This is a genomic window from Pseudomonas sp. FYR_2 (assembly GCF_043106425.1).
Classification (GTDB): Bacteria; Pseudomonadota; Gammaproteobacteria; order Pseudomonadales; family Pseudomonadaceae; genus Aquipseudomonas; species Aquipseudomonas monteilii.
Window position 1 is genome coordinate 55949 of the sequence record NZ_JBICMM010000002.1, and the last position, 48637, is coordinate 104585.

The 48637-nt window shown below is 62.6% G+C and carries 40 protein-coding genes (1 of these 40 only partly in view); 22 read left to right on the forward strand and 18 right to left on the reverse strand.

Annotated elements, in window-relative coordinates; genetic code table 11:
- From ACF8R4_RS00350 to ACF8R4_RS00360, 3 genes are all read right to left on the reverse strand, one after another.
- Nucleotides 1-790, reverse strand: partial view of an amino acid ABC transporter permease gene (locus ACF8R4_RS00350; protein ID WP_392491433.1) — the 5' portion only. Its footprint begins 308 nt before the window's first position; only the first 790 of its 1098 coding nucleotides appear in the window; it begins with the start codon at nucleotides 788-790; its stop codon lies beyond the left edge, outside the window.
- Nucleotides 791-800: 10 nt separating this feature from the next.
- Complete coding sequence (locus ACF8R4_RS00355; RefSeq protein ID WP_060499779.1) at nucleotides 801-1979, reverse strand: amino acid ABC transporter permease; 1179 nt, start codon at nucleotides 1977-1979, stop codon at nucleotides 801-803.
- 67 nt (nucleotides 1980-2046) lie between these two features.
- Nucleotides 2047-3075: an amino acid ABC transporter substrate-binding protein gene (locus ACF8R4_RS00360; RefSeq protein ID WP_016713531.1), complete on the reverse strand. Its 1029-nt coding sequence runs from the start codon at nucleotides 3073-3075 to the stop codon at nucleotides 2047-2049.
- Nucleotides 3076-3407: 332 nt separating this feature from the next.
- On the opposite strand from ACF8R4_RS00360, the gene ACF8R4_RS00365 reads away from it, so the two are divergent.
- The 3 genes from ACF8R4_RS00365 to ACF8R4_RS00375 all read left to right on the forward strand — a co-directional run bounded on the left by ACF8R4_RS00365 (nucleotide 3408) and on the right by ACF8R4_RS00375 (nucleotide 7365).
- Nucleotides 3408-4064, forward strand: coding sequence for an alpha/beta hydrolase (locus tag ACF8R4_RS00365; RefSeq protein WP_392491435.1), 657 nt, complete (start codon nucleotides 3408-3410; stop codon nucleotides 4062-4064).
- Nucleotides 4065-4165: 101 nt separating this feature from the next.
- Complete coding sequence (rhlB, locus tag ACF8R4_RS00370; protein ID WP_392491437.1) at nucleotides 4166-5629, forward strand: ATP-dependent RNA helicase RhlB; 1464 nt, start codon at nucleotides 4166-4168, stop codon at nucleotides 5627-5629.
- Between the two features lie 407 nt (nucleotides 5630-6036).
- The gene (locus tag ACF8R4_RS00375) at nucleotides 6037-7365 is read left to right on the forward strand and encodes an IS110 family transposase (protein ID WP_392491438.1); all 1329 of its coding nucleotides are present in this window, start codon (nucleotides 6037-6039) and stop codon (nucleotides 7363-7365) included.
- A gap of 88 nt (nucleotides 7366-7453) precedes the next feature.
- Here ACF8R4_RS00375 and moaE read toward each other — a convergent pair whose 3' ends face one another.
- The 5 genes from moaE to ACF8R4_RS00400 form a co-directional block, all read right to left on the reverse strand.
- Nucleotides 7454-7900, reverse strand: coding sequence for a molybdopterin synthase catalytic subunit MoaE (gene moaE / locus ACF8R4_RS00380; protein ID WP_060499776.1), 447 nt, complete (start codon nucleotides 7898-7900; stop codon nucleotides 7454-7456).
- A gap of 2 nt (nucleotides 7901-7902) precedes the next feature.
- Entirely contained in the window at nucleotides 7903-8148 is a 246-nt protein-coding gene (gene moaD / locus ACF8R4_RS00385) for a molybdopterin converting factor subunit 1 (RefSeq protein ID WP_060499775.1), read from the reverse strand.
- Nucleotides 8148-8618, reverse strand: coding sequence for a cyclic pyranopterin monophosphate synthase MoaC (moaC, locus tag ACF8R4_RS00390; RefSeq protein WP_003251775.1), 471 nt, complete (start codon nucleotides 8616-8618; stop codon nucleotides 8148-8150). The genes moaD and moaC overlap by 1 nt, the downstream gene beginning before the upstream one ends.
- A gap of 106 nt (nucleotides 8619-8724) precedes the next feature.
- Nucleotides 8725-10119, reverse strand: coding sequence for a PhoH family protein (locus ACF8R4_RS00395; RefSeq protein ID WP_104833385.1), 1395 nt, complete (start codon nucleotides 10117-10119; stop codon nucleotides 8725-8727).
- A 272-nt stretch (nucleotides 10120-10391) separates the two neighbouring features.
- Nucleotides 10392-11528 carry a polysaccharide deacetylase family protein gene (locus ACF8R4_RS00400; protein WP_060499774.1) on the reverse strand — a complete coding sequence of 379 codons (1137 nt, stop codon included), beginning with the start codon at nucleotides 11526-11528 and terminating at the stop codon, nucleotides 10392-10394.
- A gap of 138 nt (nucleotides 11529-11666) precedes the next feature.
- Here ACF8R4_RS00400 and yaaA point away from each other — a divergent pair, with 138 nt between their 5' ends.
- From yaaA to ACF8R4_RS00475, 15 genes are all read left to right on the forward strand, one after another.
- A complete protein-coding gene (yaaA, locus tag ACF8R4_RS00405) occupies nucleotides 11667-12446 on the forward strand; it encodes a peroxide stress protein YaaA (RefSeq protein WP_186723109.1) in 780 nt (259 codons plus the stop codon).
- A gap of 997 nt (nucleotides 12447-13443) precedes the next feature.
- A complete protein-coding gene (locus ACF8R4_RS00410) occupies nucleotides 13444-14760 on the forward strand; it encodes a nucleotide sugar dehydrogenase (RefSeq protein ID WP_016713524.1) in 1317 nt (438 codons plus the stop codon).
- Nucleotides 14761-14834: 74 nt separating this feature from the next.
- Complete coding sequence (locus ACF8R4_RS00415) at nucleotides 14835-16316, forward strand: glycosyltransferase family 2 protein (protein ID WP_025753970.1); 1482 nt, start codon at nucleotides 14835-14837, stop codon at nucleotides 16314-16316.
- A 37-nt stretch (nucleotides 16317-16353) separates the two neighbouring features.
- The gene (locus ACF8R4_RS00420; protein WP_392491442.1) at nucleotides 16354-17520 is read left to right on the forward strand and encodes a PilZ domain-containing protein; all 1167 of its coding nucleotides are present in this window, start codon (nucleotides 16354-16356) and stop codon (nucleotides 17518-17520) included.
- A gap of 12 nt (nucleotides 17521-17532) precedes the next feature.
- Nucleotides 17533-18960, forward strand: a complete 1428-nt coding sequence (gene algK / locus ACF8R4_RS00425) for an alginate biosynthesis TPR repeat lipoprotein AlgK (RefSeq protein WP_392491444.1) — start codon at nucleotides 17533-17535, stop codon at nucleotides 18958-18960.
- Nucleotides 18957-20435, forward strand: coding sequence for an alginate export family protein (locus ACF8R4_RS00430; protein WP_060499770.1), 1479 nt, complete (start codon nucleotides 18957-18959; stop codon nucleotides 20433-20435). The genes algK and ACF8R4_RS00430 overlap by 4 nt, the downstream gene beginning before the upstream one ends.
- A gap of 16 nt (nucleotides 20436-20451) precedes the next feature.
- Nucleotides 20452-22011 carry a mannuronan 5-epimerase AlgG gene (gene algG, locus ACF8R4_RS00435; protein WP_060499769.1) on the forward strand — a complete coding sequence of 520 codons (1560 nt, stop codon included), beginning with the start codon at nucleotides 20452-20454 and terminating at the stop codon, nucleotides 22009-22011.
- 13 nt (nucleotides 22012-22024) lie between these two features.
- Complete coding sequence (locus ACF8R4_RS00440; RefSeq protein ID WP_060499768.1) at nucleotides 22025-23467, forward strand: alginate O-acetyltransferase; 1443 nt, start codon at nucleotides 22025-22027, stop codon at nucleotides 23465-23467.
- A gap of 8 nt (nucleotides 23468-23475) precedes the next feature.
- Complete coding sequence (locus ACF8R4_RS00445; protein WP_060499767.1) at nucleotides 23476-24579, forward strand: mannuronate-specific alginate lyase; 1104 nt, start codon at nucleotides 23476-23478, stop codon at nucleotides 24577-24579.
- Nucleotides 24580-24775: 196 nt separating this feature from the next.
- Nucleotides 24776-26233, forward strand: a complete 1458-nt coding sequence (locus ACF8R4_RS00450; protein ID WP_392491447.1) for an MBOAT family O-acyltransferase — start codon at nucleotides 24776-24778, stop codon at nucleotides 26231-26233.
- Nucleotides 26234-26243: 10 nt separating this feature from the next.
- Complete coding sequence (locus tag ACF8R4_RS00455) at nucleotides 26244-27401, forward strand: alginate O-acetyltransferase (protein ID WP_060499765.1); 1158 nt, start codon at nucleotides 26244-26246, stop codon at nucleotides 27399-27401.
- Nucleotides 27402-27421: 20 nt separating this feature from the next.
- Nucleotides 27422-28069: an alginate O-acetyltransferase AlgF gene (locus ACF8R4_RS00460; protein ID WP_016713514.1), complete on the forward strand. Its 648-nt coding sequence runs from the start codon at nucleotides 27422-27424 to the stop codon at nucleotides 28067-28069.
- A 35-nt stretch (nucleotides 28070-28104) separates the two neighbouring features.
- Nucleotides 28105-29559 carry a mannose-1-phosphate guanylyltransferase/mannose-6-phosphate isomerase gene (locus ACF8R4_RS00465; RefSeq protein ID WP_028698625.1) on the forward strand — a complete coding sequence of 485 codons (1455 nt, stop codon included), beginning with the start codon at nucleotides 28105-28107 and terminating at the stop codon, nucleotides 29557-29559.
- Nucleotides 29560-29642: 83 nt separating this feature from the next.
- Nucleotides 29643-30107, forward strand: a complete 465-nt coding sequence (locus ACF8R4_RS00470; RefSeq protein WP_025753977.1) for a hypothetical protein — start codon at nucleotides 29643-29645, stop codon at nucleotides 30105-30107.
- Nucleotides 30108-30123: 16 nt separating this feature from the next.
- Nucleotides 30124-30936, forward strand: coding sequence for an SDR family oxidoreductase (locus ACF8R4_RS00475; protein ID WP_060499762.1), 813 nt, complete (start codon nucleotides 30124-30126; stop codon nucleotides 30934-30936).
- A gap of 129 nt (nucleotides 30937-31065) precedes the next feature.
- Here the strand turns inward: ACF8R4_RS00475 and ACF8R4_RS00480 are convergent, their stop codons facing one another.
- The 4 genes from ACF8R4_RS00480 to ACF8R4_RS00495 form a co-directional block, all read right to left on the reverse strand.
- Nucleotides 31066-32517, reverse strand: a complete 1452-nt coding sequence (locus tag ACF8R4_RS00480) for an efflux transporter outer membrane subunit (protein ID WP_060499761.1) — start codon at nucleotides 32515-32517, stop codon at nucleotides 31066-31068.
- The gene (locus ACF8R4_RS00485) at nucleotides 32514-33575 is read right to left on the reverse strand and encodes an HlyD family secretion protein (RefSeq protein ID WP_060499760.1); all 1062 of its coding nucleotides are present in this window, start codon (nucleotides 33573-33575) and stop codon (nucleotides 32514-32516) included. The genes ACF8R4_RS00480 and ACF8R4_RS00485 overlap by 4 nt, the downstream gene beginning before the upstream one ends.
- A 28-nt stretch (nucleotides 33576-33603) precedes the next feature.
- Nucleotides 33604-35145 (reverse strand): MFS transporter, encoded by a 1542-nt coding sequence (locus ACF8R4_RS00490; protein WP_060499759.1) that lies wholly within the window; start codon nucleotides 35143-35145, stop codon nucleotides 33604-33606.
- A 116-nt stretch (nucleotides 35146-35261) separates the two neighbouring features.
- Nucleotides 35262-36167, reverse strand: coding sequence for a LysR family transcriptional regulator (locus tag ACF8R4_RS00495; RefSeq protein ID WP_060499758.1), 906 nt, complete (start codon nucleotides 36165-36167; stop codon nucleotides 35262-35264).
- Between the two features lie 178 nt (nucleotides 36168-36345).
- On the opposite strand from ACF8R4_RS00495, the gene ACF8R4_RS00500 reads away from it, so the two are divergent.
- Nucleotides 36346-36798 (forward strand): universal stress protein, encoded by a 453-nt coding sequence (locus tag ACF8R4_RS00500; RefSeq protein WP_060499757.1) that lies wholly within the window; start codon nucleotides 36346-36348, stop codon nucleotides 36796-36798.
- Nucleotides 36799-37062: 264 nt separating this feature from the next.
- Here ACF8R4_RS00500 and ACF8R4_RS00505 read toward each other — a convergent pair whose 3' ends face one another.
- From ACF8R4_RS00505 to ACF8R4_RS00520, 4 genes are read right to left on the reverse strand one after another with little or no spacing between them, the layout of a single operon-like run.
- Complete coding sequence (locus ACF8R4_RS00505; RefSeq protein ID WP_156868101.1) at nucleotides 37063-37923, reverse strand: HlyD family secretion protein; 861 nt, start codon at nucleotides 37921-37923, stop codon at nucleotides 37063-37065.
- Between the two features lie 10 nt (nucleotides 37924-37933).
- Nucleotides 37934-38134: a DUF1656 domain-containing protein gene (locus tag ACF8R4_RS00510; protein ID WP_009685040.1), complete on the reverse strand. Its 201-nt coding sequence runs from the start codon at nucleotides 38132-38134 to the stop codon at nucleotides 37934-37936.
- Entirely contained in the window at nucleotides 38124-40301 is a 2178-nt protein-coding gene (locus tag ACF8R4_RS00515; RefSeq protein ID WP_016713501.1) for an FUSC family protein, read from the reverse strand. Before ACF8R4_RS00515 ends, ACF8R4_RS00510 begins: the two co-directional genes overlap by 11 nt.
- Nucleotides 40298-41827: an efflux transporter outer membrane subunit gene (locus ACF8R4_RS00520; protein ID WP_104833393.1), complete on the reverse strand. Its 1530-nt coding sequence runs from the start codon at nucleotides 41825-41827 to the stop codon at nucleotides 40298-40300. The genes ACF8R4_RS00515 and ACF8R4_RS00520 overlap by 4 nt, the downstream gene beginning before the upstream one ends.
- A gap of 191 nt (nucleotides 41828-42018) precedes the next feature.
- Here ACF8R4_RS00520 and ACF8R4_RS00525 point away from each other — a divergent pair, with 191 nt between their 5' ends.
- Together ACF8R4_RS00525 and ACF8R4_RS00530 are read left to right on the forward strand one after the other, a co-directional pair.
- Nucleotides 42019-42966 carry a LysR family transcriptional regulator gene (locus ACF8R4_RS00525; RefSeq protein WP_016713499.1) on the forward strand — a complete coding sequence of 316 codons (948 nt, stop codon included), beginning with the start codon at nucleotides 42019-42021 and terminating at the stop codon, nucleotides 42964-42966.
- Between the two features lie 101 nt (nucleotides 42967-43067).
- Complete coding sequence (locus ACF8R4_RS00530) at nucleotides 43068-44042, forward strand: D-glycerate dehydrogenase (protein WP_156868102.1); 975 nt, start codon at nucleotides 43068-43070, stop codon at nucleotides 44040-44042.
- Nucleotides 44043-44176: 134 nt separating this feature from the next.
- On the opposite strand, the gene ACF8R4_RS00535 is transcribed toward ACF8R4_RS00530, so the two are convergent.
- Nucleotides 44177-45079: a DMT family transporter gene (locus tag ACF8R4_RS00535; protein ID WP_104833395.1), complete on the reverse strand. Its 903-nt coding sequence runs from the start codon at nucleotides 45077-45079 to the stop codon at nucleotides 44177-44179.
- A gap of 184 nt (nucleotides 45080-45263) precedes the next feature.
- Here ACF8R4_RS00535 and ACF8R4_RS00540 point away from each other — a divergent pair, with 184 nt between their 5' ends.
- Entirely contained in the window at nucleotides 45264-46139 is an 876-nt protein-coding gene (locus ACF8R4_RS00540; protein ID WP_392491451.1) for a helix-turn-helix domain-containing protein, read from the forward strand.
- Here the strand turns inward: ACF8R4_RS00540 and ACF8R4_RS00545 are convergent.
- Nucleotides 46136-48526, reverse strand: coding sequence for a TonB-dependent siderophore receptor (locus ACF8R4_RS00545; protein ID WP_392491453.1), 2391 nt, complete (start codon nucleotides 48524-48526; stop codon nucleotides 46136-46138). The two genes, ACF8R4_RS00540 and ACF8R4_RS00545, sit on opposite strands and share 4 nt — an antisense overlap.
- Nucleotides 48527-48637 lie beyond the last annotated feature (111 nt).

A 48637-nucleotide genomic window follows, 5' to 3' on the forward strand; every position in this document is an offset into this window, starting at 1 on the left:
CGGCTTCGTACTGGCCCTTGGGAATGGCTTGCAGGCCCCCGCGTACCACTTCGGCGATGTACGCCGACTGGAACAGGATCACGCCGATCATCGCCCGCAGCAGCTTGTCGAAGCTCATGCCTTCAGGCAGGAACAACGGCAGCATCACCGACGACATGAACAGCACGGTGATCAACGGCACGCCGCGCCAGAACTCGATGAAAGTCACGCACACCACCTTAACGGCCGGCATGCGCGAACGCCGCCCCAGGGCCAGCAGGATCCCCAGCGGCAAGGCGCCAACGATACCCACGGTGGCGATCACCAGGGTCAGCATCAGCCCACCCCACTGGCTGGTGGCCACGGTTTCCAGGCCAAGCAGGCCGCCATGCAGCAGGGTGTAGGCCAGGATCGGGTACAGCACCAGGAACCCCAGGCCATAGAAGGCCTTGCGCGGGAAACGCTTGATGAACAGCGGCGCAGCGCCGAGCACGGCAAGCCACACGGTCAGGTCCACGCGCCAGCGCAACTCCGACGGGTAATAGCCGTACATGAACTGGCCGAAGCGCTGCTGCACGAACACCCAGCAGGCGCCTTCCTTGGTGCAGTCGGCGCGGGTGGTGCCGACCCAGTTGGCGTCGATCAACGCCCACTGGATAAGCGGCGGCACGATCAGCCACACCAGGTAGATGGCAAACAGGGTCAGCAGCGTGTTGAGCCAGCTGGAAAACAGATTGGCACGCATCCATGCGAGCACGCCGACGGTTTTCACCGGTGGCGGCATGTCGGGTTTGAAAACATGGGCATTCACAGGCGTATCCTCACCGCTCGATCAGCGCAATGCGCTTGTTGTACCAGTTCATCAGCAGCGAAATGCTGATGCTGATGGCGAGATAGACACTCATGGTGATCGCAATCACCTCGATGGCCTGGCCGGTCTGGTTGAGCACGGTACCGGCAAACAGCGAGACCATCTCTGGATAGCCGATACCGGCCGCCAGCGACGAGTTTTTCGCCAGGTTCAGGTATTGGCTGGTCAGCGGCGGAATGATCACCCGCAGTGCCTGGGGGATGATCACCTTGCGCAGGGTCGGCCCCTCGCGCAGGCCCAGCGAGCGTGCGGCTTCGGTCTGGCCGTGGCTGACCGAACGGATGCCTGAACGCACGATTTCGGCAATGAAGGCGGCCGTATAGATCGTCAGGGCCAGGGTCAGCGCCAGCAGCTCGGGGATCAATACCCAGCCACCGACGAAGTTGAAGCCTTTCAGTTGCGGCACTTCCCAGGTCACCGGGCTACCGAACAGCAGCACGCTCAAACCCGGAATGGCGACGAACAACGCCAGCCCCACCCAGAACTTGTGAAACGGCACGCCGGTCTCGTCGAAGCGCTTGTTGGCGTAACGCACCATCGCCACGATCGCCACCACCGCCACGGCCAAGGCAACAACGAACGGCCAGAAGCCGTCGGCCATCGAAGCGCCGGGCATGTTCAGGCCACGGTTGCTGATAAAGAAGGTGTCGTCGATGTTGATGCTGCCCCGCGGTCCCGGCAGGGTCAGAAACACGGCGAAGTACCAGAACAGGATCTGCAACAACGGCGGAATGTTGCGGAAGGTTTCGACATACACGGTCGCCAGCTTGTTGATCATCCAGTTAGGCGACAACCGCGCCACACCGATGATGAACCCCAGGATCGTCGCCAGAATGACACCGATGAAGGTCACCAGCAGGGTATTGAGCAGGCCGATGACGAACACCCGCGCATAGCTGTCGGATTCGACATACGGGATCAGGTGCTGGGCGATGCCGAAGCCGGCACTGCGGTCGAGAAAGTCGAAGCCCGAGGTAATCCCCCGGTGTTGCAGGTTGGTTTGCGTGTTGTGGAACAGGTACCAGCCCAGGCCGACCACGAGAACGATCGTGAGGATCTGGAACAGCCACGCGCGCACACGCGGATCGTTAAGGGACAAGCCCTTGGGTGCGCCGATTTGATTTTGCATGAAGTGCCCCGGACAGTAGGGATTCGAACAGCCTGCGGCGGCGGGATGCCGCCGCAGGGTGCAGCCATCAGCGCACAGGTGGCGCGTACTGGATGCCGCCGTTGTTCCATAGGGCGTTCATGCCACGGTCGATCTTCAGGTCGGTGCTCTGGCCCAGGTTCTTCTCGAACACTTCGCCGTAGTTGCCGACTTGCTTCACGATTTGCACTACCCAGTCTTTGGGCAGCTTGAGGTCCTTGCCGTACTCACCGTCCGCGCCCAGCAGGCGGGCGACGTCCGGGTTTTTGGTGGCCTTGGCTTCGGCCTCGACATTCTTCGAGGTGATGCCCGCCTCTTCGGCGTTGAGCATGGCGAACAGAGTCCATTTGACGATGCTGAACCACTCCTCGTCGCCTTTACGCACCACCGGGCCCAGTGGCTCCTTGGAGATGGTCTCCGGCAGCACCACGTACTCGGTCGGCGCGGCCAGCTTGGAGCGCTGGGCGAACAGCTGCGACTTGTCCGAGGTCAGCACGTCGCAACGGCCCGATTCCAGCGACTTGGCGCTTTCGTCCGAGGTGTCGAAGGTGATCGGCGTGTACTTGAGGTTATTGGCGCGGAAGAAGTCCGACACGTTCAGCTCGGTGGTGGTACCGGCCTGGATACAGATGGTCGCACCATCCAGCTCCTTGGCGCTGGAAACACCCAGCTTCTTGTTGACCAGGAAACCTACGCCGTCATAGTAGGTGACACCGGCGAACACCAGGCCCATGCCGGCATCGCGCGAACTGGTCCAGGTAGTGTTGCGCGACAGCACGTCGACCTCGCCCGACTGCAGGGCGGTGAAGCGTTCCTTGGCGTTGAGCTGGCTGAACTTGACCTTGGTCGCGTCGCCGAACACGGCGGCGGCCACGGCGCGGCACACATCGGCGTCGATACCGACGATCTTGCCCTGCGCATCAGGGACCGAGAAGCCCGGAAGACCGTCGCTCACGCCACACTGGACGAAGCCCTTCTTCTTTACCGCATCGAGGGTGGCGCCAGCCTGGGCGTTGCTCACGGCGCCCAGCGCGGCGGCAGCGGTCAGGACTGCCAGGGTGGTTTTCAACATCTTCATTCACAACCTCCAAATCGCTCTTGTTGTATCGAGCCGGAATTGCACCGCACCCTTTTGAGGCGTATCCGACCCGTATTGGCTTGTTATTGGGTCAATTGGCGCAATGGGCTGTTCTATGACAGCCTTCGCGTGCAAAGGGTGTTACCGTCACGGCCTGCCCTTTGCATCACAGGTTGAATAGCAAAGCGCGTACCAAAATTTCTGGCTGTAGCGTTTAAGCGCTCGTCAAGTAGGGAAAGTTGTATCGTTGCGACATTCTTTTTCCGACAATCATTTCCAGTGCCTTCTTTTCACGCACGCCATAACAAGACCCGCACACTTTCGGAGCAGTCATGACCAACCCGCTGATTCTCGAACCGCAGAAAACCGCCGATGCCTGTGTGATCTGGTTGCACGGTCTGGGTGCAGACCGTTACGACTTCCTACCTGTGGCCGAATTCATGCAGGAGCGCCTGGCCACCACCCGCTTCATCATGCCCCAGGCCCCAACCCGCCCGGTGACCATCAATGGCGGCTACGCCATGCCCAGCTGGTACGACATCAAGGCCATGACCCCGGCCCGCGCCATTGACGAAGCGCAGCTGGAGGAATCGGCCGAACAGGTGATTGCCCTGATCAAGGCCGAGCAGGCCAAAGGCATCAGCCTGTCGCGTATTTTCCTGGCCGGTTTCTCCCAGGGTGGCGCGGTGGTGCTGCACACTGCCTATATAAAGTGGCAAGAAGCACTGGGCGGGGTGATTGCCCTGTCCACCTATGCCCCCACCTTCAACGACCAGCACCAGTTGAGTGCGTGCCAGCAACGCACCCCGGCCCTGTGCCTGCACGGCGTGCACGACCCGGTGGTCATCCCGTCCATGGGCCGCACCGCCTTCGAGTACCTGAACACCTGGGGCGTGGCCGCCCGCTGGCACGAGTACCCGATGGAGCACGAGGTGGTGGTCGAGGAGCTGAACGACATCCACGAATGGCTGGCCAAGCAACTGCAATAAGCGAGGACCGCCTGTAGTTGTAGGGCTATTCCACTACGCCGCGCCCGGTTCTTGCATTACACTGCCCGGCGTACATTCCTTAACCAGTTGATGAGACGATCGTGCTCAAGGCACTCAAGAAAATATTCGGCAAGGGAGACGCCGCGCCACAGGCCGCCGCTCCTGCTGCCAGCGTGTCGCCGCCTGCGCCCGCCCCGGCCACAGAGGCCCGGCCCGCGCCCAAACCGGCCGCCCCACGCGCCAAACCTGCCCCAAAGGCCGAACAGCCCACCGCCGCCACGCCAGCCGCCGACACCCCGGCCAAGGAAAAAACGCGTCGCGAACGCAAGCCCAAGCCGCAGGCCAGCCTGTGGAAGCCGGAAGACTTCGTGGTCGAGCCACAGGAAGGCAAAACCCGCTTCCACGACTTCAAGCTGTCCAACGAGCTGATGCACGCCATCCACGACCTGGGCTTCCCGTACTGCACGCCGATCCAGGCGCAGGTGCTGGGTTACACCCTGCGTGGCCAGGACGCCATCGGCCGGGCGCAGACCGGTACCGGCAAAACCGCCGCGTTCCTGATTTCGATCATTTCCCAGCTGCAGCAGACGCCGCCGCCCAAAGAGCGTTACATGGGTGAACCGCGCGCGCTGATCATCGCGCCCACCCGCGAGCTGGTGGTGCAAATCGCCAAGGACGCCATCGCCCTGACCAAGTACACCGGCCTGAACGTGATGAGCTTCGTCGGCGGCATGGACTTCGACAAGCAGCTCAAGGCCCTGGAAGCTCGCCACTGCGACATCCTGGTCGCCACCCCAGGTCGCCTGCTGGACTTCAACCAACGCGGCGAAGTGCACCTGGACATGGTCGAGGTGATGGTGCTGGACGAAGCCGACCGCATGCTCGACATGGGCTTCATCCCACAAGTGCGCCAGATCATTCGCCAGACGCCGCCGAAAAGCGAGCGCCAGACCCTGCTGTTCTCGGCCACCTTCACCGACGACGTGATGAACCTGGCCAAGCAGTGGACCACCAACCCGGCCATCGTCGAGATCGAGCCGGAGAACGTGGCCAGCGAAACGGTCGAGCAGCACGTGTATGCCGTGGCTGGCAGCGACAAGTACAAGCTGCTGTACAACCTGGTGACCCAGAACAAATGGGAACGGGTGATGGTGTTTGCCAACCGCAAGGACGAAGTGCGGCGCATCGAGGAGAAACTGGTACGCGACGGCATCAATGCCGCCCAGCTGTCGGGCGACGTGCCGCAGCACAAGCGCATTCGTACCCTGGAAAGCTTCCGCGAAGGGCGCATTACCGTGCTGGTGGCGACGGATGTGGCGGGGCGTGGTATTCACATCGATGGCATCAGCCACGTGATCAACTTCACCCTGCCGGAAGACCCGGATGACTACGTGCACCGCATTGGCCGCACAGGCCGTGCGGGGACCAGTGGCGTGTCGATCAGCTTTGCCGGGGAGGATGACTCCTACCAGCTGCCGGCGATCGAAGAACTGCTGGGGCGCAAGATCAAGTGTGAGATGCCGCCGGATGAGCTGCTGAAGCCGGTGCCGCGCAAGCATCACTGACCGATGCTGGATTCTTCGCGGGCAAGCCCGCTCCCACAGGTACGTCACAGGGCTTTAAATCTGTGCAGTACCTGTGGGAGATCACCCAGCCCTTCCGGGCTGCGCTGTCGCGCAGCAAACTTGAGATGTACGGCTTCAGATCTGCGCAGCGCTGACATTTTGAAAAAGAAAAGGCGGCTGGCCCGATAGGGCCAGCCGCCTTTTGCTTTGTTAGGGTTTGTGCGCGCGGGACAGAGATCGTAGCCAGCACTGGTGTGTGCCAGCACACCCGCGTGGGAGAGTGATCCGCACGGTATCGGCGTGAAGTCCCTGTAGGCATCAGCTGAATCAGCTGTGACCACGTATGAGAGAGTGAACCCTTTCGCCACCGTGTGCCCCGCGCGCCCTTTATCCTGCGAGGATTCATCATGGCACGCAAGCCTTCCAAGCAACGCTTTACCATCGTTCATCCCGATTGCGCGGCGATCGACGTCGGTGGTCGAGAGCATTTTGTGGCGGTCGATCCACTGCACGAAAATCCCGTCCAGTCGTTCACGTCCTTTACTGACGATCTGCTCAAGATGGCTGATTGGCTGGAAAGCCTGGGGATCAAGGTCGTCGCCATGGAGTCGACAGGCGTTTATTGGATTCCCATTTACGAGATCCTCAGCGAACGTGGTTTTGAGGTTTATCTCGTCAATGCCAGGGCAACTCGGCAAATCACAGGGCGCAAATCAGATGTGCTGGATTGCCAGTGGATTTGGCAGCTGATGACGCATGGGCTGCTGAGAGGCGCATTCCGCCCCGATGATCTGACCTGTTGCGTCCGCTCATTGGTCAGGCAGCGGGCTTCCAAAGTCAAAGACCAGGCACAGACCCTGAACCGGATGCAAAAGGCCATGAGCCAAATGAACATCCAGTTGGCCAATGTCATCAGTGATATTTCCGGCGTAACTGGCATGAAGATTTTGCGAGCCATCTGCGCAGGTCAACGAGACCCTGTACAACTGGCTGAACTGACCGACCGCCGCATCAAGGCCGGTAAGGAGGCTGTCGCTCGGAGTCTTCATGGCAATTGGCGGCGTGAGCATCTGCATGCGCTGACTCAGGAATTGGCTGCCTACGACTTCTTGGAGCAGCAAATTGCTGATTGTGACGACGCCATAAAAACCGCGCTAGAGCAGCTGCCGGTGCTGCAAGACAAGCCGGAGCCATCCAACAAGCCTTTGCGTAGCCCACATCGAAGCTGCGCGCAACAAACCGAATTGCATCAGACATTGTGGAAAGTTCTTGGCGTGGACCTGACCGCAATCCCGACCATTGGGGTGGACACCGCATTGGTGCTGGCAGGCGAGATCGGTACAGACCTATCACGTTTCCCATCCTCACAGCACTTCTGCTCTTGGTTGGGACTGGCTCCTCCTACCCGGATCTCCGGCGGTCACCGACTGACAGGAGGCGGGCCCAAAATAGTCAATCGGGCAGCTCAAGCACTCAAGCAGGCTGCATCCAATGCTCGTAATGACAAGGGTTTCATTGGTGCATCGCACCGAGCCAGACTGACTCGAATGGATACCAGCTGCGCCATCAAAGCCACTGCCCACCAGTTGGCACGACTGGTGTACAACCTGCTAACCAAGAAACAGGCTTATGTCGAAAAAGGTCTTGAGGAATTCGAAGCCAGGAGCCAAGACCGACAGGTCCGGGCTTTGCTTCGCAAAGCCCGGAAACTGGGGTACCAACTGGTGGCTGCCTGAGTGCTTAAAAAACAGTGGGTTGCATTTTGTTTGATGAGAGCGGGCTTACCCGCGAACCGGTGCGAAGCACCGGCCATCAAAAAAAGGCCTACCAGCGCCCCGCCGCATCCTGGTCACTCTGCTTCCCTTCCACCCACCTTGGCCCTTCCTGGGTATTCTCCTTCTTCCAGAACGGCGCCCGGGTCTTCAGGTAGTCCATGATGAAGTTGCAGGCATCGAACGCCGCCTGCCGATGGGCACTGGCCACCCCCACGAACACAATCGGCTCGCCCGGCTCCAGCGCCCCTATGCGGTGCAGCACCTCTACCTTGAGCAACGGCCAGCGCTGCTCGGCCTCCACCACGATCTTGGCCAAGGCCTTTTCGGTCATCCCCGGATAGTGCTCCAGGAACATTCCTGCCACTTCGCGACCGTCGTTGAAATCCCGCACGTAGCCGACAAACCCGACCACCGCACCCACGCCGACATTGGCCGCATGCATGGCATTGACCTCGGCCCCCGGGTCGAACGCGCCTTCCTGCACTCGCACCGCCATGATCAGCCTCCGGTCACCGGCGGGAAGAACGCCACTTCATCGCCCTCTTCCAACGGTTCATCGAGCCTGCACAGCTCTTCGTTGCGCGCACACATCAAGTTTTGCTCAGCCAGCAGCTCATACTTCCCGCCCTTGGCCACCAACGCCTTGCGCACATCGTCGAGCACATTGAATGCACCCTCGACACGCTCGGCATCAACACCCAGCAGCTCGCGGTATCGCGCGAAGTACATCACCTTGACCTTCATCATGCCTCCACCTTGTAGTGCCCGCTCTTGCCACCGAGCTTTTCCAGCAGGCGCACCTGCTCGATGACCATGCCCTTGTCCACCGCCTTGCACATGTCGTAGATCGTCAGCGCGGCAACGCTGGCAGCAGTCAACGCTTCCATCTCCACGCCGGTCTGCCCGGCGAGCTTGCAGCGGGCGACGATACGCACGGCGTCCTGCCCTTCGGCACTGAGTTCGACTTTGACGCTGGTCAGCATCAGTGGGTGGCACAGCGGGATGAGGTCGCTGGTTTTCTTCGCCGCCTGGATCCCGGCGATGCGCGCCACGGCGAACACGTCGCCCTTGGGGTGCTCACCGTCGACGATCATCTGCAAGGTCTGCGGCAACATACGCACCCGCGCCTCGGCGGTGGCCTCGCGCTCGGTCACGGCCTTTTCAGTGACGTCGACCATGTTGGCCCGCCCCTGAGAATCAAGATGTGTCAGCACTGCTCTGCTCCTGTGAAGGGAACAGCCAGTGTAAACCTGTGGGTCAGGTTTGAGCAGAGGGTTCATGCTTGAAGAGGCCGGGCGGCGAACCGCCCGGCGGTGAGGGTTACAGATGCGACTCGGCGTACTCGGCCAGCACCGAACGTGGCACACCCTGCAGGGTGATGTGCACACCATGGGGGAAGTCCTTGAAGCGCTCGGTGAGGTAGGTCAGGCCCGAGCTGGTCGCGGACAGGTAGGGGGTGTCGATCTGCGCCAGGTTGCCCAGGCAGACCACTTTGGAACCCGAGCCTGCACGGGTGATGATGGTTTTCATCTGGTGCGGCGTGAGGTTCTGGCACTCGTCAATCAGGATCAGGCTCTGCTGGAAGCTGCGACCCCGAATGTAGTTAAGCGACTTGAACTGCAACGGCACGCGTTCGAGGATGTACTCCACACTGCCATGGGTGCTTTCGTCATCCATGTGCAAGGCTTCGAGGTTGTCGGTGATGGCACCCAGCCAGGGCTCCATCTTCTCGGCTTCGGTGCCCGGCAGGAAGCCGATTTCCTGGTCCAGCCCCTGCACGCTGCGGGTGGCGATGATGCGCCGGTAGCGCTTGCTGACCATGGTCTGCTCGATGGCTGCAGCCAGCGCCAGGATGGTCTTGCCGGAGCCGGCGGCGCCGGTCAGGTTGACCAGGTGGATATCCGGGTCGAGCAGGGCGAACAGCGCCAGGCTCTGGTGGATGTCGCGAGGCTTCAGGCCCCAGGCTTCCTGGTGCAGCAGCGGCTCCTGGTGCAGGTCGAGCAATAGCAGCTCGTCGTTGCGGATACCCTTGATCCAGCCGACGAAACCCTGCTCATCGATGATGAACTCGTTGATGTGCACTGCCGGCAGATTGTCGATCATATGCACCCGATGCCAGGTGCGGCCGCGCTCCTGGCGGGTGTCGACTTTGCTGACGCGGTCCCAGAACGAGCCGGTAACCGAGTGGTAACCCTTGGACAGCAAGGACACGTCATCGACCAGCTGGTCAGTGCTGTAGTCCTCGGCCGCAATGCCACAGGCGCGCGCCTTCAGGCGCATGTTGATATCTTTGGTGACCAGCACCACGTCCAGGTCGGTGCGCCGGCTGCGTACGTCGAGCAGGGTGTTGATGATGATGTTGTCGTTGAGGTTTTCCGGCAGCAACTTGCTCGGTTCGTTGCGCGGGCTCATCAGAATCGACAGAAAGCCCTTGGGACCACTCTTGTTACGCTGGATCGGCACGCCCTGCTCGACATCGCTGGGCGAAGCGTCACCGAGGGTCTGGTCGATCAGGCGGATGGCCTGGCGGCATTCCGCGGCGATGGTCTGTTTGCCAGTCTTGAGCTTGTCGAGTTCCTCCAGCACCGTCATCGGGATGGCGACGTGGTGCTCCTCGAAGTTCAGTAACGCGTTGGGATCGTGAATCAGGACGTTGGTATCGAGCACATAGAGGATTGGCTTGCTGGAGGAAGGGTTGCGTCCTTGGTCATCCATACTCGGTCACCTTATGTCGAAGCCATACGGCACGGTCTGTTGCGCCGCAAAGTGACTACCGCTCTCCCCGTATCCGCGTTGTTACGGGCGGGAAGCGAACCTGGCTAGGTGGGCCTGGATGACGCCACCTGTGCTGCAGGAATCGGCTGTCTGGTTTCTTCATACCGCAAAAGCCATGACCGAAAAAAGCATTTTTACGTCTTTTTGAAGTTTATTTTTCCGATTGACGAAGAGGCCTTGGCGGCGAGGCCAGACGGGACTACGCTCAGAAGTCATACCCCTTGTTCGCTATATCCATATTCCCGGCAATCTTCCCAGCCAATCCCGCTTTGGGCGGTGTTGCGTAGCAACCATTCCACCGCCGGTTGGGCCTTGGGCAGGCTGTCGTGGAACTGGATTACCCCTTTGCGCCACAACAGCATCAGGGTTAGTACCCGCTGCGCCGAGGCCTCTGCGCTCAAAACGCCATCATCCTGGGCATCGATATCCCACAGCGATACCCGCAACTGTTGGCTAGCCATGAACGCGTCGCCATCGGCACGGCGTTGGCCATAAGGCGGGCGGAACAGCGGCACATATTGTTCTGGCAGGTCAGCCTGCACCCGCGCCTGGCTACGTCGCAGCGAGTCCTGCCAATCCGTCCACTGGGCATGGGAGCGGTATTCCCAGCCTTGAATACCCACGCACTGCCCGCGATACAGTTGGCGCACCGCATTCGCCGCCCCCGCATCACGGCGTTGTTGCAGGCGGTTACCCAGCACGAAGAAGGTGCCCTGAAGCTTCTGCCGACGCAGGTAATCCGTCAGCATGTCGGTATTCCCGTCGTCCGGCCCAGGCCCGCCAACGAAGGTCAGCAGGAACATGCGGTCGTTCAGCTCATCACCATTGCGCTCGCGCGAAGACAGCCGTTCGACCTCGCTGCTGGTCTGCGGCAGCAGCGCCGCCTTGCGCAATTGTTCGTCCAGGTAGCGCACATGGAACTGATGGCTCGGCTCGATCCAACCGGTATAGAACGTGCCGACATCAGCAGCGAACGTTGCCGCCTGGGCACGTAAATCCGCCATGGAAGTTACCGGATAGCAAAACGATGCATCCTGCACGCAACTGCGCTGCGCCTGTTGATAACCCTCCGATAACCGCTGCCACATGCGCGCCCGCACCTGACGCACCTTCTGCAGATTGATCTGCCGCAACCCCAGCCGCGCCGCCAGCGCCGCATCGTCCAGCAATTCGCTCTCATGCAGCACTTGGGCGAACGAAAGAATCTCGGCCCGCGAGGCCACATCGAACAGCGCGGGGCTATCCAGCTGTTCGGGCCACAGGCTGCGGTCCAGGCTGACCTGGGGTGAAGGGGCGGCTTGCACGGCACAGCTCAACAGAGCGGCCAGCAAGGCAAAGACGATGCGCACGGTGTAAGGCTCCGCAACGGCAAAACGCGAACTATAGCGCCTGCACCGCCCCATGGTCTGTGACTATCGTCGTCATAGTTTGGACTTGCACCGCCCACCCCGTAGAATCCACGGCCAACGATGCCAGGAGCCGACCCGATGCTGACGGTGATTTCCCCCGCCAAGACCCTCGATTACGACACCAAGCCGGTGACCGAGCGTTTCACCCTGCCCCAGTACCTGGACGACTCCCAGGAGCTGATCCAGCAACTGCGCGAGCTGTCGCCTGCACAAATCAGCGAACTGATGCACCTGTCCGACAAGCTCGCCGGCCTGAATGCCGCCCGCTTCGGCAGCTGGACCCCGGACTTCACCCCGGCCAATGCCAAGCAGGCGCTGCTGGCGTTCAAGGGTGACGTATACACCGGCCTCGACGCCGAGAGCCTGGATGAAGACGACTTCAGCTATGCGCAAGACCACCTGCGCATGCTCTCGGGCCTGTACGGCCTGCTGCGCCCGCTGGATTTGATGCAGCCCTATCGCCTGGAAATGGGCACCAAGCTGGCCAACGCCCGCGGCAAGGACCTGTATGCCTTCTGGGGCACACGCATCAGCGAATGGCTGAACCAGGCCCTGGCTGAACAAGGTGATGACGTGCTGCTGAACCTGGCCAGCAACGAGTACTTCAGTGCCGTGAAACGCAGCGCACTGAAGGCCCGGGTGATCAACGTCGACTTCAAGGACCTGAAGAACGGCCAGTACAAGATCATCAGCTTCTACGCCAAGAAAGCCCGCGGCATGATGAGCCGCTTTGTTATCCAGCAACGCATCAGCGACCCGGAGCAGCTCAAGCAGTTTGATGTGCAGGGGTACTACTACAGCGCCGAGCAGTCCAAGGCTGATCATCTGGTGTTTTTGCGGGATCATCCGGGCGATTGATCCGGCATTTGCGCAGCTCTTGAGATCGAGCGCCGCCCGCGCGGCGCATCGCGAGCTGCGCTCGCGCCTACGTTTGTTTACGGCCAATTATTCCTGTGAGATTTGCGCGCGTACGCCTTGGCGCATGGCGCGATATCGCGTCGTACACACCAGGCGGTCGCGCGCGACTGCCATATGCGTTACTGGCCCGAAACAAACGTAGGAGCGAGCGCAGCTCGCGATGCGCCGCGCGGGCGGCGCTCGGTCTCACAGGCGAAGACCCTCTCAAGGCATGCCCATCCGAACCAACCACAAAAAGACTATTTTTTGACGCCAAAAAACCACCACCTCTACCCTTATCACCAAACGCCATAAGACCGTTCATAGCTTTTTTGACGTTTTTTGAAAAATATTTTTCGATGCTGGCATAAAAACATCTCGCAACAGTTTCGTCCTTTATATACGGGGACAAAACACTCGCGTGCTATCAAATTGAAACTGTCCGCCACTGAAAAAATATTTAGAAATCTTTCATCCGGACGAAACCCACTCAGGAACTTCTCCCGCGACCTGCCGCTCATAGTGCCGTAACGCATTTCCTGCCTCCGGGTTGTGAGAGATGACTTACAGATGACACGGGCAGGTATCCACTACCTGCCTTGATAACTTCGACAGGTATCACGGAAACCCCGAAACCCTGTCCATGCAGGAGAGGCGCGCCCCTTACAAATCGTCCTAGTGGTTGATTTCAAAGGATTTTTCCACTTGAAAAAACAAGCACAGCAACGCGCCAAGTAGCGCATTGCAATAAAGACGGCTGCATTTCAGGGCACGTTTTTTAATAGATGGCTTTTTACTGCCAACTTTGAGTGCATAACTTCTTGCGCTCTGGATTTATTTTGCCTGCGCTCGGCGAAGTGTGCATTCGCCATGGATCCGTGCGCCCGAAAACTGTTGTTAATCAACCCGGCCGGCACTTTGGTAAGCGTCGGCGTGATAAACACATGAGGTGATAGCGATGCGTATCAGCATCTTTGGTTTGGGTTATGTGGGTGCAGTCTGTGCAGGCTGCCTGACGGCGCGTGGCCATGAAGTGATCGGTGTGGACGTGTCCAGCACCAAGATCGATCTGATCAACCAGGGCAAGTCGCCCATCGTCGAACCTGGCCTGGAAGCACTGCTGCAACAGGGCATCGCCAATGGCCGCCTGCGCGGCACCACCGACTTCGCCGAAGCCATCCGTGCAAGCGACGTGTCGATGATTTGCGTGGGTACCCCCAGCAAGAAAAACGGCGACCTGGGCCTGGAGTACATCGAGTCGGTGTGCCGCGAAATCGGCTACGTGCTGCGTGACACCACCCGCCGCCACACCATCGTGGTGCGCAGCACCGTGCTGCCGGGCACCGTCAAGAACGTGGTCATCCCGATTCTCGAAGACTGCTCGGGCAAAAAGGCCGGCGTTGACTTCGGCGTGGCGGTCAACCCGGAATTCCTGCGTGAAAGCACCGCTATCAAGGACTACGACCAGCCACCGATGACCGTCATCGGCGAACTGGACAGCGCCAGCGGCGACATCCTGCAGGCCCTGTACGAAGAGCTCGACGCCCCGGTGATCCGCAAGCCGATCGAAGTGGCCGAGATGATCAAGTACACCTGCAACGTGTGGCACGCCACCAAGGTCACCTTCGCCAACGAAATCGGCAACATCGCCAAGGCCGTAGGTGTGGATGGCCGTGAAGTGATGGACGTGGTCTGCCAGGACACCGTGCTGAACCTGTCCCAGTACTACATGCGCCCTGGCTTCGCCTTCGGCGGCTCGTGCCTGCCCAAGGACGTACGCGCCCTCACCTACCGCGCCGCCAGCCTCGACGTACGTGCACCGCTGCTCGACTCGCTGATGCGCAGCAACGAATCGCAGGTGCAGAACGCCTTCGAGCTGATCGAAGCCCACGACAAGCGCAAGGTCGCCCTGCTGGGACTGAGCTTCAAGGCCGGCACCGACGACCTGCGCGAAAGCCCGCTGGTAGAGCTGGCCGAGCGCCTGATCGGCAAGGGCTACCAGCTGGACATCTACGACGAGAACGTCCAGTACGCCCGCGTCCACGGTGCCAACAAGGACTACATCGAGTCGAAGATCCCGCACGTGTCGTCGCTGCTCAACGCCGACTTCCAGCAGGTGATCGACAACGCCGACATCATCGTGCTCGGCAACCGTGACGAGCAGTTCCGCGCGCTGGCTCAGCAAGCGCCAGCGGGCAAGCAGGTGATCGACCTGGTCGGCTTCATGAGCAAGCCGACCTGCACCACCAGCCGCACTGAAGGCATCTGCTGGTAAGTGCCTGGCCGGGCAACGGAAGCCTCCCCACTTCCGTTGCCCACCCTCCCCCAAATTCTCGACGGATGCTGAACATGCAAAGGCTCCAGACCGTGCTGTTGCAGTGCGCCGGGTGGCTGCTCTACATGAGCCTGCTCATGCTGATCGCCCTGGCCCTGCCAGCCGATATCTTCGACTCGCAGTCGAAGCACTTCATCTTCCTGGTCGGCGCAGTCGGCATCTGGCGCTACTCCATGGGCGCCACCCATTTCATCCGCGGCATGATCTTCCTCTACGGTGTGTACCCGTACCTGCGCCGCAAGGTGCAGAAGATGGGCAATGCCACCGACCCGTCGCATGTGTACCTGATGGTGACCAGCTTTCGCATCGAAGCGCTGACCACCGCCCAGGTGTACAGCTCGGTGATCCGCGAGGCGATCAACTGCGGCTTCCCCACCACCGTGGTCTGCTCGCTGGTGGAAATGTCCGATGAACTGCTGGTGAAAAGCCTGTGGGCCAAATACAACCCGCCAGCCCATGTGAAGCTGGACATCGTGCGCATTGCCGGCACCGGCAAGCGCGATGGCCTGGCCTACGGCTTCCGTGCCATATCGCGCATGCTGCCGGACGAAAACGCCGTGGTGGCGGTGATCGACGGCGACACCGTGCTGGCCGATGGCGTGGTCCGCAAAACCGTGCCGTGGTTCAAGCTGTTCCCCAACGTCGGCGGCCTGACCACCAACGAGTTCTGCGAAGTACGCGGCGGCTACATCATGAGCGAGTGGCACAAGCTGCGCTTCGCCCAGCGCCACATCAACATGTGCTCCATGGCCCTGAGCAAGCGCGTGCTGACCATGACCGGGCGCATGTCGATGTTCCGCGCCAGCGTGGTGACCAACCCTGAGTTCATTGCCGACGTCGAAAGCGACTCGCTGATGCACTGGCGACTGGGCCGCTTCAAGTTCCTCACCGGTGACGACAAGTCCAGCTGGTTCAGCCTGATGCGCCTGGGCTACGACACCTTCTACGTGCCGGACGCCGCCATCAATACGGTCGAGCACCCGCCCGAAAAGAGCTTCTTCAAGGCCAGCCGCAAGCTGATGTACCGCTGGTACGGCAACAACCTGCGGCAGAATTCCCGTGCGCTGGGCCTGGGCCTGGGCCGCCTGGGGCTGTTCACCAGCATTGTGCTGTTCGACCAGCGCGTGTCGATGTGGACCAGCCTGCTGGGGCTGACCGTGGCGGTGATCGCCAGCCTCAAGTTCGGCCTGGCCTTCCTGCTGGTGTACCTGCTGTGGATCGGCATCACCCGCCTGATACTCACCGTCATGCTGCTGTGCTCCGGCCACAACGTAGGCCCGGCCTACCCGCTGATTCTCTATTACAACCAGATCATCGGCGCGCTGATGAAGATCTACGTGTTCTTCCGCCTCGACAAGCAGTCGTGGACGCGTCAGCCCACTGCCCTCAAGCGTGACCTCGCCAGCTTTCAACAATGGTTCAACACCTGGTCCTCGCGGACCATGACCTTCTCGGCGGCCAGCATCTTCGTTGCTGTGCTGTTCATGGTCGTGTGAGCCCAACCCGGATCGGATCTAACAGGAACAAACCACCATGAATACCGCCGTGAACGTCAATGTCGTGCATGAGTCCGAAGCCCAGCGCCAACACGCCCGGGTGCGCATTCCCGCCAAGCTGCGTTTTCTGGACGCCCAGCGCCAAACCCATGAGGTGAAGGTCGACGACCTTTCTGCCGGTGGCCTGAGCTTCCACACCAAGCAGCCATTGTCGGTAGGCGATGTACTGCGCGGGCGCCTGCAGTTCGTGGTCGACAACCTGGGCCTGTCGATCGACATCGAGTTCCAGGTGCGCTCGTACAACCCGAGCAGCGGCCGTACCGGTGCGCAGTTCCAGAACCTCGAACCCCGCGACATCGCCACGCTGCGGCACATCATCACCAGCCACCTGTCCGGTGAGCTGATCAGCATCGGCGACGTGCTCAGCACCCTGCAACGTGACAACTTCACCAAGGCGCGTAAGCAAAAAGACGGCGGCTCGGGCCTGAGCGCCTTTGGCCGGTTCAAGGCAGTCACCGTCACCTTGGGCGTGTTCGTGGTCGGCGTCGCGGCTTTCAGCTTTGTCGCCAAGTCGTTGTACGGCATGTATTTCATCAGCCATGCCGAAGCCGGTGTGGTCGCGGTACCGACCACCACCATCACCATGCCGCGCGACGGCACCGTGAGTAGCCTGGTCGAGGGCGGTGGGCAGATCGCCAAGGGCGCGCCATTGGCCAGCTTCTCCACCAGCATGCTCGACATGCTCAAGGGCAATCTGGACGACTCGCAGCTGGAGCCGGCGAAGATCGAAGAGCTGTTCGGCAAGCAGCTGTCCGGCACCCTCACCAGCCCCTGCGATTGCGTGGTCGCCCGCCAGCTGGTGGACGACGGCCAGTATGCTGCCAAGGGCCAGCCGATCTTCCAGCTGATCCCGCGCACCACCACGCCCATGGTCGAAGCCCGCTTCAGCTACCGCCAGTTCGACGAGGTCAAGCCAGGTACCCGGGTCAACTTCCAGGTAGCCGGCGAAGACGAAGTGCGCACCGGCCAGATCGTCAGCAGCGCCAGTCTCAACAGCGACGACCTCGCCTCCGACATTCGTGTGCAGATCAAGCCTGACAGCGGCCTGCCTGCCGAACTGGCCGGCCGCCCGGCTGCGGTCAACAGCGACCGTGGCCCATCGCTGAACTGGCTGATCGACAAAGCCGTCGCCCGTGGGCTGTAAGAGGATCACAGCATGATTCCCTACAAGAAGAGCACAAGCCTGGGCCTGTGTGCCCTGGCTGCCGCCATCACCCTGGCCGGCTGTGCCGGCCTGCCCGACCAGCGCCTGGCCAACGAAGCCATGAAAAGCGGTGACACGGCCTTGGCCGAGCGCAACTACAAGGCCCTGGCCGACCTGGGCTACAGCGAAGCGCAAGTGGGCCTGGCCGACATCAAGGTGGCCACCCGCGACCCGTCGCAAATCAAGGAAGCCGAGGCCACCTACCGCGCCGCAGCGGCCACGTCGCCCCGCGCTCAGGCGCGCCTTGGCCGCCTGCTGGTGGCCAAGCCCGACAGCACCCAGGCCGAGCGCGAGGAAGCCGAGTCGCTGCTCAAGCAAGCCGCCCGTCAAGGCGAAAGCAACACCCTCATTCCGCTGGCGATGCTCTACCTCAGCTACCCGCAGAGCTTCCCCAAGGTCAACGCACAGCAGCAGATCGACCAATGGCGCGCCGCCGGCAACCCGGAAGCGGGCCTGGCCCAAGTGCTGCTGTACCGCACCCAAGGCACCTACGACCAGCACCTGGGCGAGGTGGAGAAAATCTGTAAAGCCGCCCTGAACACCACCGACATCTGCTACGTCGAACTGGCCACCGTGTACCAGAAGCGTGGCCAGGCCGACCAGCAAGCCGCCCTGCTTGACCAACTGAAAGCCGCCTACGCCCGTGACGCCGTGCCGGCCACCCGGGTCGACAGCGTTGCCCGTGTGCTGGCTGACCGCAGCCTGGGCCAGACCGACGAGAAAACCGCCAAGGAGCTGCTTGAGCAGGTGGCCCCGGTGAACCCAGCATCCTGGGTCAGCCTGGCACAACTGGTGTACGACTTCCCCGAACTGGGCGACACCGACCAGTTGCTGGCCTACATCGACAAGGGCCGCGAAGCCGAACAGCCGCGCGCCGAACTGCTGCTGGGCCGCCTGTACTACGAAGGCAAGACCCTGCCAGCCGACGCCAAAAAGGCCGAGCAGCACCTGCAGGCTGCCGCCGACGCAGGTGAGATCAGCGCCCATTACTACCTGGGCCAGCTGTACCGCCGTGGCTATTTGGGCAATGTCGAGCCGCAGAAGGCTGTCGACCATCTGCTGGCCGCCGCCCGTGGCGGGCAGAACAGCGCCGACTATGCCCTGGCCCAGCTGTTCAGCGAAGGCCACGGCATCCGCCCGCAACCGGGCAACGCCTGGGTGTTCGCCCAGCTGTCGCAGGTCAACCCGACGCCGCAATCGGGCGAACTCTTGCAGCAACTCGACCAGCAACTCACGCCTGATCAACGCAGCCAGGCCCAGCAACTGCTGGACCAGGAAAAGCAGGCACGCGGCAGCATGGCCCAGGGCGCGAACAGCACCCTGGCACTCGAAGCCCTGCAAGACGACGAAAAAGAAGTAGACGGTGAGGACTCGCTATGACGCTCAATCCCTTCGTGAAAGCTGGCATCGGCCTGAGCTTCGCCCTGCTGTGGTCCTGCCCGACCCTGGCGGAAATGACCGCTGAGAAAAACTTCGGCCTGGACGTGAAAATCACCGGCCAGTCGGAAGACGACCGCGACCTGGGCACCCGCCCTGGCGGCGACGTCAACGGCCTGGGCCTGGACTTGCGCCCGTGGGTGTACGGCGAACGCGGCAACTGGAGCGCCTACGCCATGGGCCAGGCCGTCGCCGCCACCGACACCATCGAAACCGACACCCTGCGCCAGAACGACGACGGCACCACCACCGACACCGGTGACGACAGCCGCCAGCCAGACAAAAGCTACCTGGCCATGCGCGAATTCTGGGTGGGCTACAGCGGCCTCACCGCCTACCCCGGCGAGCAACTTCGCCTCGGTCGCCAGCGCCTGCGCAGCGACGATGGCATGTGGCGCGACACCAATATCGAAGCACTGAACTGGACCTTCGACACCACCCTGCTCAAGGCCGACCTGGGCGTGGCCCAGCGCTTCAGCGAATACCGCACCGACCTCACCGAACTGGCCCCGGAAGACAAGGACCGCACCCACATCTACGGTAACGTCGCCACACAGTGGACCCCTGGCCACTGGGTAGGCGTGCGCGCCCACCACACCCACGACAGCGGCAGCCTGAAAAACCCGGGCGAAACCGTCGATGCACTGGACAAGACCCGCACCGGCGACCTGACCTGGCTGGGCCTGGAAGCCAACAGCGACGCCTACAACTGGCGCAACGACCATACCGTCAACTACTGGGGCAGCGTCACCTGGCTGACCGGTGACCGCGACACCCTCAGCAGCCAGGCCGTCGGCGACGAGCAGGTTGCCACCGGCAAGCAGAGCGGCGATGTCAATGCCTGGGCCACCGACCTCGGCATTCGCCTGCGCCTGGACCCGCAATGGCAGGTCGGCGCGGCCTATGCCCGTGGCAGCGGCGGCGGTGGCGACGACGGTTCGAACAACTTCGAGCAGACCGGCCTTGAGAGCAACCGCTCCAACTTCACCGGCACCCGCTCGCGCGTGCACCGCTTCGGTGAAGCGTTCCGTGGCGAACTGGGCAACCTGCAGGCCGCCACCCTGTTTGCCTCCTGGCAGCTGCGCGATGACTACGACGCCAGCCTGATCTACCACAAGTTCTGGCGTGTCGACGGCAACCAGAACATCGGCTCCAGCGGCATCAATGCCGCCGTCGACGACAACGGCGTCAACCGCCAGCTGGTCGACGGTGAAAAAGACCTTGGCCAGGAAATGGACGTGGTCGTGACCAAATACTTCAAGCAAGGCCTGTTGCCAGCCTCCATGAGCCAGGCCATCGACGAGCCATCCGCCCTGGTGCGCCTGCGCGCCGGTGTGTTCAAGCCGGGCGACGCCTATGGCAAGGAAGCGGATTCGTACATGCACCGCGCCTTCGTCGACGTGATCTGGCGATTCTGAGGCCGGGAGAGACCTGATGAACCTTCACCCGCACTTACGTCACAGCCTGTTGGCCAGCGCCTTGCTGCTGGCAAGCCACCTGGTCGCCGCCGCAGAACCTCAGGTCATTGCCAAGGAACTGCAGCAGGCCAAGACCTACACCGTGGCCAGCGCGCCGATCGAGCCGCTGCAGATGGACCCGCCCAAGCTGCCCGACCTGACCGGCTTCACCGCCGAGGCGGTGCAGAAGAAGATCGACCGCAGCCACAAGGGCAAGGTCAGCCTGCGCCGCATGTTCCAGGAAGACACCCTCAAGGAATTCGTCGGCGGCGACAACAAGGCGGCCGAGTGGGTGCAGCGCCAGCACGGTATTCCGCAGGCGATCTTCGTCGATGACGGCCATGTCGACCTGGTGGAACTGAGCAAGAAGGTGCCCAGACAGTACCTCAGCGAAGTCGAGCCGGGCGTGTACCTGGCACGCCTGCCGATTGTGGTCGGGCAAAAGGGCATCCTCGAGATCGACGGCAAGGTCAAGCAGTTGCGCCTGTCCCAGGAGGGCGGTTCGTTCCTGGTCAACGACGGCAAGCTGTTCGTCACCGACACCCAGGTGACCGGCTGGCGCGAAAAGGACAACGGCCCGGCAACCTTCCGCTCGCCCAAGGAATTCCGCCCGTTCCTGCTGTCGTGGGGCGGCACCGAGACCTACATCGTCAACACCAAAATGGCCAGCTTCGGCTACGCCAAGTCCAAGTCGTATGGCGTGAGCATCTCACAGTACACGCCGAACATGGCCAAGCGCATGGGCCGCCCGGAACCCACCGGCTGGATCATCGGCTCTGAGTTCAGCGACATGTGGTACGGCTTCTACTGCTACGAGACCCAGGACTTCGTGGTGAAGGACAGCACCTACCGCGACAACATCGTGTACGGCATCGACCCGCACGACCGCTCGCACCGCCTGATCATCGCCGGCAACACCGTGTACGGCACCAAAAAAAAGCACGGCATCATCGTTTCTCGTGAGGTGAACGACAGCTGGATCATCAACAACAAGAGCTACGACAACAAGCTCTCGGGCGTGGTGATCGACCGTAACAGCGTCAACAACCTGATCGCCTACAACGAGATCTACCGCAACCACACCGACGGCATCACCCTGTACGAAAGCGGCGACAACCTGATCTGGGGCAACAAGCTGATCAACAACCGCCGCCACGGCATCCGCGTGCGTAACAGCGTGAACATTCGCCTGTACGAAAACATCGCCATGGCCAACGGCCTGGTGGGCGTTTACGGCCACATCAAAGACCTGTCCGATACCGACCGCGACATTGCCCTGGACCCGTTCGACACCAAGGTGTCGCTGATTCTGGTGGGCGGTGAACTGACGGCCAACGGCTCCGGCCCGCTGTCGATCGACTCGCCGCTGTCGGTCGAGCTGTACAAGGTGCAGATGCTCGCCCCGCGCAAGGCCAGCGGTATCAGCCTCAACGGCATCCTGGGTGAACGCCAGGACGAAATCCTCGACCTGCTGGTGCGCCAGCAAAAGGCTGTGCTGATCGACCCGGTCGAACGCCAGACCGAAATGATCGATTAAGGAAGCCCAGACCATGACCCCACACCTGATGAAACTGCTGGGCCTGTCCGCCGCCCTTCTGGCGATCAGCCAGGGCGTGCGCGCCGACGAGGTGAAGGCCCCCACCTTCAGCGCCGAGCCGTGCTGCCAGCTGTGCCCTGAAGCGCACGACGCCAGCCGCTACACCACCCGTTACCAGCAGAACTTCACCACGCTGGTGCAGGCCAAGGGTGACTGGCTGTTCCGTACCCGCGAAGACCTGCGCACCGAGTTCAACACCACCCCGGCCGGCTACAAGCGCCTGCAACAGGTACACGATGCGTTCAAGAAGCGCGGCGTGGAACTGGTGGTGGTGTACCAACCGACCCGTGGCCTGGTGAACCGCAACATGCTCAACCCGGCCGAGAAAGCCGCCTTCGATTACCAAAAGGCGTTGGGTAACTACCAGGCCATGCTCAAGCGCTTTGCGAGCATGGGCTACAACGTGCCCGACCTGTCGCCGCTGACCAACGAACAGCTGGCCGCCGCCGACCAGGGCAAGGACTTCTACTTCCGTGGCGACCAACACTGGACGCCATACGGCGCCGAACGCGCCGCCAAAATCGTGGCCGACACCGTGCACCACATGCCGGCCTTCGAAGGCATCCCGCGCAAGGAATTCGAAACGAAAAAATCCGGGCGCATGGGCAAGACCGGCACCCTGCACAACGTCGCCGGCCAGCTCTGCGGCACCAGCTATGCGGTGCAGTACATGGACCAGTTCGCCACCGAGCCTAAAGGTGCCAGCGGTGGTGGCGACGACCTGTTCGGTGACGGCGGCAACGCGCAGATCACCCTGGTCGGCACCAGCCACAGTGGCAAGAACTACAACTTCTCGGGCTTCCTCGAACAGTACATCGGTGCCGACGTGCTCAACGTCGCCTTCCCTGGCGGTGGCCTGGAAGGCTCGATGATCCAGTACCTGGGCAGCGAGGAATTCCAGAAGAACCCGCCGAAGATCCTGATCTGGGAGTTCTCCCCGCTATACCGCCTGGACCAGGAAACCATCTGGCGGCAAATCCTTGGCCTGCTCGACGACGGCTGCGACGACCGCCCGGCCCTGATGAGCGCCAGCACCACCCTCAAGCCCGGCAAGAACGAACTGATGGTCAACGGCAAGGGCGGCGTGATCAAAGAGCTGATCAACCGCAACCTGCAGATGGACGTGAAGTTCGAAGACCCGTCGGTGAAGGTGTTGCAGGCCACCCTGTGGTACCTCAACGGCCGCCACGAAGACATCAAGCTGGAAAAACCGGAAACCTCCGACACCGACGGCCGCTTTGTCTTCCAGATGCGTGAAGACGAGGACTGGGCCAGCCAGCGCCTGCTGGCGTTCGAGGTGCAGGGGCCGGAAAGCGGCACCCAGAAAGTCGAAGCCAAGCTCTGCAAACGCAACAACTTCGCCGTGCCCGCGCACACCGCGCAGGCCGGCCAGTGAGGCGACCCATGACCACCTTCAAGCAAATTTTCCGCCCCGCCCTGCTCGCGCTGGCCCTGTTCGGGGGGGCCGCGCACGCCGCGCTGGTACCCCCCCAGGGGTACTACGAAGGGATCGAAAAGCTCAAGACAGGCGACGGTCATTTCCGCTGCGAAGCAACGCCTAAGCCGTACACCGGTGCGCTGCAGTTCCGCAGCAAGTACGAAGGTTCGGACAGTGCCCGGGCAACCCTCAACGAGGATTCAGAGCAGGCCTTCCGCGATTCCACCAAGGACATCACCACCCTGGAGCGTGGCGTGGCCAAGATGGTCAACCAGTACATGCGCGACGGACGCCCGGCACAACTCGACTGCGCCCTGACCTGGTTGGGCACCTGGGCGCGTGCCGATGCGCTGATGTCCACCCACTACAACCACACCGGCAAATCCATGCGCAAATGGGCGCTGGGCAGCATGAGTGGTTCGTGGTTGCGCCTGAAGTTCTCCAACTCGCAGCCGCTGGCGGCGCACCAGGCCGAGGCCGAGCTGATCGAGAAATGGTTCGCCCGCCTGGCCGAGCAAACCGTGCGCGACTGGAGCAACCTGCCGCTGGCGAAGATCAACAACCACAGCTACTGGGCCGCCTGGTCGGTCATGGCCACCTCGGTGGCGACCAACCGCCGCGACCTGTTCGACTGGGCCGTGAAGGAATACAAGATCGGCGCCAACCAGGTCGACGAGCAGGGCTTCCTGCCCAACGAGATCAAACGCAAACAGCGCGCCCTGGCCTACCACAACTACGCCCTGCCACCGCTGGCGATGATCGCCAGCTTTGCCAAAGCCAACGGTGTGGACCTGCGCAGCGAAAACAACTTCGCCCTGCAGCGTCTGGGTGAAGGCGTGCTGTACGGCGCTCGCGACCCTAAGCACTTCGCGGAACGCGCAGGCGAAAAACAAGACATGAAAGACCTCAAGGTCGACAGCAAGTACGCCTGGCTCGAACCCTGGTGCGCGCTGTACCAGTGCGTGGGCGACACGCTCGAACGCAAGCACGGCATGCAGCCGTTCGACAGTTTCAGGCTCGGCGGCAACCTGACCCGGGTCTATGACCCGAGCGCAGAGAGCAAGAAATGAGCTAACCCCTGTATGGGATCGGAACCTGTGGGAGCGGGCTTGCCCGCGAACAAGGGCGAAGCCCTTGCCATGCACCGCGAAAACTTCTTCGCGGGCAAGCCCGCTCCCACAGGGACCTAAGTTGCCTCCCGGTTTTGCACTGGGGGGTTTGGGGGGCGCTGTGCCCCGGATGCTGTGAACAAAAAGGAGAACCGGGATGGTCTTCTCGTCCAACGTGTTCCTGTTCCTGTTCTTGCCGATCTTCCTCGGCCTGTACTACTTGAGCGGGCAACGCTATCGCAACCTGCTGCTGCTGGTCGCCAGCTACATCTTCTATGCCTGGTGGCGGGTGGACTTCCTGGCCCTGTTCGCCGGGGTCACCCTGTGGAACTACTGGATCGGCCTTAAAGTCGGCGCCTCCGGCGTGCGCACCAAGCCGGCCCAGCGCTGGCTGCTGCTGGGCGTGGGCGTCGACCTGGCGATTCTCGGCTACTTCAAATACGCCAACTTCGGTGTCGACAGCCTGAACGCGATCATCAGCTCGTTCGGCCTGGAGCCGTTCATTCTCACCCATGTTTTGCTGCCGATCGGTATCTCGTTCTACATCTTCGAGTCGATCAGCTACATCATCGACGTGTACCGTGGCGACACCCCGGCTACCCGCAACCTCATCGACTTCGCAGCGTTCGTGGCGATCTTCCCGCACCTGATCGCCGGCCCCGTACTGCGCTTCAAGGACCTGGTCGACCAGTTCAACAACCGCACCCACACTCTGGACAAGTTCTCCGAAGGTTGCACCCGCTTCATGCAGGGCTTCATCAAGAAAGTGTTCATCGCCGACACCCTGGCGGTAGTCGCCGACCACTGCTTCGCCCTGCAATACCCGACCACGGGCGATGCGTGGCTGGGCGCGCTGGCCTACACCGCGCAGCTGTACTTCGATTTTTCCGGCTACAGCGACATGGCCATCGGCCTGGGCCTGATGATGGGCTTCCGCTTCATGGAGAACTTCAAGCAGCCCTACATCAGCCAGTCGATCACCGAGTTCTGGCGGCGCTGGCACATCAGCCTGTCGACCTGGCTGCGCGACTACCTGTACATCACCTTGGGCGGTAACCGCAAAGGCACCTTCAACACCTACCGCAACCTGTTCCTGACCATGCTGCTGGGCGGCCTGTGGCACGGCGCCAACTTCACCTACATCATCTGGGGCGCCTGGCACGGCATGTGGCTGGCCATCGAGCGTGCGCTGGGTATCGACACCAATCCGCAGCGCTTCAACCCGGTGAAATGGGCGTTCACCTTCCTGCTGGTGGTGGTCGGCTGGGTGATCTTCCGCGCCGAAAACCTGCACGTGGCAGGCCGTATGTACGGCGCCATGTTCAGCTTTGTCGACTGGCAGCTGTCGGAACTCAACCGCGCCAACCTCACCGGCCTGCAAGTGGCAACCCTGATCATTGCCTACATCACGTTGGCGTACTTCGGCCTGCGCGACTTCTACCGCAATGCCAAGCCGACGCCCAAGGCTACCCCGGTGCAAGTCAACGCTGACGGCTCGATCGGCCTGGACTGGACCCGGGTGATGACCCGCGCCCTTGTGCTCCTGCTGTTCGTGGCCTCGATCCTCAAGCTTTCGGCGCAAAGCTACTCGCCGTTCCTGTACTTCCAGTTCTGAGGCCGATGACATGAACCGTACTTTACGCATCACCTATTCACTGTCGTTCCTCGGCTTGCTGGTGGGCATGGGCGTGTGGTCCACCGGTGGCCTGCAAAGCTTCCAGCGCACCGAGCAGATGACCGTGCTCAACGGCAAGCTGGCCAAGGCCGCCGAAACCCACTACGACGCCGAATTCCCCATCAAGCGCCTGGGCACCAACCTCTGGGCCGCGTTGGACTTCAAGCTGTTCAACGAAGGCCGCCCCGGTGTGGTGCTGGGCCGCGACCAGTGGCTGTTCAGCGACGAAGAGTTCAAGCCCACTGCCGGTGCCGAGCAACTGATGCAGGAAAACCTAGCGCTGATCCGCGGCGTGCGCGACACCCTGCAGCAGCACGGCAGCCAGCTGGTACTGGCCATCGTGCCGGCCAAGGCGCGTATCTATTCGGAATACCTGGGCAAGGAGCAACCGGCCAGCCTGCACGACGACCTGTACAACCAGTTTCATGCCCAGGTGCGCCAGGCCAACGTGTTCGCCCCGGACCTGCAAGCGGCCATGGAACAAGCCAAGGCCCGTGGCCAGGTGTTCCTGCGCACCGACACCCACTGGACGCCGATGGGCGCCGAAGTGGCAGCGCAGGCGCTGGCTGAAGCCGTAAGCCGACAGAACCTGCTCAACGGCGAGCCGCAAACCTTCGTCACCGAAGCCGGCAGCACGGCGCCGTACAAAGGCGACCTGACCAACTTCCTGCCGCTCGACCCGCTGTTCAGCAACCTGCTGCCAACCCCGGACAACCTGCAACAACGCACCACCCACCCGGCAGAAGCAGCGGCTGAAGGCGACGACGCCCTATTCGCGAACAACGAAATCCCGGTAGCGCTGGTGGGCACCAGCTACAGCGCCAACCCGCACTGGAACTTCCTGGGTGCGCTGCAACAAGCCCTGCGCAGCGACGTGGCCAACTACGCCGAAGACGGCCATGGCCCGCTGCTGCCAATGCTCAAGTACCTGCAAACCGATGCCTTCAAGAACGCCGCACCGCAAGTGGTGGTGTGGGAGTTCCCCGAACGTTATCTGCCCATGAAAAACGACCTCAGCAGCTTCGACCCGCAGTGGATCGCGCAGCTGAAGAACACCCGTAAATCCGAAGAAAACCTGGCCTTGTCGTCCACCCGGACGAACCACTGAACGATAGAGAGGAAATGCACATGACTACCAAGACTTCCATTGCCAAAGCCCTCACCCTCGCGGCCGGCCTTTCCCTTGCTTCGATGCAGGCCTTCGCCGGTGCCGACGCCGCCCTGTATGGCCCAAGCGCGCCGAAAGGTTCGACCTTCGTGCGCCTGTACAACGCCGCCAGCGCACCCGCTGCCGCTTCGGTCGGCAACACCCAGATCAAACAGGTAGGCGCTCAGGCCAGCAGCGACTTCAGCTTCCTGCCAGGCGGCGACTACACCGCCCAGGTCGGCGGCAAGAGCGTGCCGGTGAAGCTGGCCTCGGACAAGTACTACACCCTGGTCAACAGCAGCAGCGGCAACCCCCAGCTGATCGAAGAACCGCCTTTCAAGAACAAGCAGAAAGCCCTGGTGCGCGTGCAGAACCTGAGCGACCAGCAGCTCACCCTGAAAACCGCCGATGGCAAGACCGAAGTGGTCAAGCCGGTGGCCGCCAACGGCCGTGGCGAACGTGAAATCAACCCGGTGAAGGTCAACCTGGCGTTGTTCCAAGGCGACAAGAAAGTGGGCGACGTGAAACCCGTCGCCCTGGAGCGCGGCGAAGCCGCAGTGCTGTACGTAACGGGTTCCGGCAACGCCTTGTCGCCGGTGTGGGTAACTCGCCCCGTGGCTAGCAACTGATCCCTCTGCCTATTAACGACTATTGGAGAAACATGATGATCCCGGTAATTCTTTCTGGTGGTAGCGGTTCGCGTCTGTGGCCTCTGTCGCGCAAGCAGTTCCCCAAGCAGTTCCTGGCCCTGACCGGCGAACACACGCTGTTCCAGCAAACCATCGAGCGCCTAGTGTTCGAAGGCATGGACACGCCGATCGTGGTCTGCAACAAGGACCACAAGTTCATCGTTCAGGAGCAGCTGGCGGCGCTGAAACTGGAAACCCAAGGCATCCTGATGGAGCCGTTCGGCCGAAACACCGCACCCGCCGTGGCCATGGCCGCCATGAAGCTGGTCAACGAAGGCCGCGACGAGCTGATGCTGGTGCTGCCCGCCGACCATGTGATCGATGACCAGAAGGCCCTGCAACGCGCCCTGGCTCTGGCCACCGTGGCCGCCGAGCGTGGCGAGATGGTGCTGTTCGGCGTGCCGGCGACCAAACCGGAAACCGGCTACGGCTACATCCGCTCCAGCCAGGACGCCCTGCTGCCCGAAGGTGTGGCGCGGGTTGCCCAGTTTGTTGAAAAGCCCGACGAGAAACGCGCCGCCGAGTTCGTCCAGGCCGGTGGCTACTTCTGGAACAGCGGCATGTTCCTGTTCCGCGCCAGCCGCTTCCTCGAAGAACTGAAAAAGCACGACGGCGACATCTATGACACCTGCGTGCTGGCCCTGGAGCGCAGCCAGGAGGATGGCGATGTGCTGAGCATCGACGAAGCCACCTTCGCCTGCTGCCCGGACAACTCCATCGACTACGCGGTGATGGAAAAAACCCAGCGCGCTTGCGTGGTGCCGATGTCGGCCGGCTGGAGCGATGTGGGCTGCTGGTCATCGCTGTGGGAGGTGCACGAGAAGGACGAGGATGGCAACGTCACCAAAGGCGACGTGGTGGTGCAGGACAGCCGCAACTGCATGATCCATGGCAACGGCAAGCTGGTGTCGGTGATCGGCCTGGAAAACATCGTGGTGGTCGAGACCAAGGACGCTATGATGATCGCCCACAAGGACAAGGTCCAGGGCGTGAAGCAGATGGTCAAGACCCTGGACGAACAGGGCCGCACCGAAACCCAAAACCACCTGGAAGTGTATCGCCCGTGGGGCTCGTACGACTCGGTGGACATGGGCGGCCGCTTCCAGGTCAAGCACATCACCGTCAAGCCGGGCGCCAGCCTGTCGCTGCAGATGCACCACCACCGTGCCGAGCACTGGATCGTGGTGTCGGGTACTGCCGAGGTGACGTGTGACGAGAACGTGTTCCTGCTGACCGAGAACCAGTCTACGTACATTCCGATTGCCTCGATCCACCGCCTGCGCAACCCGGGCAAGATCCCGCTGGAGATCATCGAAGTGCAGTCCGGGAGTTACCTGGGCGAGGATGATATCGAACGTTTCGAGGATGTGTACGGACGAACCTCCACACCCGTCGAGCGTGGTGTTTCAGTGAAGACCATCGCGCAGTAAGCAACACCGAGGGCCGCTTTGCGGCCCTTTCCCATTTCAGGCTACGATGGTCAGACAGTGCGCAACCAAGGTCTGCCCGCCCCATGATCATCGGTGCCTTCCTCATTCTTACCTGGCTGGTGCTGCTGTTGCGCTACCCGGCCAAGGCCCTGCCGATTTCGCTGGCTGCTGTGTGCGGCCTGGGTTTGGTGGCGTTGTTTGTCGTCTGGCAGGACAACCGCGAAACCTCACGACTGGCCCGCCTGGACTTGCGCCTCGTTTATGCCCCCGAACAATGCCCTGCCGACCGTGCGTTGCAAGTACGCATGAAAAACGGCAACAAGGTGCCGCTTACCGAACTGCGCTGGCGGGTGGCGGCGTATGCGCCGGGCGATACCGTGAACCTGGCCGAGAACACCTACAACGCCCCACGCTATCGAGGGCCGGGTGAATTGCAGCCAGGGGCCGAGTGGAAAGACTGCCTGCCATTGCCACCGCTGCGCTCCGGGTACCGGCCGCAAACGCTGGAATTCCGTGCCGAACACCTGCAAGGCACCTTCGCCAATTAATCAAAGGCCTCCCCCCATGCCCACCGTTCTGATCACCGGTTGTTCCAGCGGCATCGGCCGCGCACTGGCCGACGCCTTCCGCGATGCCGGCCACACCGTCTGGGCCACTGCGCGCAAGGCGGAGGATGTTGAAGTGTTAAGCGCCGCCGGTTTTACCGCGCGGCAGTTGGACGTAAATGACAGCGAGGCCCTGGCCCGCCTGGCCGAGGAGCTCGAAACCCTCGACATCCTGGTCAACAACGCCGGCTACGGCGCCATGGGCCCGTTGCTCGACGGTGGCGTGGACGCCCTGCGCCAGCAGTTCGAAACCAACGTGTTCGCCGTGGTGGGCGTAACCCGCGCGCTGTTCCCGTTGCTACGCCGCTCACGAGGAACAGTGGTGAACATCGGCAGTGTTTCCGGTGTGCTGGTCACACCGTTCGCCGGTGCCTACTGCGCCTCGAAAGCCGCTGTACATGCCTTGAGCGATGCTTTGCGCCTGGAGCTGGCGCCGTTCGGTGTGCAGGTGATGGAAGTGCAGCCGGGCGCGATTGCCTCGCAGTTTGCCAACAACGCCCAGCGCCAGGCGGAGCAGGTGCTGGCGGCGGATTCGGCGTGGTGGCCGTTGCGTGAGCATGTACAGGCACGGGCGCGGGCTTCGCAGGACAAACCGACTTCGGCGGCGGTGTTTGCCCAAGGCGTACTGGCGGCCGCTGGTAAGTCACCGGTACCCGCTGTGGTGCGGTTGGGGAATGGCAGTACGGCGCTGCCGCTGATGGCCCGGTTGCTGCCTCGGCGGGTGCTGGATTGGGCGTTGCGCAAGCGGTTTGGGCTACTGCGGCCGCTGTGAGTTTTGGGCTGCCTGTACCGGCCTCTTCGCGGGCAAGCCCGCTCCCACAGGATCCCACCAGGCCCTAGGCCTGCGCTGTACCTGTGGGAGCTGGCTTGCCGGCGATGGGCCGGACAGCGGCCCCGCTTTTTATGCTTTCTTCACCGGCTGCTCATCAAACGCCTGCCAGCCACCCCCTAGGGCCTTGTACAGCCCCACCAGCGCCTGGGACACCGCCGCCGAGCTGTCGATCCACTGCTCCTCGCTGGCCAGCAATGCACCCTGCACCGTCAGCACATTGAGAAAGTCCACTGCCCCTTCCACATACTGGCGCTGGGCGGTTTCCAGGGCGATGCGGTTCTGCCTCACAGCCTCGGCCAAGTGGTCACGGCGCAACTGGCTGGCGTTGTACAGGCGAAGCACATCGTCGATCTCATGCCAGGCGCCCAGCACCACCTTGCGGTAGTTCAGCGCCGCTTCCTGCTGCTGCGCCTCGCGCAGTTCCAGGGTGCCCTTGAGCCGGCCACCCTCGAAGATCGGCAACGACAACTGTGGCCCGAAGGCAAAGCGGCGCGAATCCCAGCCGCCGAAATCAGACAACTGCATGGCCTGGAAACCGACGCTGCCCGACAAGCGGATACTCGGATAGAAATCAGCCTTGGCCACCCCAATGCTAGCCGTGGCGGCATGCAGGCGGGCTTCGGCCTGGCGGATGTCCGGGCGGCGCTCGGCCAGTTCGGACGGCAGGCCGATGGCAAACTTCTGCTGCGGCGCGGGTAGTTCACCGCCTCGCAGCAACTCAGTCTGGAGGCTGCGCGGCGGTTCGGCGGCGAGCAGGCTGAGGGCGTTGATCAAGTCATCGCGCCGGGCCTCCAGGCTTGGCAGGCGGGCTTCGATAGAAGCGACCTGGGCACTGGCCTGGGCCACGTCCAGACGCGTGGCGACACCTTCGGCCTGGCGATCTTCGGAGAGCTTCAGGCTGTGTCGGGCGACCTTCAGGTTGTCCTGCGTCACATCAAGGGTGTGCTGTACAGCACGCAACTGGATGTAGTTGCCGGCGGTCTCCGACAGCAAGGCCAGCAGCACCCCACGGCGGTCATTCTCGGCCACTTCGACCGTGGCATCAGCAGCCTCCACCTGGCGCCGCACGCGGCCCCACAGGTCCAGTTCCCAACCGGCCACCAGGTCGCCCTGCCAGAGGTTGTAGGCCTCTTTGCCCGCCTTGCCAGACGGGTCGCTCAGGCCTTCGGCGCTGTTGCGGGCACGGCTGTAGCCAGCGTTCGCGTCTACCGACGGCACTTCATCAGCCGCCACGGTGCTGCGCAAGGCGCGGCTTTGCAGCAAGCGGGCACTGGCCATCTGCAGGTCGAGGTTGCGTTCGGCAACGCGCTGGATCAGCGCACTGAGCTGTCCGTCATGAAAGGTTTCCCACCAGCGCAGCTCCAGCGGTTCGGCTTGCGGCTGGCTGGGTGCTGCCTGGCCTTGAACCGGCGCCCACTGTTGCGGTGCCTGGCTGTCGGGGCGCAGGAAGTCCGGGCCCATCGTGCAACCGGCCATCAACACAGCCAGCAGCAAGGGGCTCAAGCGTAATGCAGGTTTCATCGTGCGCTTACCTCTTTGCCATCCAGCTTGTCGCCACGGGTATCGATGGTCGCCTCCACCGACATGCCCACCCGCAAGCGGGAGAGCAACGGCTGCCCGTCATCGAACACGATCTTCACCGGGATGCGCTGCACAACCTTGGTGAAGTTGCCGGTGGCGTTGTCTGGCTTGACCGCAGCGAAGGTCACGCCGGTAGCCGGGGCGATACTCTCTACGTGGCCTTGCAGCGTTTCACCGGAGAAGGTGTCAACGCTGATACTCACCGGCTGCCCCGGCTGCACATGGGTCAGCTGGGTTTCCTGGAAGTTGCCGACCACATAGGCCTGCTGCAACGGCACCACCGATAACAGGCGTGCGCCGGGATTGACGTAAGCGCCCACGCGCAGGGCGCGCTCGCCGACCATGCCATCCACCGGCGCCGTGATGCGGGTGTAGGACAGGTCGAGCTGTGCCTTTTCCACGCCGGCTTCGGCACGCTTGAGCTGGCCATCGGCACTGGCCACCTGGGCGGTGAGGATGTCCACTTGCTTACGCGCCGCCACCAGCGCCGCCTGGGCATTGGCCAGGCGAGCGCGGGCTTGGTCGACGCCGCTGCGTGCCTGCTGGGCATTCTGAACGGTACCAGCGCCCTGCTCGGCCAGGCGGCTGTAGCGGTTGACTTCATGGTCGGCGAACGCTGTTTCGGCCTGGGCCGCTTTCACCGCCGCCTCGGCCTGGGCAATCAATGCGGCCTGGCGCTCGAGCGTGGCGCGGGCATCGGCACTTTGCGCCTGAGCCACCAGCAACTGGGCCTGAGCGGCATCCAGGGCGGCCTGGTAGTCACGGGCATCGATGGTCGCCAGCAACTGGCCTGCCGAGACCTGCTGGTTGTCTTCTACCCGTACGTCCTTGATGAAGCCTGCCACCTTGGGCGCGACTACGGTGTAGTCGGCAATGACGTAGGCATCGTTGGTGCTCTGGCGGTGGTCGCTGCCGAACATCCAGGGGCCGACAATGCCAGCCAGAACGGCCACGGCCAATACCGAGCCAATGAACAGGGTTTTGCGGTTGTTGGTCATTTCAGCGGTTCTCGAATTCATCCAGGGTTCAGGCCACCGCACGCGGCGGGTAGACCCGGGTAGGCACGAAAGGAATCAGGCAGATCAGGGCCACGGCGATGCCAGCCATGACCAGGTAGAGGTCGGCGGAGGTCAGCACCAGCGCCTGGTCGTGAATACGCCGGGCCAGGCCCGCAACGCTGTCGTCGACCAGCGGGGCGTTGCCCAGGCTGTCCACCAGGTGATTGGAGTGGAAGTGCCGGCGCAGGGTGCCAAGTGCATCCAGCAAGCCACCCGCGATGACTGCAGACAGGCCTTTGACAGTGTTGAACCAACTGGAGGCGAACGGGCCTTCCTGTGGGGTCATCCCGTTGGTGGACAGCATCAGCAGTGGCAGCACCGCCATGGGCTGGCCGAACACCTGCAACAGGTAGAACGGGTAGAAGTCGCCACGGATCCACTCGCTGGTCAGCAGGCTGCTGCCGACACATGACACCGCCAGCATCGCCAGGCCGATGCCCAGCACCCAGCGGCAGTCCACTGCGCGGATGTTGCACAGGGCTGCCGTCAGCGGCAGGGCGATCAGTTGCGGCATCGCCACCAGCATCATCAGCGGGCTGGTCTGTGCCGGGCGGTATCCCTGGATCTGCGCAAGGTACGCCGACGGGATACTGCCCACGCCCGACAGTACGATCAACACGCCGGCCAAGGTCACCAAGGCGAAACTCAGGTTGCGCCGCTGCAGCATGCGCAACTGGAAAAACGGCAGCGGCTCGGACCATTCGTTGAACATGAACAGCACCAATAGCAGCAGGCCACCACCCAGCAGCCAGCAGATCAGCGGCGAATCGAACCAGCCCCAACGGTCACCCAGCGACAGGCCCAGCACGATGCAACCGATGGCGGGCAGGCCCAGCAACACGCCGCGCCAGTCGAACTGCTTGAAACGCTCCAGGCGCAGCGGGTCTTGCGGAAGGCCCCAGCCCACGCAGACGATGGCCAGCGCCGACGGCAGGATGATCTGCCAGAAGGCCCATTGCCAACCGACGTACTCGGTCCATAGCCCCGCCAGCGGCGTGCCAAGGTTGGGGCCGAAAGTGGCGGTCAGTGCATAGCAGGCCAGGCCATAGACCTTGATGCCCGGCGGCAGAAAGCGCAGGGCCACGCTCATCAGCATCGGCGGCAACGCACCCGAGGCAAAGCCCTGGAGTACACGCAGCAGCATCAGGCTGTGCAGGTTGGGGGCGAACGGCTGCAGCAGGCCAAGCACGGCGAACAGGCCAATGGCGCTCATGGTGAAGCGCCGCAGTGAGAAGGTGGTGGCCAGCCACGGCGCAAAGGCCATGGCCGAGACCGAGGCGGCGCTGTACACCGCCAGCAGCCAGGCGCCTTCATCGGCACCGATGCCCATGGCTCCGCGGATATCGGCCAGGGAAATCTTGGTGACTGACTCGTTCAGGCCCGCGCACAGCACGGCCAGCAATACACCGAACAGCCCCACCACCACCTGCACGCCGAACGCCGTCTGCGCAGGTGCCACCGGCGCGGGGGCGGCGGCCAACGCCGCAGAGGGTGCGGTCAGGGAACTCATGAAATTACATCTCCAGCAACCATTTCGAGGCTGGAGCAAGTTTAAGAAGGTCGAATGCTGACGAAAACTGACTTGTTGGCAGTTTTATATTGTGTCAGACGCAATCGTCAGCAGCGTCACGGATCAATACTGCCGCACGCTTTCAACGTCTGGCGTAGCCAGCGATGCGCGGGATCGTTATCGAATCGCGGGTGCCATGCCTGCTTCACATTGACCTTTTCCAACGTCACGGGGATCTCGAACGAGCGCAATGGCAACTTCAACCGCTGCACACTGTTGAGGATATTGGCCGGTATCGGCAGGATCAGGTCTGAATCGGGCAACGAAAACATGGCCGAGTGGAAGCTGGTGGTGATCAGCGCTACCCGACGCTCCACCTTGTGGTTGGCCAGCGCCACATCGATCGGCCCATTGGCGCGGCCACGCCGGGATACGCTGATCTGCGGGTAGGCGGCGAAACGCTCAGGGGTGATCGGGGCGTCGAAGATCGGGTGCCCCACACGCGCAAGGCCCACGAAGTAGGTGTTGAACAGGCTCTGCACCTTGATTTCCGGGCCCAGCACAACGGCCGAACTGATGATCAGGTCGATATGCCCGTTGCGCAGCACCGCATCATCGTCACCACTGCCCTCCGGGACGAACCGCAACACCGTACGCGGCGCCTGGGCCAGCATCATGCGCAGGAGCTGGGCGCCGTACAAGGCAATGAACAGATCATTGGTGCGAATATTGAAGGCACGGTCCAGGTTCACCAAGTCGACATCGTCTCGGCTGCGGAACACCTGCCCGGCCTGCTCTACCAGCCTATGCACCTGCTCGCGCAGGGCCAGCGCCCGTGGCGTCGGTACCAGGCCACGACCGGCACGCACAAGAATCGGGTCGCCCATGGCCTCGCGAATACGCCCCAAGGTCCGGCTCATCGCCGCCGGGCTCAGGTTCATGCGCTGTGCTGCGCCGACCACGCTGCCCTCGTCGAGCAGGGCATCAAGGGCGACGAGCAGGTTCATGTCCGGGAGTTGCATGGCCGTTTTCCGTGGCAGCTGTGGGAATGGTGATGGTAGCAGGTTGGTGGATTGCACCAGACGCAATGCGCTCGTGCGTGGCGGGGCATTTATTCGATGGTCGGGTTCGGCCTTAAATGCAGCATTGGCAGGCCCGCGAAGAGGCCGATCCTGTAAACACATCAGCCAAGGATCCAGCATGCCCTCCCCAGTCCTGATCGCCATCGACGCCTCCCCAGCTTCCAGCGCCCTGCTCACCCTCGCTCGCCGCTACTGCCGCCCCGGCGAACACGAACTGCACGTATTGCTGGCCATCGACTCCACCTTCGCCGTCCACGACCAACCCGCGCCCTACACCGCTGAAGAACTGGAGGAATACCCCGCCGCCTGCGAGGAACAGCAACATGCCGACCACGCTGTGGCCGAGGCCGTGCGCGCGTTGCAGCAAGCCGGCTTCGCCAGCCAGGGCTGCATGGTGGCCGGGCAACCGGTCGAAGTGATCGTGACCAAGGCGCAGGAGCTGAACTGCGAGCTGATCATCATGGGCCACCGCCACCTGTCGCGGCTGGGGCGGTTGCTGGACCCGTCGATCAGCGCGAAGGTGATTGATCGGGTTAAGGTGCCGGTATTGGTGGGGGCTGCGGGTGAATGACTTGAGAGGTGTACCGCCTGGTAGATCGAGCGCCGCCCGTGCGGCGCATCGCGAGCTACGCTCGCTCCTACGTTTGTTTCAGGCCAATTTATCCTATGGGATCTGCACGCGAACGCCTTGGTGAATGGCTCGATATTGAGTTGTACAAACAAGGCGGTCGCGCTCGCCTGCAACAGAATTGACTGGCCCGAAATAAACGTAGGAGCGAGCGTAGCTCGCGATGCGCCGCGCGGGCGGCGCTCGATCTTCCACGTTACATATCTCTCAAGGCGTATTCGGCTTCACCACCACCGTACACGTCGTCCCCGCCGCCAGCAAAAACCCTTCCGGCACTTCATCGATGTGAATCCGCACCGGCACACGCTGCGCCAGCCGCACCCAGTTGAAGGTCGGATTCACATCGGCAATCAGCTCACGGCTTTGCGGGTTGTCGCGGTCGTAGATGCCGCGGGCGATGCTCTCCACATGGCCCTTGATGCGCTCGCCGCTCATCATCTGCAGCTCGGCCTGGTCGCCCACTTTCACGTGTGGCAACTTGGTCTCTTCGAAGAACCCGTACACCCAGAACGAGTTCTCGTCGACCACCGCCATCACCGCTTCACCGGTACGCGCATAGTCGCCCTTATGGATATTCAGGTTGGTCACATAACCGTCCACCGTGGCCACGATGTGGGTGCGCTTGAGGTTCAGTTCGGCGGCAGCCAGTTCAGCCAGCGCCTGCTGGTAATCGGCCTGGGCGGAGTTGGCGATGTTGCTGGCGTCGTCGCGGTTTTCCTTGGAGATCACCAGGTTGTCCATGTCGGCACGGCGCTTGGCGTTGACCTTGCGCATTTCCCAGGTCGCCTTGCGCGAGGCGACCAGTGCCTTGGCCTGGTCGACGGCCAGTTGGTAATGCTCGGGGTCGATCTGGATCAGCAGGTCGCCCTTCTTCACCCGCTGGTTGTCCTTGACCGGGACGTCCACCACGTAGCCGGGCACGTCGGCGGCGACGTTGATGATATCGGCACGCACGCGGCCGTCGCGGGTCCAGGGCGTGGTCATGTAGTGCAGCCACAACTGGCGACCGATGGCCACGGCGGCGACCAGCACCAGCAGGGTGGCGATCAGGCTGAAGAACTTTTTCATCGAAGGATTCTCACCAGTAGACAGTAAGCGCCATGGCGCCGAACAGGCAGACGAACAGGCTCAGACGCAGCAGCGCCGGGTGCCAGAAGAAGCGGTAGCCATCATGGCTGGCGATGAACCGGTCCAGGCCCCAGGCCAGGCCCAGGGCGAACAGGAACATCAAGGTCATGGTGGGCATGTACACGCCATGGAAGGCGATTTCACGGGGCATGGTGCAGTCCTTTCGCCGGCGCCAGTGGCGACTGTGGGTCAAGCAGGGAAGAACGGATGAAATGCAGGTAGCTTTGCGCACGGCGCAGCACCGAGGTATCGAAGTGCCGGGCGAACGGCTCGTCGGTGGCTTGCACGCGGGCGATGGCGTGGTCCACCGCCACCAGCGCACGTTCGTGGTTGCTGGCGCTGGGCTGCAAGAACAGCCTTGCCAGCGCGCGGCCCATCACGCGGATGGCCTGGCGCCACGGTTGTGACTCGGCGTAGGCCGGGTGCACCGGCGCACGGGCCTGCTCTTTGCGCAGCTCGATGACGGCGTGACCGATTTCCAGCACGGTGAACATCCACCCCATCAGCTGGCTTTGCACCTGCGGCTTGCCGGCCGCCAGACCGTAGGCCTGGTGCAACAGGTCGCGGGTGCGGCTTTCGAAGGCCGACCCCAGGCCGCGTAGGCGGCCGCTGATGGCGAACAGCACTTGCTCACGCAGTTCCTGCTCCAGCCGGCTCCACAGCCAGCGGCTGTTGGGCGGCAGGATGATCGCGCCAGCAGCAGCGCAGACGAACATGCCGATGACCATGCCGATGTAGTCGTTGATGAACGTGTAAGGGTCATACACCGTCAGGTTGTTCGGCACCGAACCGATGGCGAAGAACACCAGCAGGCCCAGGCCATAACCGGCGTAAGCCGGGCGCGAGGCAAGGAACGCGCCGAGCACGAACACCGGCGCCAGCACCATGCACAGCAGCGGAAAACCGTCGATCCAAGGGAACACGAAGAAGGTTTCGAAGAAGCCGACAAAAGCGCCGATAGCCGTGCCGCAAGCCATCTGGAACGACATGCGTTTGGGGTTCGGCGAAGCCGCCGAAAGGCCCACGGTAACGGTAGCGATCAAGGTCATCATGGCGCCGCTGGGCCAGTCGCTGAGCAGCCAGTAACTGCCCAGCAGCAACAGCACCGCCGAGGCACGCACACCGGCGGCCAGCGACACCAGCCAGCTGGTCTGTGCCACATAGGGCTCGTCCCACTGTTCACGCTCGTGCCTGTGCGCCGCCAACGAAGCGTGGGTTTCGGCATAACTGAACATTTCGTCGACAAAGCGGTACAGCAGCTCGAACGCCGTATGGAAGTCGAGCAGGTCGGCCTCGCTGGGTTCGGTCGCCAGGTACTCAGCGCGCAGCCCGCGCACCTGGGCTTGCAGGCCTTCCTTGTAGGCGGCCAGCTCCAGGGTCAGGCGCAGTGCATCGGCATCGGTCAACGCCCGGCCCACGTAGGGCTGTAACAGCTCCACCAAGGTGTTCAAGCCCGGTTCGATGGCACTGACGATCTGCAGGGGGCCACGGGCACGCAGGCGTTCGAGCAAACGGTGCAGGGCATTGAAACGTGTGGTGATGGCCATGAACTCGCTGTTCATGCGCACCAGCCGGCCACTGCGGCGGCGCATGTGCGGGTCTTCGAAGGCGGTGACGTTGCGCAGGCTCTCAAGGCCCACGGCTTCGGCGACAAAGCGCACGTTGCTGCTTTCGAAACGGTCTTTCTGGCTGTCACCGCGCAGGGCTTCCACCACCACCCCGGCGAAGACGCCAAAGCGCTGATACAGGGCGTTGCGCATGGCGGCACTGGCCGACTGCGGCAGGATCGCGGCACTGACGAAGGTCGATACCAGAATGCCCAAGGCAATTTCCAGCACCCGCCATACCGCTGCCATGAACGCCTGGTCCGGGTGCTGCAGCACCGGCAGGCCGATCATCGCTGCGGTGTAACCGGCCAGCACGAAGCCATAGGCGCGGAAGGTGCGGTAGCGCATGGCGCCGGCCGAGCACAGGCCCACCCACAAAGCCAGGCTGGGCAGGAACAGCTCGGTGTTCTGCGGGAAGATGGCGATCAGCGCCACCATCATCGCCGAGCCGGCCAGGGTGCCGAGCACCCGGTAGAAGCTCTTGGCGAACACATGCCCGCTTTGCGGCTGCATGACGATGAACACGGTGATCATGGCCGTGCGCGGTTGCGGCAGTTCCAGCCGCATGGCCAGCCATAGGGTGATGAACGCGGCAGCCAGCACCTTGAAGATGTAAACCCAGGTCACACCGTCGGTGCGCGCCCAGGCAAAGAAGCCCCGGCGCCATTCCAGGCTTTGCAGCCAGCGCACGGGCAAACTGGAAGTGCTCATTCGGCGTTATCCGGCTTCTTGTCGAAAATGGCCAGGGTGGCCGGGGTGGCCGGCGCGGCCTGGCGTTCCTCTTTCGGCACATCCTGCCCGGCCTGCAGGCCACCGCCCAACGCGGTGACCAGCTCGGCATGGGCGATCAGGCGTGCGGCCTGCACCTGCTGTTGCACTTGCTGCTGGCGGAACAGCAAAGTCTGCGCATTGAGCACGTTCAGGTAATCGGTAAGACCCCGCTGGAACGCGACCATGGCGATGTCGTAGGTTTTCTGCGCAGCAGCAACGGATTCGGCAGCGAAATGCGATTGTTCTTTCATCGACTCGCGGCGGATCAGCTGGTCGGAGATATTCTTCAGCGCGCCAACCACGGTCTGGTTGTAGCGCGCCACAGCTACGTCATACCCCGCCGAGGCCACGCCCAGCTCCGAGCGCAGGCGGCCACCGTCGAAGATCGGCAGGCTGATGGCCGGGCCGACGTTGTAGTTGAACTTGCGCCCGGTGAGGAACTCCAGCGGGCCGCCGCCGGTGGCCATGAAACCCAGGCTGCCGACCAGGTCGACGTTGGGGAAGAAGCCGGCATGAGCAACGTCGATGCCACGCGCCTGCGCGGCAACCTGCCAGCGGCTGGCAACCACGTCAGGGCGCTGGCCGACCAGTTGGGCAGGCAGGTTGGAGGGCAGTTTCAGCGGCGCGGCCAGGGCCAGGGTCGGGCGCTGCAACTGTGCGCCCTCCCCCGGCCCCTTGCCGGCCAGCGCGGCCAGTTGGTTACGGGTCAGGGCGATTTCTTCGTTGAGGCTGTCGAGCTGGCGGTGGGTTTCCGGCAGCGGCGCTTCGGCCTGGCTGACTTCGAAATGGGTGCCGATGCCCGCGTCCAGGCGGCGCTTGGCCAGGGCCAGGATCTGCTCTTGCTGCTGCAGTTCGGCCTTGACGATGTCGCGCTGGGCAAAATGCAGGCTCAGTTGGATATAGGCCCGCACCACATTGTTTTGCAGTTCCAGCTGCGCCTGGCGGGCCTCAGCCACACTCATGTGCGCCTGGTCCACGGCCTGCTCGCTGGCATTGCGTTCGCGGCCCCACAGGTCGAGGGCGTAGCTGAAACCGAAGGCGGCGTTATTGTCCCAGGTGTTGGCGCCAGACAGCGCGCCAGGGCCGTAGAACTGGTCTTCAGGCCAGTTGTGGCGCTTGAGCGTGGCCTGGCCATTGACCTGCAGTTTTTCCGCCGACTCGACCACACCCGCCATGGCCTTGGCTTCGCGCACCCGCGCGGCGGCCATGGCCAGGCTTGGACTGCCGGCTACGGCCAGGGCCACCCAGCGGTCCAGCTGGGGGTCGCCATAGGCGTGCCACCACTGCTGGTCGGGCCAGTGGGCATCTGTCGCGGCTTCGCGTATGGCCGCGTCGGTAGTCAAGGTATTGGCTTGCAGCGTCTTGCTTTGCGGGGCGATGCCCCAGGTTCCGATACAGCCACTCAAGGTGAGGGCAAGGGCACAGGCACTGAACGCATTGAGCGTTCTGATGATGCGACGCGGCACAGCTGCGATTTCCCGAGGAAGAGGTGAAGGGGCCGGGCAATTCTAGGGGGCGGCAGCACTGGCGATAAGCGCAGATTCCTGCGAATCTTTGTTACCAAAACAGCGATAATCCGCCTTTGGTCGAAGGCAACTTTTCAGCTTTTTATCGTTACTTCGTGACACAATTTTGTCCTCTACATCGAGAGTGACCCATGGACACCCTGCAAAACATGCGTGCTTTCAGTTGCGTAGCCCAGCTAGGCAGCTTCACCGCTGCGGCGGCACAACTGGATACGACCACCGCGAACGTGTCGCGGGCGGTCTCCAACCTGGAAGCCCATCTGCAAACAAGGCTGCTCAACCGTACCACCCGCCGCATTGCGTTGACCGAGGCCGGCAAGCGCTACCTGATGCGTTGCGAACAGATTCTTACCTATGTGGAAGAAGCCGAGGCCGAGGCCAGCGACGCCCATGCGCGCCCCGCAGGGCAGCTGAAGGTGCACTCCATGACCGGGGTGGGCCAGCACTTCGTGGTCGATGCCATTGCCCGCTACCGCGAATCGCACCCGGACGTGACCTTCGACCTGACCATGGCCAACCGCGTGCCCGACCTGCTCGACGAAGGCTATGACGTGTCCATCGTGCTGGCCACCGAACTGCCCGACTCGGGGTTCGTGTCCCAACGCCTGGGCATCACCTACAGCATCGTCTGCGCTTCGCCCGGCTACATCGCCCGCCACGGCAGCGCGCAAAAGCCGGCCGACCTGCTCAAGCACGCCTGCCTGCGCATGGTCAGCCCGGTGATCCCGCTGGAAAAGTGGCTGTTCGACGGGCCGGAAGGCCAGGAGATGGTCAACATCACCAGCTCGCCGTTCATGGTGAACACCGCCGATGCCATGAAGACCGCGATCCGCAGCGGCATGGGCGTGGGCGTGCTGCCGATCTACTCGGCCATCGACGGCCTGCGTGATGGGAGCCTGGTACGGGTGCTGCCCGAGTACCGCCTGCAGGAGCTGAACCTGTACGCCATCTACCCGTCGCGGCAGTACCTGGATGCCAAGATCAAGACCTGGGTCGAGTACTTGCGCAATTCCCTGCCGGAGATTCTCGCGGCCCATGAGGCGGACCTGAAAACCCATCAGGTGCTGATCGCCAACTAGTAGCAGCTGCAAGCCGCAAGAAAAGGCAGACCGGAGCAGGTACGGCTTTTTCTTGTGGCTTGAAGCTTGTAGCTTGTAGCTTTTCTTGTGGAAGTTGCCCGATGAAAAAGACCGTCCTGGCCTTCAGCCGTATCACCCCGGCCATGGCCGAGCGCCTGCAGCAAGACTTCAACGTGATTTTGCCGAACCCCAAGCTCGGCGACATAAACGCCCAGTTCAACGAAGCCCTGCCCGAGGCCCATGGCCTGATCGGCGTTGGCCGCAAGCTCGGTCGCGCCCAGCTTGAAGGCGCAGGCAAGCTGGAGGTGGTGTCCAGCGTGTCGGTCGGTTACGACAACTACGACCTGGACTACTTCAACGAACGCGGCATCGCCCTGACCAATACCCCGGATGTGCTGACCGAAAGCACCGCCGACCTGGGCTTCTCGCTGATCATGGGCTGCGCCCGCCGTACCGCCGAACTGGATGCCTGGACCAAGGCCGGCAACTGGCAGGCCACCGTGGGCCCGGCGCACTTTGGCAGCGATGTACACGGCAAGACGCTGGGTATCGTCGGCATGGGCAACATCGGCGCAGCCGTTGCCCGCCGTGGTCGCTTTGGCTTCAACATGTCGGTCATCTACGCGGGCAACAGCCGTAAAACCACGCTGGAGCAAGAGCTGGGGGCGCAGTTCCGCAGCCTGGAGCAGTTGCTGGCAGAAGCGGACTTCGTCGTGATCGTGGTGCCGTTGTCCGAGGCCACCCGCAAGTTGATCGGTGCGCGAGAGCTGAAGCTGATGAAGCCGAGCGCTTTCCTGATCAACATCGCGCGCGGGCCGGTGGTAGACGAAGCGGCGCTGATCGAAGCGCTGCAAAACGGCACTATCCGTGGGGCTGGCCTGGATGTGTACGAGAAGGAACCACTGAGCGATTCGCCGCTGTTCAAGCTGCCTAACGCGCTGACCTTGCCGCACATCGGCTCGGCTACTGCCGAAACCCGAGAGGCCATGGCCAACCGGGCGATAGACAACCTGCGTGCGGCACTGCTGGGTGAGCGGCCGCGGGATCTGGTGAATCCGCAGGTTTGGAAGGGCTGATAGATATTCGTTGCCTGTACTGGCCTCTTCGCGGGTAAACCCGCTCCCACAGGTATTGCACAGGTCCTGAGGGCTGTGGTGTACCTGTGGGAGCGGGTTCACCCGCGAAGAGGCCGGTGCAGGCAGCACATTACCTATTTGGCCAGCACAACGTCCTCAGCCACCCGAGCCTTGGGCTTGCGAAACACCAGCACATTCCCCGCCATCACCGCCACCAGCCCCAACAAGGCCGGCGCAGTCCACTGATACCCCTCGGCCACCGCCGACACATTCAGCGCCACCAACGGGAACAGCACCGTGCAGTAAGCCGCCCGCTCCGGCCCCATGCGCCCGACCAGCGTCAGGTAGGCCGTGAAGCCGATCACCGAGCCCGGTATCACCAGGTACATCAACGACCCGATATAGCGGGTGTTCCATTCCATGTCGAAAGGAATACCGCTGGCCAGGCAATATACCGCCAGCATCATCGCCCCGTAGACCATGCCCCAGGCATTGGTGGTCATGGGCTTGAGCCCGGCCTTCTGCTGCATGCTCGACAGCATGTTGCCCGCCGAGAAACACAGCGTGCCGAGCAAGGCCAAACCAAGGCCGTACAAGGTTTCACGGCTGGCCGCATGGTGCGACAGCTCTGGCCAGAACAGCAGCCCCAGGCCGAGCAGCCCAAGCGCACCGCCGCCCAGTACATTGGCGGCGATTTTCTGGCCGAAGAAAATCCGTGCGTTAAGTGCGTTCCACAGCGTCGCAGTAGAGAACACCACGGCGATCAGACCGCTGGCAATCCACTGGCTGGCAGTGAGAAAGCACATGAAATTGACGCAGAACAGGCACAAGCCCTGGGCCAGGCAGATCTGGTGGCCGCGGCGGTTCATGGGTTGCAGGCGGCGGGTGAGCAGCAGGATGGCGAACAGGATCAGCCCGGCCAGGGCAAAGCGGTAAACGATCGAGACCGGGATGGCGACCCCCCCCAGCTGGAGCTTCAGGGCGATCCAGGTGGTACCCCAGATCAGGACGGTGAGCAGGTACAGTGACAGGTTCATGGCGGTGGTTCCTTGGCCTTTCAAGATCGGTGCCCGGCGCTTCGCGGGCAAGCCCGCTCCCACAGGGATCGCCAGTGTTCTTCCGATCAGCGTTTGCCCGCTTGCACAAACTTGCGCTTTTCTTGCCCTGATGGATGTCACTCGACCACAGCCGCAGTACGATGACAGGCAAGAGGATTCGCCCATGACCCCACTCACGCAGCTGCAAGTGTTCAACGCCATGCACGCCTCGCCCCACGCCCGGCTGGAGCTGAGCGCGCACCTGGGCGATGGGCTGGCGGCGGCGTTGTGGAGCAACCGGGATGATGCCCGCGATTATCAGGCACCGACCCATCACACCCTGTCGTGCTACATCGCCGACGGCACCGGCACTTTCCGCCGCCAGCGCCCGGCCGACAAGGGCGCGCCGGGCAAGCTGTGCGTGATGCCGGCCGGGCAGGAATCGAACTGGGTGGTCAATGGTGGAATCCGCCTCGCGCACCTGTATCTCAGCGAGGCGCAGTTCGCCTTGGGTTGCGTGCGCCTACTCGACCGGGAGCCGCGTGAACTGCAGTTGCAGGAAGCGACCTTTCTCGACGACCCGCCACAGGCCGCGCGCTTTCGCCAACTGATTACCCTGGACTGGGACGAGCCCGGCGAGCGCCTGCTGGCCAGCAGCCTGGCACACGAGATTGTCGACCATGCGCTGCTCAGCCAGGTCGGGCTGCGCCAAGGCCTGCGCCTGAAGGGCGGGCTGGCGCCAAACCTGCGCCGGCAGATGGTCGAGTACATCGAGGCGCACTTGGACCAGCCGATTACCCTGGGTGAACTGGCCTTGCGCTGCAACCTGTCCGAATACCACTTTGCGCGCATGTTCCGCACCAGTTTCGGGCTACCGCCACACCAGTACCTGCTGGCCCGGCGGCTGCACCGGGCTTGTGGGCTGTTGCGGCTGGGGGAAATGCCGCTGGGGGAAATTGCCTTGATGTGCGGGTTTGCCAGTGCCAGCCATTTCAGCAACCGGTTTCGCCAGGCCATTGGAGCAACACCTGGCGACTATCGAGCGGCCTTCGCTGACTAGAACTCCAGGGTGCTGGATAAGCTGACCTGCCGCGCATCCCCAATCGCCACAAAGTACTGGTTCACCGCCGAGCTGTAGTAGACCTTGTCGAACAGGTTCTTAACATTCAGCTGCAAGCGCACGTTGTGCTCATCCAGCTTGGTCTCGTAGCTGGCGAACGCATCGGCCACGGTATAGGACGGCAGGTCGAAGGTGTTGGTCGAGTTGCCCGTCCGCTCCCCCACATAACGCGCCCCCGCGCCCATACGCAGCTTGTCGCCCCCGAACAGGCTGCCGAAGTCGTACACGGCCGACAGCGAACCGCTGTGCTTGGCCACATTCTGCAAGCGGTTGCCTTGCAGGGCCGGGTCCTTAGTGACCTTGGCGTCCGTGTAGGCGTAGCTGCCAATCAGGCTCCAGTGCTCGCTCAGCTGCCCCGTCAGGTCGAGCTCCACGCCACGCGACCTGACCTCGCCGGCGTTGCTGTACACCGTCTCTTTGGTGGTGGCATCAAAGTTGGAAACCAGCACATTGCGCTTGGTGATGTCGAACAGCGCCAGGGTACCGGTCAGGCGGCCGGGCATGTCTAGCTTGGCGCCCAGCTCCCACGACTTCCCTTCCTCGGGTGCAACCGACGCGTCCAGCACCACGCCGCCCGTCAGCGGCGCGATGCTGGAGTTGGGCTTGAACGACTCGCTGTAGCTGCCATAGAACGACAGTTGGTCATCGAACTTGTAGACGATGCCGGCATGCGGCACCCAGGCTTGGCCGCTGTTATCGGTATTGGCCGTGAACGGACGGCCACGGCCTGCGTACTGGTCGAATTGCTGGAATCGGGCACCGGCCACCAGAATCCAGTGATCATCCAGGTGCAACGCGTCCTGCACGAACACAGCATCGGTGCGCAGCTTGTCGGTCTGGTCGCTGTCACTGGCTCTTACTGTGGTGCCTTCCACTTCCTGGCCGTACACCGGATTTACATAGCTGAACGTGGACTGCGCAGTCTGGCGGATCAGATCACCGCGAAAGATCTTGCGGTCTTCATGATCAACGCCGAACAGCAGGTCGTGCTGCATACCGGTCACTTCCACGTTGCCCGCCAGGCTCAAGGTGGCGAACTGGTCACGGCTCATGGCGTTGTGGGTGCCATCGATGCTTCGCGACAGTGTGCCGGTCTCTTCATTCACGCCCGTGACGCGTACCTGGCTGGCATCGTAGGTCTCACGGTTGAAGCTGTAGCCAAAGTGCAGCTTCCAGTCATCGGCCAGTTGGTGGTCGACTTCCAGGCGGTACAGGTCAGACCGCCCTTCCATGTCGTTGAACGGCTCGTCCAGGCGCCGGGTGGCGGGGATGTTCAGCGGGTGGCCGTTGTTGCCGAACGCGGTGCCGCGGTCGAAGGGCGAGCGAAACTCGCGGTGCTCGTAGGCCAGTACCACCTGGGTGTCTTCACCTAGCCAGGCCAGCGACGGCGCCACCAACGATTCGCGGTGCACGCCGTAGTTGCGCCAGTAGTCTTCGTCTTCGTGGTCGACGATCAGGCGGTAGGCGAAGTTGCTGTCGCCCAGCGCGCCGGTGCTGTCGAACCCGCCGCCACTGCCGTTCTTGCCGCTGCCGTAGGTGGAGCCACGCACGGTCAGGGCGTTGTATTGCTCAAGTTGCGGGCGCTTGCTGACCACGTTGATCACCCCGCCCGGGTCCTGGATGCCGTACAGCAGCGAGGCCGGGCCCTTGAGCACCTCGACCCGCTCGGTGCTGGCGTTGAGGCTGCGGCCCTGCACGATGGGCATGCCATCGCGCATGATCGAGCCGTCGCGGTTGTCGCCAAAACCGCGCTTCATCACCGTGTCGGAGGTGCCGCCGAAGTTGTTGCCCTGGGTGATGCCACTGACGTTGTAAAGGGCATCGTCGAGGTTGCGCGGGGCCTGGTCGCGGATGACCTGAGCCGGTACCACGTTGATGGCCTGGGCAATGTCCTGGTTCGGGCCCTGCCCGCGCATGATCGAGGCGGTGGCCGGCGGTTGATAGCTGTACACGTCCATTTGCGAGGTCACGGTGGTGGCCTGCAGGTTGAGGGCGCCGGAGGTGTCTGCGGTTTCGAGGGTCAGCGTGCGTGCATCGACGCGGCGCCAGGCCAGCCCGGCGTTGCCCAGCAGCTGTTGCAGGGCCTGTTCGGCGCTGAATCGGCCGTTCAGTGCCGGTGCCTGCACACCCGGCAGTTCCAGGGTGTAGACCACGCTCTGGCCGGTGGTGCGGCTGAAGGCGTTGAGCGCCTGGGCCAAGGGCTGGGCCGGCTGGGCGAAGGCATAGGTCTGCTGTTGCTCGGCGGCACTGGCCAGGGGAGCGACAGCAACGGCCGGGAGCATGGCAAGGCCGAACCAGAGAGGGACGCAACGCGGGGTGAACTTCATGGACGCTGACCTGTGAGAGGGTGATGACTGCGAATGAATCGCACTTCCACTCATTACACGGATGCCACGTCCTGTTACCTCACCCGTTGATTGAAAAATATTTTTGCCTGC

Coding starts and splice junctions, on each gene's coding strand:
- ACF8R4_RS00355 (WP_060499779.1), bottom strand. CDS start 1,979: ATGCAAAATCAAATCGGCGCACCCAAGGGCTTGTCCCTTAACGATCCG.
- ACF8R4_RS00360 (WP_016713531.1), bottom strand. CDS start 3,075: ATGAAGATGTTGAAAACCACCCTGGCAGTCCTGACCGCTGCCGCCGCG.
- ACF8R4_RS00365 (WP_392491435.1), top strand. CDS start 3,408: ATGACCAACCCGCTGATTCTCGAACCGCAGAAAACCGCCGATGCCTGT.
- ACF8R4_RS00375 (WP_392491438.1), top strand. CDS start 6,037: ATGGCACGCAAGCCTTCCAAGCAACGCTTTACCATCGTTCATCCCGAT.
- moaE (WP_060499776.1), bottom strand. CDS start 7,900: ATGGCGGTGCGAGTGCAGGAAGGCGCGTTCGACCCGGGGGCCGAGGTC.
- moaD (WP_060499775.1), bottom strand. CDS start 8,148: ATGAAGGTCAAGGTGATGTACTTCGCGCGATACCGCGAGCTGCTGGGT.
- ACF8R4_RS00395 (WP_104833385.1), bottom strand. CDS start 10,119: ATGGATGACCAAGGACGCAACCCTTCCTCCAGCAAGCCAATCCTCTAT.
- yaaA (WP_186723109.1), top strand. CDS start 11,667: ATGCTGACGGTGATTTCCCCCGCCAAGACCCTCGATTACGACACCAAG.
- ACF8R4_RS00410 (WP_016713524.1), top strand. CDS start 13,444: ATGCGTATCAGCATCTTTGGTTTGGGTTATGTGGGTGCAGTCTGTGCA.
- ACF8R4_RS00415 (WP_025753970.1), top strand. CDS start 14,835: ATGCAAAGGCTCCAGACCGTGCTGTTGCAGTGCGCCGGGTGGCTGCTC.
- ACF8R4_RS00420 (WP_392491442.1), top strand. CDS start 16,354: ATGAATACCGCCGTGAACGTCAATGTCGTGCATGAGTCCGAAGCCCAG.
- algK (WP_392491444.1), top strand. CDS start 17,533: ATGATTCCCTACAAGAAGAGCACAAGCCTGGGCCTGTGTGCCCTGGCT.
- ACF8R4_RS00430 (WP_060499770.1), top strand. CDS start 18,957: ATGACGCTCAATCCCTTCGTGAAAGCTGGCATCGGCCTGAGCTTCGCC.
- algG (WP_060499769.1), top strand. CDS start 20,452: ATGAACCTTCACCCGCACTTACGTCACAGCCTGTTGGCCAGCGCCTTG.
- ACF8R4_RS00440 (WP_060499768.1), top strand. CDS start 22,025: ATGACCCCACACCTGATGAAACTGCTGGGCCTGTCCGCCGCCCTTCTG.
- ACF8R4_RS00445 (WP_060499767.1), top strand. CDS start 23,476: ATGACCACCTTCAAGCAAATTTTCCGCCCCGCCCTGCTCGCGCTGGCC.
- ACF8R4_RS00450 (WP_392491447.1), top strand. CDS start 24,776: ATGGTCTTCTCGTCCAACGTGTTCCTGTTCCTGTTCTTGCCGATCTTC.
- ACF8R4_RS00455 (WP_060499765.1), top strand. CDS start 26,244: ATGAACCGTACTTTACGCATCACCTATTCACTGTCGTTCCTCGGCTTG.
- ACF8R4_RS00460 (WP_016713514.1), top strand. CDS start 27,422: ATGACTACCAAGACTTCCATTGCCAAAGCCCTCACCCTCGCGGCCGGC.
- ACF8R4_RS00465 (WP_028698625.1), top strand. CDS start 28,105: ATGATCCCGGTAATTCTTTCTGGTGGTAGCGGTTCGCGTCTGTGGCCT.
- ACF8R4_RS00470 (WP_025753977.1), top strand. CDS start 29,643: ATGATCATCGGTGCCTTCCTCATTCTTACCTGGCTGGTGCTGCTGTTG.
- ACF8R4_RS00475 (WP_060499762.1), top strand. CDS start 30,124: ATGCCCACCGTTCTGATCACCGGTTGTTCCAGCGGCATCGGCCGCGCA.
- ACF8R4_RS00480 (WP_060499761.1), bottom strand. CDS start 32,517: ATGAAACCTGCATTACGCTTGAGCCCCTTGCTGCTGGCTGTGTTGATG.
- ACF8R4_RS00485 (WP_060499760.1), bottom strand. CDS start 33,575: ATGACCAACAACCGCAAAACCCTGTTCATTGGCTCGGTATTGGCCGTG.
- ACF8R4_RS00490 (WP_060499759.1), bottom strand. CDS start 35,145: ATGAGTTCCCTGACCGCACCCTCTGCGGCGTTGGCCGCCGCCCCCGCG.
- ACF8R4_RS00495 (WP_060499758.1), bottom strand. CDS start 36,167: ATGCAACTCCCGGACATGAACCTGCTCGTCGCCCTTGATGCCCTGCTC.
- ACF8R4_RS00500 (WP_060499757.1), top strand. CDS start 36,346: ATGCCCTCCCCAGTCCTGATCGCCATCGACGCCTCCCCAGCTTCCAGC.
- ACF8R4_RS00505 (WP_156868101.1), bottom strand. CDS start 37,923: ATGAAAAAGTTCTTCAGCCTGATCGCCACCCTGCTGGTGCTGGTCGCC.
- ACF8R4_RS00510 (WP_009685040.1), bottom strand. CDS start 38,134: ATGCCCCGTGAAATCGCCTTCCATGGCGTGTACATGCCCACCATGACC.
- ACF8R4_RS00515 (WP_016713501.1), bottom strand. CDS start 40,301: ATGAGCACTTCCAGTTTGCCCGTGCGCTGGCTGCAAAGCCTGGAATGG.
- ACF8R4_RS00525 (WP_016713499.1), top strand. CDS start 42,019: ATGGACACCCTGCAAAACATGCGTGCTTTCAGTTGCGTAGCCCAGCTA.
- ACF8R4_RS00530 (WP_156868102.1), top strand. CDS start 43,068: ATGAAAAAGACCGTCCTGGCCTTCAGCCGTATCACCCCGGCCATGGCC.
- ACF8R4_RS00535 (WP_104833395.1), bottom strand. CDS start 45,079: ATGAACCTGTCACTGTACCTGCTCACCGTCCTGATCTGGGGTACCACC.
- ACF8R4_RS00540 (WP_392491451.1), top strand. CDS start 45,264: ATGACCCCACTCACGCAGCTGCAAGTGTTCAACGCCATGCACGCCTCG.
- ACF8R4_RS00545 (WP_392491453.1), bottom strand. CDS start 48,526: ATGAAGTTCACCCCGCGTTGCGTCCCTCTCTGGTTCGGCCTTGCCATG.